The organism is Pseudodesulfovibrio sp. S3 (assembly GCF_004025585.1).
Taxonomy (GTDB): domain Bacteria; phylum Desulfobacterota; class Desulfovibrionia; order Desulfovibrionales; family Desulfovibrionaceae; genus Pseudodesulfovibrio.
In genome coordinates, this window is record NZ_QTZO01000015.1 from 1 (window position 1) to 57,671 (window position 57,671).

At 58.6% G+C, this 57,671-nt stretch carries 50 protein-coding genes and 1 other RNA gene; 29 read left to right on the forward strand and 22 right to left on the reverse strand.

Features of this window, described 5'->3' with window-relative positions:
* Window positions 1–1,343 precede the first annotated feature (1,343 nt).
* Together DWB63_RS13710 and DWB63_RS13715 are read right to left on the reverse strand one after the other, a co-directional pair.
* The gene (locus tag DWB63_RS13710) at window positions 1,344–2,912 is read right to left on the reverse strand and encodes a glycosyltransferase family A protein (protein ID WP_128329419.1); all 1,569 of its coding nucleotides are present in this window, start codon (window positions 2,910–2,912) and stop codon (window positions 1,344–1,346) included.
* Window positions 2,893–4,998 carry a glycosyltransferase gene (locus DWB63_RS13715; RefSeq protein WP_128329420.1) on the reverse strand — a complete coding sequence of 702 codons (2,106 nt, stop codon included), beginning with the start codon at window positions 4,996–4,998 and terminating at the stop codon, window positions 2,893–2,895. Before DWB63_RS13715 ends, DWB63_RS13710 begins: the two co-directional genes overlap by 20 nt.
* Before the next feature lie 175 nt (window positions 4,999–5,173).
* On the opposite strand from DWB63_RS13715, the gene DWB63_RS13720 reads away from it, so the two are divergent.
* The 3 genes from DWB63_RS13720 to DWB63_RS13730 are packed head-to-tail and all read left to right on the forward strand — an operon-like array spanning window position 5,174 to window position 7,531.
* Window positions 5,174–6,595 carry a sigma-54 dependent transcriptional regulator gene (locus DWB63_RS13720; protein ID WP_128329421.1) on the forward strand — a complete coding sequence of 474 codons (1,422 nt, stop codon included), beginning with the start codon at window positions 5,174–5,176 and terminating at the stop codon, window positions 6,593–6,595.
* Window positions 6,596–6,648: 53 nt separating this feature from the next.
* Complete coding sequence (locus DWB63_RS13725) at window positions 6,649–6,921, forward strand: DUF4911 domain-containing protein (protein ID WP_128329422.1); 273 nt, start codon at window positions 6,649–6,651, stop codon at window positions 6,919–6,921.
* A 34-nt stretch (window positions 6,922–6,955) separates the two neighbouring features.
* Window positions 6,956–7,531 (forward strand): hypothetical protein, encoded by a 576-nt coding sequence (locus DWB63_RS13730; protein ID WP_128329423.1) that lies wholly within the window; start codon window positions 6,956–6,958, stop codon window positions 7,529–7,531.
* 64 nt (window positions 7,532–7,595) lie between these two features.
* Here DWB63_RS13730 and DWB63_RS13735 read toward each other — a convergent pair whose 3' ends face one another.
* Genes DWB63_RS13735 through DWB63_RS13745 form a run of 3 tightly spaced genes read right to left on the reverse strand, consistent with a single transcriptional unit; the run spans window position 7,596 to window position 9,488 of the window.
* Window positions 7,596–7,979 carry a PqqD family protein gene (locus tag DWB63_RS13735; protein ID WP_128329424.1) on the reverse strand — a complete coding sequence of 128 codons (384 nt, stop codon included), beginning with the start codon at window positions 7,977–7,979 and terminating at the stop codon, window positions 7,596–7,598.
* Window positions 7,951–8,880, reverse strand: coding sequence for a hypothetical protein (locus tag DWB63_RS13740; RefSeq protein ID WP_128329425.1), 930 nt, complete (start codon window positions 8,878–8,880; stop codon window positions 7,951–7,953). The genes DWB63_RS13735 and DWB63_RS13740 overlap by 29 nt, the downstream gene beginning before the upstream one ends.
* A 2-nt stretch (window positions 8,881–8,882) precedes the next feature.
* Window positions 8,883–9,488 carry a hypothetical protein gene (locus DWB63_RS13745; RefSeq protein WP_128329426.1) on the reverse strand — a complete coding sequence of 202 codons (606 nt, stop codon included), beginning with the start codon at window positions 9,486–9,488 and terminating at the stop codon, window positions 8,883–8,885.
* Between the two features lie 215 nt (window positions 9,489–9,703).
* Between DWB63_RS13745 and DWB63_RS13750 the strand changes: the two genes are divergently transcribed.
* From DWB63_RS13750 to DWB63_RS13780, 7 genes are all read left to right on the forward strand, one after another.
* Window positions 9,704–11,182 carry a SpoIIE family protein phosphatase gene (locus DWB63_RS13750; protein ID WP_241648855.1) on the forward strand — a complete coding sequence of 493 codons (1,479 nt, stop codon included), beginning with the start codon at window positions 9,704–9,706 and terminating at the stop codon, window positions 11,180–11,182.
* A 154-nt stretch (window positions 11,183–11,336) separates the two neighbouring features.
* The gene (locus DWB63_RS13755) at window positions 11,337–11,996 is read left to right on the forward strand and encodes an FtsX-like permease family protein (protein ID WP_128329427.1); all 660 of its coding nucleotides are present in this window, start codon (window positions 11,337–11,339) and stop codon (window positions 11,994–11,996) included.
* Between the two features lie 10 nt (window positions 11,997–12,006).
* Window positions 12,007–12,771, forward strand: a complete 765-nt coding sequence (locus tag DWB63_RS13760; protein ID WP_128329428.1) for an ABC transporter ATP-binding protein — start codon at window positions 12,007–12,009, stop codon at window positions 12,769–12,771.
* A 3-nt stretch (window positions 12,772–12,774) separates the two neighbouring features.
* Window positions 12,775–17,673 (forward strand): FtsX-like permease family protein, encoded by a 4,899-nt coding sequence (locus DWB63_RS13765; RefSeq protein WP_128329429.1) that lies wholly within the window; start codon window positions 12,775–12,777, stop codon window positions 17,671–17,673.
* Window positions 17,670–19,670 carry a DUF6785 family protein gene (locus DWB63_RS13770; RefSeq protein ID WP_128329430.1) on the forward strand — a complete coding sequence of 667 codons (2,001 nt, stop codon included), beginning with the start codon at window positions 17,670–17,672 and terminating at the stop codon, window positions 19,668–19,670. The genes DWB63_RS13765 and DWB63_RS13770 overlap by 4 nt, the downstream gene beginning before the upstream one ends.
* 30 nt (window positions 19,671–19,700) lie before the next feature.
* On the forward strand, window positions 19,701–20,498 hold the full coding sequence (locus tag DWB63_RS13775) for an ABC transporter substrate-binding protein (RefSeq protein ID WP_164879898.1): 798 nt from the start codon (window positions 19,701–19,703) through the stop codon (window positions 20,496–20,498).
* Between the two features lie 26 nt (window positions 20,499–20,524).
* On the forward strand, window positions 20,525–22,483 hold the full coding sequence (locus tag DWB63_RS13780) for a peptide transporter (RefSeq protein ID WP_128329432.1): 1,959 nt from the start codon (window positions 20,525–20,527) through the stop codon (window positions 22,481–22,483).
* 38 nt (window positions 22,484–22,521) lie between these two features.
* Here DWB63_RS13780 and DWB63_RS13785 read toward each other — a convergent pair whose 3' ends face one another.
* Window positions 22,522–23,133 carry a hypothetical protein gene (locus DWB63_RS13785; RefSeq protein ID WP_128329433.1) on the reverse strand — a complete coding sequence of 204 codons (612 nt, stop codon included), beginning with the start codon at window positions 23,131–23,133 and terminating at the stop codon, window positions 22,522–22,524.
* Window positions 23,134–23,441: 308 nt separating this feature from the next.
* Between DWB63_RS13785 and glmU the strand changes: the two genes are divergently transcribed.
* From glmU to DWB63_RS13830, 9 genes are all read left to right on the forward strand, one after another.
* On the forward strand, window positions 23,442–24,815 hold the full coding sequence (glmU, locus tag DWB63_RS13790) for a bifunctional UDP-N-acetylglucosamine diphosphorylase/glucosamine-1-phosphate N-acetyltransferase GlmU (protein WP_128329434.1): 1,374 nt from the start codon (window positions 23,442–23,444) through the stop codon (window positions 24,813–24,815).
* 77 nt (window positions 24,816–24,892) lie between these two features.
* Window positions 24,893–25,069, forward strand: coding sequence for a cell division protein ZapB (locus tag DWB63_RS13795; RefSeq protein WP_128329435.1), 177 nt, complete (start codon window positions 24,893–24,895; stop codon window positions 25,067–25,069).
* Between the two features lie 12 nt (window positions 25,070–25,081).
* On the forward strand, window positions 25,082–25,351 hold the full coding sequence (gene zapA, locus DWB63_RS13800) for a cell division protein ZapA (RefSeq protein ID WP_128329436.1): 270 nt from the start codon (window positions 25,082–25,084) through the stop codon (window positions 25,349–25,351).
* 26 nt (window positions 25,352–25,377) lie between these two features.
* A non-coding RNA gene (gene ssrS / locus DWB63_RS13805) (6S RNA) lies at window positions 25,378–25,561 on the forward strand.
* Between the two features lie 209 nt (window positions 25,562–25,770).
* A complete protein-coding gene (gene rny / locus DWB63_RS13810) occupies window positions 25,771–27,309 on the forward strand; it encodes a ribonuclease Y (RefSeq protein ID WP_241648858.1) in 1,539 nt (512 codons plus the stop codon).
* 217 nt (window positions 27,310–27,526) lie between these two features.
* Window positions 27,527–28,372, forward strand: a complete 846-nt coding sequence (locus tag DWB63_RS13815; protein ID WP_128329477.1) for a CheR family methyltransferase — start codon at window positions 27,527–27,529, stop codon at window positions 28,370–28,372.
* 64 nt (window positions 28,373–28,436) lie between these two features.
* Window positions 28,437–29,222, forward strand: a complete 786-nt coding sequence (locus DWB63_RS13820) for a TIGR00282 family metallophosphoesterase (RefSeq protein WP_128329438.1) — start codon at window positions 28,437–28,439, stop codon at window positions 29,220–29,222.
* 36 nt (window positions 29,223–29,258) lie between these two features.
* On the forward strand, window positions 29,259–30,539 hold the full coding sequence (gene tyrS, locus DWB63_RS13825; protein ID WP_128329439.1) for a tyrosine--tRNA ligase: 1,281 nt from the start codon (window positions 29,259–29,261) through the stop codon (window positions 30,537–30,539).
* A gap of 410 nt (window positions 30,540–30,949) precedes the next feature.
* Complete coding sequence (locus DWB63_RS13830) at window positions 30,950–31,642, forward strand: queuosine precursor transporter (RefSeq protein WP_128329440.1); 693 nt, start codon at window positions 30,950–30,952, stop codon at window positions 31,640–31,642.
* 73 nt (window positions 31,643–31,715) lie between these two features.
* Here DWB63_RS13830 and DWB63_RS13835 read toward each other — a convergent pair whose 3' ends face one another.
* The 3 genes from DWB63_RS13835 to DWB63_RS13845 form a co-directional block, all read right to left on the reverse strand.
* Window positions 31,716–32,417 carry an SPOR domain-containing protein gene (locus DWB63_RS13835; RefSeq protein WP_128329441.1) on the reverse strand — a complete coding sequence of 234 codons (702 nt, stop codon included), beginning with the start codon at window positions 32,415–32,417 and terminating at the stop codon, window positions 31,716–31,718.
* A gap of 36 nt (window positions 32,418–32,453) precedes the next feature.
* Window positions 32,454–34,097 carry an arginine--tRNA ligase gene (argS, locus tag DWB63_RS13840; protein WP_128329442.1) on the reverse strand — a complete coding sequence of 548 codons (1,644 nt, stop codon included), beginning with the start codon at window positions 34,095–34,097 and terminating at the stop codon, window positions 32,454–32,456.
* A 105-nt stretch (window positions 34,098–34,202) separates the two neighbouring features.
* On the reverse strand, window positions 34,203–35,237 hold the full coding sequence (locus tag DWB63_RS13845) for a DUF2157 domain-containing protein (protein ID WP_128329443.1): 1,035 nt from the start codon (window positions 35,235–35,237) through the stop codon (window positions 34,203–34,205).
* A 95-nt stretch (window positions 35,238–35,332) separates the two neighbouring features.
* Here DWB63_RS13845 and DWB63_RS13850 point away from each other — a divergent pair, with 95 nt between their 5' ends.
* Entirely contained in the window at window positions 35,333–36,172 is an 840-nt protein-coding gene (locus DWB63_RS13850) for an AraC family transcriptional regulator (protein ID WP_128329444.1), read from the forward strand.
* 24 nt (window positions 36,173–36,196) lie between these two features.
* Window positions 36,197–37,072, forward strand: coding sequence for a DMT family transporter (locus DWB63_RS13855; protein WP_128329445.1), 876 nt, complete (start codon window positions 36,197–36,199; stop codon window positions 37,070–37,072).
* A 70-nt stretch (window positions 37,073–37,142) separates the two neighbouring features.
* On the opposite strand, the gene DWB63_RS13860 is transcribed toward DWB63_RS13855, so the two are convergent.
* The 4 genes from DWB63_RS13860 to DWB63_RS13875 all read right to left on the reverse strand — a co-directional run bounded on the left by DWB63_RS13860 (window position 37,143) and on the right by DWB63_RS13875 (window position 41,323).
* Complete coding sequence (locus DWB63_RS13860; RefSeq protein ID WP_128329446.1) at window positions 37,143–38,618, reverse strand: tetratricopeptide repeat protein; 1,476 nt, start codon at window positions 38,616–38,618, stop codon at window positions 37,143–37,145.
* 150 nt (window positions 38,619–38,768) lie between these two features.
* Complete coding sequence (locus tag DWB63_RS13865; RefSeq protein ID WP_241648856.1) at window positions 38,769–40,043, reverse strand: response regulator; 1,275 nt, start codon at window positions 40,041–40,043, stop codon at window positions 38,769–38,771.
* Between the two features lie 197 nt (window positions 40,044–40,240).
* A complete protein-coding gene (locus DWB63_RS13870; RefSeq protein ID WP_128329448.1) occupies window positions 40,241–40,993 on the reverse strand; it encodes a ribonuclease Z in 753 nt (250 codons plus the stop codon).
* A 78-nt stretch (window positions 40,994–41,071) separates the two neighbouring features.
* Window positions 41,072–41,323: a hypothetical protein gene (locus DWB63_RS13875; protein ID WP_128329449.1), complete on the reverse strand. Its 252-nt coding sequence runs from the start codon at window positions 41,321–41,323 to the stop codon at window positions 41,072–41,074.
* A 122-nt stretch (window positions 41,324–41,445) separates the two neighbouring features.
* Here DWB63_RS13875 and DWB63_RS13880 point away from each other — a divergent pair, with 122 nt between their 5' ends.
* Both DWB63_RS13880 and dapF read left to right on the forward strand, forming a co-directional pair.
* The gene (locus tag DWB63_RS13880) at window positions 41,446–41,817 is read left to right on the forward strand and encodes a hypothetical protein (RefSeq protein WP_128329450.1); all 372 of its coding nucleotides are present in this window, start codon (window positions 41,446–41,448) and stop codon (window positions 41,815–41,817) included.
* Window positions 41,818–41,903: 86 nt separating this feature from the next.
* Window positions 41,904–42,755, forward strand: coding sequence for a diaminopimelate epimerase (dapF, locus tag DWB63_RS13885; RefSeq protein WP_128329451.1), 852 nt, complete (start codon window positions 41,904–41,906; stop codon window positions 42,753–42,755).
* 67 nt (window positions 42,756–42,822) lie between these two features.
* On the opposite strand, the gene DWB63_RS13890 is transcribed toward dapF, so the two are convergent.
* From DWB63_RS13890 to DWB63_RS13905, 4 genes are all read right to left on the reverse strand, one after another.
* Window positions 42,823–43,269 carry a PaaI family thioesterase gene (locus DWB63_RS13890; RefSeq protein ID WP_128329452.1) on the reverse strand — a complete coding sequence of 149 codons (447 nt, stop codon included), beginning with the start codon at window positions 43,267–43,269 and terminating at the stop codon, window positions 42,823–42,825.
* A 146-nt stretch (window positions 43,270–43,415) separates the two neighbouring features.
* Window positions 43,416–45,398 carry an acetate--CoA ligase gene (acs, locus tag DWB63_RS13895; protein ID WP_128329453.1) on the reverse strand — a complete coding sequence of 661 codons (1,983 nt, stop codon included), beginning with the start codon at window positions 45,396–45,398 and terminating at the stop codon, window positions 43,416–43,418.
* 331 nt (window positions 45,399–45,729) lie between these two features.
* Window positions 45,730–47,403, reverse strand: coding sequence for a methyl-accepting chemotaxis protein (locus DWB63_RS13900; protein ID WP_241648857.1), 1,674 nt, complete (start codon window positions 47,401–47,403; stop codon window positions 45,730–45,732).
* Between the two features lie 264 nt (window positions 47,404–47,667).
* Entirely contained in the window at window positions 47,668–49,032 is a 1,365-nt protein-coding gene (locus tag DWB63_RS13905; protein ID WP_128329455.1) for a DUF1566 domain-containing protein, read from the reverse strand.
* 84 nt (window positions 49,033–49,116) lie between these two features.
* On the opposite strand from DWB63_RS13905, the gene DWB63_RS13910 reads away from it, so the two are divergent.
* From DWB63_RS13910 to DWB63_RS13920, 3 genes are all read left to right on the forward strand, one after another.
* The gene (locus DWB63_RS13910; RefSeq protein ID WP_128329456.1) at window positions 49,117–50,319 is read left to right on the forward strand and encodes a potassium channel family protein; all 1,203 of its coding nucleotides are present in this window, start codon (window positions 49,117–49,119) and stop codon (window positions 50,317–50,319) included.
* On the forward strand, window positions 50,316–50,846 hold the full coding sequence (locus tag DWB63_RS13915; RefSeq protein WP_128329457.1) for a cyclic nucleotide-binding domain-containing protein: 531 nt from the start codon (window positions 50,316–50,318) through the stop codon (window positions 50,844–50,846). The genes DWB63_RS13910 and DWB63_RS13915 overlap by 4 nt, the downstream gene beginning before the upstream one ends.
* 319 nt (window positions 50,847–51,165) lie before the next feature.
* Window positions 51,166–51,819 carry an SPOR domain-containing protein gene (locus DWB63_RS13920; protein WP_128329458.1) on the forward strand — a complete coding sequence of 218 codons (654 nt, stop codon included), beginning with the start codon at window positions 51,166–51,168 and terminating at the stop codon, window positions 51,817–51,819.
* A gap of 57 nt (window positions 51,820–51,876) precedes the next feature.
* On the opposite strand, the gene DWB63_RS13925 is transcribed toward DWB63_RS13920, so the two are convergent.
* From DWB63_RS13925 to DWB63_RS13935, 3 genes are all read right to left on the reverse strand, one after another.
* Window positions 51,877–52,170 carry an integration host factor subunit alpha gene (locus DWB63_RS13925; RefSeq protein WP_128329459.1) on the reverse strand — a complete coding sequence of 98 codons (294 nt, stop codon included), beginning with the start codon at window positions 52,168–52,170 and terminating at the stop codon, window positions 51,877–51,879.
* 30 nt (window positions 52,171–52,200) lie between these two features.
* The gene (locus DWB63_RS13930; RefSeq protein WP_128329460.1) at window positions 52,201–52,623 is read right to left on the reverse strand and encodes an HIT family protein; all 423 of its coding nucleotides are present in this window, start codon (window positions 52,621–52,623) and stop codon (window positions 52,201–52,203) included.
* A 328-nt stretch (window positions 52,624–52,951) separates the two neighbouring features.
* Window positions 52,952–53,569, reverse strand: coding sequence for an acetyltransferase (locus tag DWB63_RS13935; protein WP_128329461.1), 618 nt, complete (start codon window positions 53,567–53,569; stop codon window positions 52,952–52,954).
* Between the two features lie 224 nt (window positions 53,570–53,793).
* On the opposite strand from DWB63_RS13935, the gene DWB63_RS13940 reads away from it, so the two are divergent.
* The 3 genes from DWB63_RS13940 to DWB63_RS13950 are packed head-to-tail and all read left to right on the forward strand — an operon-like array spanning window position 53,794 to window position 56,209.
* Window positions 53,794–54,720, forward strand: a complete 927-nt coding sequence (locus DWB63_RS13940) for an ACP S-malonyltransferase (RefSeq protein WP_128329462.1) — start codon at window positions 53,794–53,796, stop codon at window positions 54,718–54,720.
* Between the two features lie 3 nt (window positions 54,721–54,723).
* Window positions 54,724–55,533, forward strand: coding sequence for a shikimate dehydrogenase (gene aroE / locus DWB63_RS13945; RefSeq protein WP_128329463.1), 810 nt, complete (start codon window positions 54,724–54,726; stop codon window positions 55,531–55,533).
* A gap of 22 nt (window positions 55,534–55,555) precedes the next feature.
* Entirely contained in the window at window positions 55,556–56,209 is a 654-nt protein-coding gene (locus DWB63_RS13950; RefSeq protein WP_128329464.1) for a peptidylprolyl isomerase, read from the forward strand.
* Between the two features lie 28 nt (window positions 56,210–56,237).
* Here the strand turns inward: DWB63_RS13950 and DWB63_RS13955 are convergent, their stop codons facing one another.
* Window positions 56,238–57,107, reverse strand: coding sequence for an HDOD domain-containing protein (locus DWB63_RS13955; protein WP_128329465.1), 870 nt, complete (start codon window positions 57,105–57,107; stop codon window positions 56,238–56,240).
* Window positions 57,104–57,550, reverse strand: a complete 447-nt coding sequence (locus DWB63_RS13960) for a chemotaxis protein CheD (protein WP_128329466.1) — start codon at window positions 57,548–57,550, stop codon at window positions 57,104–57,106. The genes DWB63_RS13955 and DWB63_RS13960 overlap by 4 nt, the downstream gene beginning before the upstream one ends.
* Between the last annotated feature and the right edge of the window lie 121 nt (window positions 57,551–57,671).

Sequence of the window (57,671 nt, forward strand, 5' to 3'; positions counted from 1 at the left end):
GTGCGGGAGGGGGTCGGGGACGAGAGCCGCTGTTGGATGCCGTTGGCATCCAAGGCGCTCCACTGGATGCGAAAGGCAATCCGCTTTTTGTGTCCGAACTCGCCACGTCGTTTTTGAAGCATCTTACAGCGATGGGCAATTGGAAGCGGGGCTTAGAGCCTGTTGTGCGCGGCGGAACGTGGCCCGGAAAGCGTTCGTTCACGGACTTTCTTTCCCGGGCAGTGGAGCCGCGCTACAGGCTCTTGGTCCCGATTCCAGGATCACAGCCCAAAAAAGGCGTTTTTGCCTACTTTTGTCGCCTCGGACAAAAGTAGGGCGCTGCAAGAGCGCAACACTTCAAAAGGATATAGAGCCTAACCCTCACCGCGAATGCGCTCCTTATCAAACAACAACCCCACCCTGGAGGGGATACGCACTCATCACCACCGCGAATGCGCGCACACCCTCCCTCCAACAAATTCAACAAACCATCCCCACAACCCCTTACAACGCCGAACAATTGGTCCCGAAGCCTAGAGCCTGTCTCAGGCGGCGAAGCGTGGCCCGATTGAGTCCACAAGGTGGACAATCGTTTCGGGCAGCGAAAGCCGCCTACAGGCTCTTGGCGTCGGGGCCAGGATCACAGCCCAAAAAAGGCGTTTTTGCCTACTTTTGTCGCCTTGAACAAAAGTAGGGCGCTGTATGAGCGCAACACTTCAAAAGGATATAGAGCCTAGCTTCCACCGCGAATGCGCTACGAACAAAACACTCGCCCAAAACCTATGCTGAAGGCTGCCGTCCCGAAAAACCGAAGAACCTAATCCAACAAAAAAACACCATCCCCATTGCCCCTTACAACGACCGACAATTGGAACCGAAGCTTAGAGCCTGTCTCGGGCGGCGAAGCGCAGCCCGATTGAGTCCACAGGGTGGACAGTCGTTTCGGGCAGCGAAAGCCGCCTACAGGCTCTTGGCTTCGGGTCCAGGATCACAGCCCAAAAAAGGCGTTTTTGCCTACTTTTGTCGCCTCGGACAAAAGTAGGGCGCTGTAAGAGCGCAACACTTCAAAAGGATGACGAGCCTAGCTTCCACCGCGAATGCGCTACCAATCAAACAAATTTCAACTCTTCATATGGAGAACGCGTTCATCACCACCGCGAATGCGCTACGTCATCAACAAAGAGCACCCCCCGAAGGAAATGCGAGCCTAGCCCCGCTGCGGATGCGCTCCGAATCAAGAATGATCCCGCAACCGGGAAAGCCACTCGCCGCGCACCCCGCGAAGCGGCGACAAAAAGCCTTGAAAGGGAGTCCAGAGGGGAAACTTTTGAAAAATTTTCCCCTTTGGCCGCCAGAGGCAAAAACTACAAGGTATCGAGGTAGTCGAGCTTGGCCAGCAGGTCGGCTTCGAGGAACTGCTGTTCGGCGAGCATGGCGGCCTTGATGGCGGCGGGATCGTGCATGGTCTGCATCTTGTACTTGTTGCCCAGCGCGTTGCCCTCCTCCTGCATGGAGGTTCGGGAGGCGGCCCCGGTGCGCTTCTTGTGGCGAATGGTCAGGTGGCCCTGATAGACCGGGAACAATCCGGCCTCGCACAAACGCAGATCGTGCTCCATGTCGTCGTACTGGGACGGCGAGAGCTGGATGGCGAAATCGCCGGAATCGAGCAGGGTTTCGGTGCGGAAGAGATGACAGCATCCGGTGACCGAGGCGCAGGGGCGCAGGAAATCGAACAGTCCGCTGTCCAAGGTCTGAATATGCAGGTCGGACAGCTTGAACGGATTGGGAGCCATGCGCGCAAGGTCCGTCGGGCTTCCGGGGCCGGCCAGCAGATGAGTGTCCGCATTCTGGATGAGCAGGGGATTGGAATGGTCCACCACCTTGCAGCCCCATACGCCCGCGTCCGGATATTCGGCCACGGCCGCGCCGAGCAGCAGAAACCAGTCTTCAGGCAACTCCACGTCGTCATCCAGATAACACACAAATTCGTGCGTCCGAACCGCATCCATGTGCAACAGCCAGTTGCGGGCCGGGGCCGCCCCGATGTTCACGGGCAGGGTCACCACCGTGAACCGACCCGCTCCCCATTGGTCGGCAAACCGCGATTCCCATCCGGCCAAAACCTCGCCTGTGCAGTCAGTGGACCCGTTGTCCAACACAAAAACCGACGCATCGCCGAGATCTGATGCCAAAAGCGAAGCCAGGGTCGCGTCCAGTTCGTCCGCCTTGTTCCAGGAATAGAGCAGGATCGCCGCAGAACCCGGCACCGGCTGCCGCGCCTTTGCCACGCCCTTGAACAGATCATGGGCACGCAAGGCCAGGCTCACGTCCCAGGGTCTCTGCCTCAACGTTGCAAGCAGTTGCCCGACATTCGGATCAGCTTTTGGAGAAAAATACGTTTTTGCCACAGACTTTGCAGGATAAATTACTTTTTCGACACCTGAAACAGTGTCGAAATCAAGAACTTCGGAAACAAAAACAGAGTCGCCCTCAACCGATCCGACCATCATTGCTTGCTCACGCCAAAACAAATTGTCGGGCTGTTCTGCCACAGCCTGCCGCAAAAACCGGCTTATTTCCGAGTACTCACGCCCGGCCAGAAGATGCAAAAACGCCTCAAGGTCATCCGGTCGGCGCCAGTGGACGGCCAGGGCGTTCAGTCTGTCCAGGGTCTCCGGGGTCAAAAGTGGTCGGGCCGGGCCCGAGGCCAGGAGTTCCCGAGCCACCCCCCCGTCAAGGGGGTGCTCCCTGACCACGTTATGCAGGGCGTCGGCAGCCACGGGCACGAGCGCCGCAGCGCCCGAACGCAAACACCAGTCCGCCACGTCGAGAAGATGGCCCTTGCCGGTGAACCCCAGGCGCAGCTTGACCTTGAGTTCTTCCGGCAGGGATCGCCAGAATCCGGTCAGAGAATCAGTGTCGGCCCTGGTCATCCTGATGTTCCTCCGCGCCCGTACAGGAGGCCACGGTCTCCACCGGTAGCGGCTCAAACAGGGTTTCACCCATATAGACGCGCATGAGATTGCGCCCCTTGGCTTCAGGGGTGAGCAGCGTGCGCACCACCTTGCGCCCTGCGCAACCCATGTCGAAGCGCTTACCCGGGTCCTCGGCCAGAACGAGCATCTTCTCTGCCAGACAAGCGCTGTCCTCCGAATCGCACAGATAGCCGTTGACGCCGTCACGGACCACTTCGGGAATGCCGCCCACGCGGGTGCAGACCGCAGGCACGCCCAGATCAAACCCTTCGAGCAGGGTGTTGGGCAGACTTTCCATGCGCGACGAGACGACCTGCACGTCCGCGAACCTGAGGGCATCGAGCACGTCGGCGTGGGGAATTTCCCCTTCATTCCGGTATCTTTCCCGCACAGCCGGGGTCAACAGGGCGTCGAACTTGTCAAGCTTGTCAGGGGTCACGCCGACACCGACGAACTCCACGTCCCGGACTCCGCTCCGGCAAACCTTGTCCGCAGCCGCGAGAAAGACGTCGAACCCTTTGATGTCCGCGGAGTTGCCGATGTAAATGAAACGCGTCCCCCGCTTCTTTCGGGGCTTGGGGTCGCCGAAATCCGGACCGGCATAGGCGTTGTACACCACGTTGAGCCGTCCCTTACCGACCCAGTACCTGCGCAGCACTTCGGCACACTGGACGGAATTGGCAATGACCCCGTTGGCCAGTGCAGCCCAAAGAAAGAATACGGCGTTGGGCCGGGAGATGACGCCCCTATTGATGAACAACTTGCATTTCGCGCCCATGAGCCGGGCCAGCACGCCCATCTTGTACGCCCGGTTATGAAAGGTGTGGACCACGTCGATCCCCTTCTCCTTCACCAATTCCTTGAGGAATTTTCCAGCGCGGCGGTATTCATTGAAGCGGTCATAGTGGATGACTTCCACGTCCAACCCTTCCAATGCGGAATTGATGGCCGTATCCGGAGTGACGAGCGCATACACCTTGACACCCATGGCGGCCATGGCCCGGATGTTATTGACCATCTGGCGGCTGCCGCCCGAAAGCTTGTTGGAATCCGTGGCGTACAGGACCGAGTTGATTTCCGGCCGCTTGGTATAAAATTTGAAGCATATTCTGGCCGCCGGAGTGGAGCCATACATCTTCAGGCGCATACGCAGCCACTTGGCATCCTTGTTCCTGCCCACGCCGAGTCGGTTCAGACGAAACGGGTTCGTGCCCTCCTGGTTCGGCCCGCGCTCCAAGGTAAACGCGCCCGCATAGCCTGCGTTCTTGAGTTCGGCCTCGGAGGCCTTGTCGAACTGCCCCCACGGCCAACAGAACAGTTGCTCGTCATACCCGTTCAGGGCCTGAATACGCTTGAAGCTCTTGGCAAAATCCCGGCGGCAGAAATCAAGCCGTTCCTCAGGGGACCGCTTGACGAAACGCGGCCCGTCCAGCCCCTCGAGCCGAGGCCAGAACCCGTCGTGAACATAGGCGCTGACCGCCTTGAACGTCGGCCACCTGTCATTGTGCCCAGGATATATGGACCATGCTCCCCAATGCGCTCCCTGATCCCCCATAGCGGGAAGAGGCTTGAGGTCAATAAAGGCAGCCTGGTGTCGGCAGCCGTGGGAAAAGACCTCCATGCCCTTGGCGAGCATGGCCTTTATCTCGGATTCGTTGATAAACTGGGAGAAGTCGCCGTCCACGTGCGCAGCCCGAAACACCTGCCTCATGGGCAGCATCTCCGGCGCTGTCGCGACAGTGCGGGTGTTGCCCGGCACGGTGAAATCCGTGAGCACGAAAAATGTTCCGGTCATGTTCCGTTTTTCCAGTTCCGGCACCACGGTCAGCCAGTTGGACAGGTGACCGTCATCAAAGGTCAGGACCAGGGATTTTTTCGGAGCCTTGCGCTCCCCGCGCGTCACGGACAAGAGCTCGCGGCAGGAAATGGTCTTCCAGCCAGCATCGACAATGGCGTCCAAATGCTCGCGAAACAGTTCGGGCGTATGCCCGTCCACGTCCGAGACGTTGTGATAGCAAAAAACAGGTATGGATGTATTGATCATTATTTTCTCGTTTGCAGTGAAGCAATCGAGAAGTAGCAGATGGGGCAGACCAGGGCAAGAAAGGAAGCCGCCAACCGAGCAAAGGCGGTTTGAAAGGCCTCGGAAAACCCCACTGCATGGTTTGAGAACGCGAAACTCTTGTAAACCATCCAACTTACCGTTAATAGGTATGGTCATGTCAGCCAGAACTGTCCTTTTCATCGCGGAACCTCAGTCCGTCACCGCCATCTTTCCGACCTTGCAGAAGGCCGGATTGCAGGCCGGTCTGGCCGACAATCTCAACGGCGCCCTCGGGTTCATAAAAAAATCCAGCCCGTGCCTGGTCTTCTGCCGACCGGAACTCCAGGGGTTCGATGCCAAGGCATTCCTGCAAAAAGCCCAGGAAACCGAAGGGTTTCCGCCCGTGGTCATCTTTTCCGTGTCCGGCTCCGCAGAACAGGCCACCGAATACCTTTCGCTCGGCGCACGCGACTATTGGATCGAACCGCTGATATGGGACAAGATCAAGCTCATCCTGCCCGAGGACGAACCGGAGCCGGAACCTGTCGAGACAACACCCGCTCCCAGGCCCGCATCCGCAGTGAAGGCCGCACCGAGCAAGTACCAGATCATCGGGCGCCACCAGGCCGTACTCCGGGTGCTGGCCCTGGCCAAACAGGTTGCCGGATCCAAGGCCACAGTGCTCATTTCCGGCGAATCCGGCACCGGCAAGGAGATGTTCGCCCGGTACCTGCACCATAATTCCGACCGCACGGACAAGCCGTTCGTTGCCATCAACTGCGCGGCCCTGCCCGAGCACCTGCTGGAATCCGAATTGTTCGGCCATGAAAAGGGCGCGTTCACCGGGGCCATCAACCGCAAGCTCGGCAAATTCGAACTGGCCGACGGGGGCACCATCCTCCTGGACGAAATCACGGAGATGGACCTCGGCCTCCAGGCCAAACTCCTGCGCGTGCTTCAGGAATCCGAGTTCGACCGCGTGGGCGGTGTGGAAACCGTCAACATCGACGTGCGCGTGCTGGCCACCACCAACAGGGACATCGAGGCCACGGTCAAGGAAAACAAATTCCGCCAGGACCTCTACTATCGGCTCAACGTCATCCCCCTCACCCTGCCCGCCCTCAAGGACCGGGGCGACGATGTCCTTCTGCTGGCCGAGTTCTTCACGAACAAATTCACTGCCGCCTACGGCCTGAACCGCCTCGCCTTCACCGAAGAAGCCAAGAAATGGCTCATGGGCTACGACTGGCCCGGCAACGTGCGTGAACTCCAGAATCTCATGGAACGTGCCGTGCTCCTGGCAGGCCAGGGCCCCATCAAGCCCAGGCATTTCCTCATGGGCGACGAGCAATGGACCCCCGACGACCTCGTCGGCATCGACGCGGACCAGCAGGCCGCTTCCGAGGCCGCGCCGCCCTCCACCCCGGGCGAAGCCATGTCCGTCATGCCGCTCCACGAGATGGAGAAACGGCTCATCCTCAAGAGCCTGGAGGAGACCACTGGCAACCGCACCCGCGCCGCCGAACTGCTCGGCATCTCCGTGCGCACCCTGCGCAACAAGCTCAACGAGTACAAGAAAGACGGCTTCGAGGAATAGGGAACCACGTTCCTGGATTTGCCTTTTGGGGAAATCGAGGCTAGACAGCGCCTATGAGCTCCTCTTCGCGCAGACGGCCCAGAAAACGGGTCTGCCCACCGCCGCCGCAATGGTCCGGCCGCACCTACGTGCGCATCGACCCGAGCGACATCGGCATGTTCCGGTTTCTGCTGGAAGGGTACGACAACCTCGGCATCTTCACCGTGGTCGACAAGTTCAAGGGGATTCTCGTGCTGCGCTACAGCCCGCACCTGAGGCGGGAGGTGCAGCAATTCCTCAAGGCTGCGGCCACGGAGATGGCTGTGGAAGTGCTGCCCACGCCCTGACCGTCCACATCAAACCTGCAAGGTGTGTCCCGCCATGGAAATAGTGCTGCAAATATGGGGCGGAGCATCGTACCTCATCAATAAAGTATGCTTTTCCCGAGCTGAACGAAGCGCGACGTTTCGTGGCAATCGCTCCTGGCGCATCTGGTCATGGGGTATCTATCTGGCAGGGCTTCCCGCATGGGTCATCGTTTTCGTTTCCGAACACAACTGGATTGCCGCCGCAGTGGAATCAGGCGGGGCCCCGGCCATGACCATAGGCCTGATCATTGCGCTGCGCGGACAGGGGAATGAACCCAAGTGGCTCGACTACCTCGCCCGTTCAGCCGTATTTGTCGGGTTAGGGGCCAGTCTATACGAATTCGGGGGCATCACTACCGTCAATCAAATTCTTGAGCTTTGTATCGCCGCAGGATTCCTCATGGGCACCTATCTCATGGCCAAGGACAATATCCATGGCTATTTCTGGCTGATGCTGGGAAATGTCAGCTGCTCGGCCTTGATGGGAATTCAAAACTACTCCATTCTCATGGTGCAACAATTGATTTCACTGGTTTTCGTTGTCGACGCATACTGGACCAGACGCAAGGCGCATCCGAGATCGCGTTAGGCACGCCGGGCAAAACTTCTGGGGCGGGTCCATTTCAGTTATGCGCATTCAGACCGGACAGGCCTCACTTCAGACCGATGATGCCGCGCTGGCCGATGGTCTTGATGAAGGTGGTCACGGACAGTTCGGCCTCGCGGGGCTGGACCTCGTAGGCGTCGGTGAACTCCTGCGCGATCCGCCTGACCGACCGCACGCCGTCGATGCGCTGCCACACGAACGCCCCCATCTCATCCAGCTCCACCTGCTTGGTCATGGGCCTTTTATCCCACATGCCCACCTTCTCGGCCAGCCGTCCGAACCACGGCTTCACGGCCAGGGGGTAGGCGAGCCGCACCAGACCGTCGGGCAACGGAGTCTCAGACACCTCGGCATTCTTCACCGGGACCATTTCCAGGGCCTCGGTCCGGGATATGACCGGTTCAGGACGCTGTTTCCGAAACAAGGGCATAACTCCCGCAGATGGCGTTGAACACGGATTCGGGCGCAGGCACCGTGCCCTGCGCCGTCACTGACAAAATCGCGTTTCCCGGTTGGACCGCCCAGACCCGGCCGCTGGCGTGCACCTCACGGCGCAAGGCTCGCCGCAACAGGGAGGTCCTGACCGCACCACGCCATTCCACCCGGCCGGAATCTCCGGCCACAGCCATTTGAGGAGGAGGCGCATCCTCCATGCCCTGCCGGACCCAATCGGCCAAGGGCAGGGATTTGAGCACGACCGAAGCCGGGGCGAACCGCTCAAAGATCAGACGGGTACCCGGTCCCTTGCCCGGAGGCACCCTGCCCGACATCCTGCCGGAAGCGGGCCGCCAGTAGACCACGCGGTAATGGCCGGGCTTGAAGGAAAAGGTGTCCAGGACAAACTCGGCAGGCACCCGGCCGGCCAGGCCGAACATGGCCCAGGGCACGGTCTTGCCGACGGAGTAATCCCGCAGGCTGGACAGGGTCTCTGCGGCAACGGATTCGTCCTCTTTGTCATCCACGAAGAACTGGACCAGACAGGCCATCCCGGAACCGGGATTGTGCAGGGCCGCCCCCAATCCCCGACTGCCGTCCTTTTTCCAGAGAAAGCTCCTGGCGCGCAGACCTGACCCGGCCAGGACGTCCACAGCGCGGGTCCAGGCAGGCGGCGTCTCGGTTTCGGGTACGCCGCGCACGGCTGCTTCCCGGTTGCCCTTGGTCAACCGCTTGATGTGTTTCTCAAAGGAAAAGGAACCCTGAACCCGATTCCACTTCAGTTCGCAGGCCATCCGCCCGGAACAGGCAAAGATCAGCCCGTCGCGCTCTATGACGGCAGGCTCCCACCCGCCCGGTGTGGTCAGGCCGACCCCGTTCCAGATGAACTCAGCCATGATCAGCGGGGAACGTAGGCATCCAGGGAGCGGATCTTGGTTCTGTGCTGTTTCCGTCCCGCACGGTCACTCTTGGACATATAGCATTGGTACTCTTCGTCCATGAGGGTTTTCTGGGTCATCTTGATGGATACGCCGGGCCGGATATCCTGATCCCGGCTCCACATGAGCACCAGGGAAATCTCTTCATTCTTGTCGTTCTTGAACAGCCACTCCCAGGCAATGACGTTCTTGAAGGCGTCCCCCAGATACCTGTCCGGCTTGCCGAACAAGGTCAAATACTTGGAGTGCAGCTTGTCGAAGAGTTCCTGATCCATCTCGTAAAATTTGAGCTTGATGCGCACCAGCTTGCCCGGAGCCTTGCAGTTGCCGAAGGTCAGGCTGCCGCCGCGGACGCCGGCCATGGACTCTCCCTTGAGCAGCGCCTCAGTCAAAAAAGGGTCATCCGACACGGGTATGGCCTTGTCCAGATCGCACAGGTTCGCATACTCTTTGACATCAGCCCCAAGGGTAAACCCCGCGAGACTCTTGGGAAAACCGTCTGCGGCAAAGACCGAGGTCGCGAAAAACAGCACCAGGAAAAGAACCACCATACGCACTTTCATCATGTCTTCACTTCCATCTTTTCATATTTATGACTTGTCCACCCTGTGGACACTGCCCTATGATTAAACGAGATTCCGCCACTTGGCAAAGGGATACGCAACGTAGAGGGAAGGACGGAATGCATATGAAATCGACCATGCCCGCATGGCGACCGCTGGCCTATTATATACTCGCCGTGGCAGGCGGGACCATCTACGGCGGCCAGGTCTGACCGCTCATGGTGCAGCTCCCGGTCTGGGAGCTCGGACTGATCATCCTCATTCCCTTGGCCATGGCGTTCGGGGGGCACGCCTTTCTTCAGCGCAAATGGGTGGACGCGGCGCCGCCCATGGACCAGCCCACCTTCCAATTCAGGTTGGAACTGACACTGTTCACCGCTTCCGGGCTGCTCTCCGCATTGATACTCCTTTTTGGCTACCGCTATCCACTCTTTGAAAGCGGCCTGAAGCTGGTGCTCGGCATCTTTACGGTGGGATTATTCGCCGGACTGGACATGGCCCTGAAACGTGAACGGATGATCATCCAAAAAGCCCAGGCAGGACAGGCAACCTATCTCCTGCCCAAGGAAACGACCCCCCTTACCCGCAAATTTTCCGTCCTGGCCTCCCTGATCCTGCTCCTGATCACGTCCATCATCCTTCTGGTCATCATCAGGGATGTGAACTGGCTGGCTGAACAGGCCCCGGACTTTGCCGCCATAGACATGCTCGGTCGCTCGGTGTTGACGGAAATCCTCTTTGTCATGGGCTTCCTGCTGGTCATGGTCATGAACCTGATCTTTGCCTATACCAAAAACCTGCGCATTCTTTTCGACATCCAGACCCGGATTCTGGAAAACGTGTCCAGAGGAGACCTGTCCCGGCGCGTGCCGGTAACCACTTCCGACGAGATGGGCGTCATCGCCGGGCACACCAACATCATGATCAGCACCCTGCGGGAAGGAATGCGTATGCGCGAAGGACTGCTCATCGCCCAGGAAGTGCAGCAGCATTTTCTGCCCCGCCATCCGCCCGAGATGCCGGGCCTGGACATTGCCGGAACAAGCCTCTTCTCCGACGAGACGGGCGGCGATTTCTACGATTTCATCCAATGCGAGGCCGACAGTTGCGGCCAGTTGGCCATCGCCGTGGGCGACGTGTCCGGGCACGGCATCGGCGCCGCCCTGCTCATGACCGCCGGCCGTGCCGTCATCCGGCAGAATGCGGCCACCCCCGGATCGGCCACCGAAAACATCCGCCGGGCCAACAAACACCTGACCCGCGACATCGGCGACACGGGCCGGTTCATGACCCTGTTCTTCATGGTCGTGGACCCCGTAAACGTGCAGGCCACCTGGGTCAATGCGGGCCACCTGCCGCCCCAGTTCTACGACCCGGAAACGGACCGGTTCAGCGAACTCAAGGGCGAAGACATCCCCTTGGGCGTGGAGGCCGAATGGCATTACCACGAGCAGATCATGGATCTGCCCGGCCCAGGCCAAATCCTGCTCATCTCCACGGACGGGCTGTGGGAGGAACACAACCCCAATGGGGAGATGTTCGGCCGGGACCGCATCAGGGCGATCCTGCGGAACCACGCGAAAGAAAGCGCACAGGACATCCTGAAAAGCCTTTGTGACGCCGTCCGTGAATTCTCCGGCTCCGGCAGGCGGGAAGACGATCTGACTATTGTGGTGGTCAAGGGCGTGGAGCGGTGACCCATCCCGGCAAGCACACAAGGACGTTCCATCCAACCGACATTTCGGTTATTTTTGCACACTCATTCCTATTTATCATTGTCAGAGTCACGGGTTAAGCATATTGTCGGGAGAATGTAGTAATTCAGCGCCCTATCAACTATTCAGGATGTCCATGACCCAACCAGAACGACTCATTTCGCTTCCGTTTTCGAAGTCGCTCGAGATCAGTTTCAAGAGCCTCAAGGTCCGGTTTTCCCGGTCCATGATCACCGTGTCCAGCCTGATGCTGGCCGTGTCGTTCCTGAGTTTCGTCCTGGTGAATCTGAACATCGCCGAAGGACTGCTCGTCCACGGCGGTCCGGATGCGGCCCGGGCCCTGTCCCAGGCAGGTTATGACGTGGACCTGGCACAGGGGATCGTGGCCATGTCCGCCAAGGAGCGCTGGATCGTCATCCTCTCCCTGCTCGTCTGCACCGTAGGCATCATCAACGCCCAACTCATGTCCGTGACCGAACGTTTTTCCGAAATCGGGGTCATGAAATGCCTGGGCGCCCTGGACTCCATGATCTTGCGCCTGTTCCTCCTGGAAGCGGCCATGCAAGGACTTCTCGGTGCGACCGTAGGCGCGTTTATCGGCTGTTTATTCTCTCTGCTGACCGGCGGCATACGCTTCGGCTTCGCCACCCTGGGAGACCTCTCCCTGCTCTCCATGTTCGGTTCCGTGGGGCTGGCCACCCTCGGCGGATGCTGCCTGAGCCTGCTCGGCGTCCTGTATCCGGCCTGGCTCGCGGCGCGCATGGAACCGATCAATGCCATCCGGGCAGAACATTAAGGATAATTCCATGACAGATGAAAAACGAACCATTGTCCGCGTCATCGGCGTGAAAAAGACCTTCACCATGGGCAAGGTGGAACTCCAGGCCCTCAAGGGCGTGGACCTGGAAATTTTTGCCGGGGAATACATCTCCATCATGGGCCCTTCCGGCTCGGGGAAATCCACCCTGTTCAACATGATCGGCGGTCTGGACAAGCCCACCGAAGGCAAGGTCTTCATCGACGAGGTGGACATTTCCCAACTGGACGCCTTCGAGTTGGCCTGGCTCCGCAACCGCAAGATCGGCTACATCTTTCAGACCTTCAACCTCATCCCGGTCATGACCGCCCTGGAAAACGTGACCCTGCCCATGACCTTTGCCGGCATGAACGCAGACGATGCCCAGGACAAGGGCATCGAACTGCTCAAACTGGTCGGACTGGGCGAGCGTCACCAGCACAAGCCCCTGGAACTGTCCGGCGGCCAGCAGCAGCGCGTGGCCGTGGCCCGATCCCTGGCCAACGACCCGGCCATTGTCCTGGCCGACGAGCCAACCGGGAACCTGGACCTGTCCACGGGCGAGGAAATCATCGAACTGTTGCAGATGCTCTCCCGGGATCGCGGCGTGACCGTCATCTCCGCCACCCACGACTACAAGATGCTCAACGTATCAGACCGGGTGGTCTGGGTGCGCGACGGCCAGGTGGACCGGGTGGAGAAACGCGAAGAGCTGGACATCACCATCGGCGGCATAGGGGAAAAGCTCACCGGCCGCAAAGAGGCCGGAGCGTAACCCATGGTCCGGCGCGGGTTGCACATACTGTTTTTCATCGCCCTGACCCTGGCGATGACCGCCCCGGCCCTTGCGGACGGGAAAGACTTCCTGCATATGCTCAGCCAGATCGCCGACCGTTCGCCCGGCAGCCCCGGCGCGGCCAAGGCTGCGGACATGGTGGAAATCGAATTCAAGGCCCTGTTCCCGAACAGCGTCACCGGACGGCAGAGCTTTCACCTCCCCGTTCCCGTCAGGCACGGGGCGCAGTTGATCCTGGCCGGTTCCGGCCGGACCGAGAATCTCCGGCAACTCCGGGCCAATGCCCTGTCCCCCGGTGCCGTGGCCCCGCCCGGCATCAACGGACCGCTCATCTACGTAGGCCAGGGCCGGGTGGCCGATTTCAACAATCTTTCCGTGGAAGGATCCGTGGTCCTGATGGACATGGATTCCGGCAAGAACTGGAACAACGCGGCCATGCTCGGCGCACGCGGCCTGATCTTCGTCGGCGCGGGCGGCGACGGCGGCCTGGCTCCCAGGCCCCGGTTCGAAACCAAATTCGAGCTGACCCCGGTGGACTTTCCCATTTTCTGGATCTCCCGCGAACGGGCCAAAGCCCTGTTCGGCTCAGGACTCATCCAAATGGGACCGCACAAACTGGGCGAAGCCCGGCTGACCTCCACGGGTGCCTGGCGCAACGTACGCGGCGAAAACATATACTGCCGCATCCCCGGAACCGATCCCGAACTGTCGGGGCAGACCGTCATCCTCGAAGCTTTCTACGATTCAACCGCCCTGGTGGACGGGGACTCTCCGGGCGCAGACGAGGGCGCTTCCATCGCCACCCTCATGGACGTGGCCAAACATCTTTCCGAAAACCCGCCGAAACGGTCGGTGCTGTTGCTGGCCACCGCAGGAAAATCCTCGGCTCAGGCCGGCATGCGGGAGTTCACCTGGGCTTTGGTCAGCAAAGGCAAGCGGCTCAAGGAACGCAAGACCGAACTGGAGAAACTGGTCCTGAATACCGGGCAAACCCTGGATCTCCTGCGGTCGCCCGAGCCGCTCGACCAGAAGAAACTGGACAACGCCGACACCCAGACCCTGCTCAGGAAGGCACTCAAGTCCGTGGTTCGCAACCGTGAGGACGACATTACCGGGGAACTGATGCGCCTTCGGCTCATGGTTCAGCAGGATGCAGCCGAATCCGAAGAGGCAAAGACGGAACGAGCCGAACGGATCAAGCAACTGGCCGCAAAACGCATGAAACTGAAACGGCTGAACTGGGTCAACTCCACGGTTGACGACTTCCCCCTCCCGGACAGGGAACGATCCTTCTTGAGCGGATTCTTCCCGACTGCAATTAAGGACCAGACAGCCATTCTCGAAGATGCCACCGGCCAGCTCAAGGACTTAAGCTCCGCCAAAAAACTGCGCGACACCCTGGGCGAGACCTCCATCGCGGCCCACGTCTCCCTCTATCTTTCCAGTCACGGTTCAGGGCTGGGAGGATTCGACCAGGGGTGGCTCATCGACCTCAAGCCCGACGTCAACCGGACCGCTTTTTTCCGCCCTCTGGATACGGTCATGAAAGACGCTGTTGCCAAGCTGAGTGACGTTGCCCCCGGCACGGCCAGCCTGTTCAGGGACACCCTCAGGCCCGGCAAGCGCGCATGGCAGAGCTACCTGCCGGACAGACCCGAACTGGGCGGCGAACCCATGGCCCTGGCCGGACTGCCCGGCTTCACCCTGGCCACGGTGCACGATGTCCGACCGGTCTGGGGAACGCCTTACGACCGGCTGCAACGGGTGGACTTCAACTTCCTGGACAAACAGACCAAGCTGGCCACGACCCTGATCGAAGCGCTGGCCAATGATCCCATCTCGGATGCGGGCGAGCGCGGCCAGAACAATTTCGTGACCGTGGAAGGCCGCGCCAACCTCCTGCGCAAGGGCGAGATATTCCCGGATCGGCCCGGCACCGGCCTGGTGGTCCTGGCCTTCCAATGGCAGACCCGCAATTACGGCATGGTGGACTCTCTGGGCCATTTCCGCATTCCGGGACTGGCCAGCAAAAAAATCAGCTACCACAAGGCCGTGATCGAGGCTTTCAAATTCAATGAAGAAACCGGCCTGGCCGACTGGGCCATCGACAAGCCCAAAACAGGCAAGGACGCCTACCGCATCAAGCTCAACCGGGCCGTGCAGGCCACGGATCTGATCCTCTTCTCCTGCACCCAGACCACCCTGTTCGACATGTTCGACCCGAGGACCTTCAAGTACCTCTACCGGCCCACGCTCATCGACGGGCGCACCGAAGCCCCGCCCGTGAGCTACTGGTACAGCCGCCTGGACACCCGCAAATCCACTCTGGGCACCCTTTTTCTGGAACCGGACACGCCCATCAAGCTGACCCTGTCCGACACGGTGCTGGACAAGAAGGTCCTGCTCCTGAACGCGGACAAGAAACATCCTCAGGGACTGGGGTACATTGCCCGTCAGTGGCCGGTCATCCCCATGACCGAATTCCAGGCCGCCAGGGACATGTGGATGCTGCTCGGCCCGCGCATCGACAACCTTGAAGGGAAAGGCATCGTCAACGACCGCATCCGGCTCCTGCGCAGACTGGGCGACCAAGACCTGGCCAAGGCCATCCATTTCAAAGAGACCAGGCAGTGGGACAAATTCGTGGAATCGTCCCGCGCATCCCTGTCCAGGGCAAGCCGGGTCTACAACGATGTGGACAAGACCCAAAAGGACGTCCTCTTCGGCGTGCTCTTCTACGTGGCCCTGTTCGTGCCGTTCGCCTACTGCATGGAGCGCCTTTTCTTTTCCTTTGTCGACATCAAGAAACGCATCAGCGCCTTCCTCGGCTTCCTCGGCCTGATCATCGGCGTGATCTACACGGTGCACCCCGCCTTCCAGCTGACCTATTCGCCCCTGGTGGTCATCCTGGCCTTCTTCATCCTGGCCCTGTCACTGCTGGTGTCGATGATCATCTTCTTCCGCTTCGAGCGCGAGATGGTCGAGCTGCAAAAGCGCAGCTCCCACGTCAAGCTGACAGGCATCAGTCCCATGGCCGCCTTCAGCGCGGCCTTCGTGCTCGGCGTGGGCAACCTGAAACGGCGGCCAGTGCGGACCTTCCTGACCTTTGCCACATTGGTCATCCTGACCTTCACCATCATGAACTTCACCACGGTCAAGTCCGTACGCCAGGCAGGGTGGGCCAACTTCAGCGACCACGCCTCCTACCAGGGGCTGATGATCAAATACTTCAACTGGCAGGACATTCCCGAGGAAGCCCTGTCCGTGGTCAGAAACAGTTTTTCCGGCACGGGCACGGTGGCCCCGCGCGTCTGGTACGACACCGGATTCACTTCGGACAAATCCCGCGCCCCGCTCATCCCGGTGGCCCTTGGCGACAAAAAGGCCCAGGGACGCGGCATGATCGGCCTCTCCTACCTGGAACCGCAGGTCAGCGGACTGGATCGCATCCTGATCAAGGGACGCTGGTTCAAGGAGGGCGAGCGCCATGCCATCCTGCTGCCCCGGCGCATGGCCGAGCAGATCGGCGTGGACCTGGACGACCCCGAACGCAGCACGGTCATGTTGTGGGGACTCAAGGTGCCGGTGATCGGCATATTTGACGACGACGGGCTGCGCGACTCCCCGGACCTCGACGGGGAACCGATCACCCCCATCATTTTCCCCAACCAGGCGGCCACGCAACTTTCCGAGGTGGAGGCCGAGGCCATCGAAAACGGCGAAGACGTGGTCTCCACCGAGTCCCGTTACCAGCACATCCCCGGCTATGAAACCGTGATCATCCCGGCCGAGACCCTGCTCTCCATCGGGGCAGGCAGGCTCAAGGGCATCGCAGTCAAGCCGGACGTGGGACACAGGGTGGGCGACGATCTGGGCGACCGGTTCGGCATGCTCCTCTTCAAGGGAGGCCCGGACGGCACGTCCCTGTACTATGCCTCGGATGCGGTCAACTATTCAGGCATGGCCAACATTCTGATACCGCTTTGCATCTCCATCCTCATTGTACTCAACACCATGATCGGTTCGGTCTATGAACGCAAACCCGAGATCGCGGTCTACACCTCGGTGGGGCTGGCCCCGCCCCATGTAGCCTTTCTGTTCATTGCCGAGGCCCTCGCCTTTGCGGTCATTTCCGTAGTGGTCGGCTACCTCCTGGCCCAAACTTCCAGCACCTTCCTGGCCGGGACGCCGCTGTGGGCCGGCATGACCGCCAACTACTCTTCCACCGCAGGCGTAGCCGCCATGATTCTGGTCATCGGCGTCGTCCTGATCTCGGCCATCTATCCGGCCAAGGTGGCGGCCAACATCGCCATCCCGGACGTTAACAAGTCCTGGACCATGCCCAAGGCCCAAGGCGACGAACTGACCGTGATCCTTCCCTTCCTCATCAAGATGAAGGAAATGACTTCCGCCGGAGGGTTCCTGCACCAATACTACATGGCTCACCACGATGTTTCCCATGGCGACTTCTGCACCGATGACATGCAGTGCAACTTCCTGGACCTGGAGCAACTCGAAAACAAGGCCGAACTTCTCAGCGGCGTGAACCAGGACATTCCTCTGCCCGACGAATTGTGCTTCTCCATGGACCTGCGCGTCTGGCTGGCTCCCTTCGATTTCGGGGTACGGCAAAAGGTCAAGCTCGTATTCTGCCCTTCGGATATCTACCGAGGGTTCCGGCAGATCAAGGTCATTCTGCGCCGGGAAGCTGGCGAACTCAAGGCGTGGGAAAACCTGAACAAAAACTTTCTCAACGACCTGCGCAAGCAACTGCTGGTCTGGCGTTCCCTGGATGACGATGCAGTGCACAAGTATCATCGGGACATGAACGAAACCATGGAAAAACAACTGGGCCCCATCCCCGAGGAAGGTGCGGCATGAACGGACGACTGCGGCTACGCGCACTCCTGACAGGACTGGTCCTCGGACTGTTCTTGTGTGTTTTCACCCCGTACAATAACGCGGTCCTGGGCGGTGCACCCTTGGGCGGCGGGCATTTCCCACTGGCCCCGTTCTTCATCCTGGCCTGGATGTTCGTGGCGGATGCGGGAGTGTCCCGCCTGACCGGCAGGCCCCCGATCTTTTCGGGCGTGGAGTTGCTGGTCATCTGGTTGATGATGGTCCTGTTCACGGCCATCGGTTTCGCCGGGCTGACCGAGACCTTTTTTGTCAACATCACCGCGCCGGAACGATTCGCCAAGGACGCCTACCGCTGGACCGAAGTCCTGACCCCGCTCTTGCCCGATTCCTGGTTCCCCCACTCCTCCGAAGCGGTGACCCAATTGTTCCAGGGACTTCAGGACGGACGGGACATGTCCGTAACCGATATCCTGGCCGCCATCCCGTGGGGCGTATGGCTGCCACCCCTCGCTATTTGGTCCCTGTTCATCCTGGGCGCGTTCTTCGTCATGATCTGCCTCATGGCCCTGTTCGGCCGCCAGTGGGTGGTCAACGAACGGGTCAACTTCCCCTTGCTGCGCGTGCCCACACTCATGGGCGAGGCTCTGGACCAGAAACAGTTTATCTCCTGGTGGTCCAACCGTTTCCTGCTCATCGGCCTGGTATTGTCCGGGGCCCTGCACCTGCTCAACGGGCTGCACTTCTACTACCCGTCCGTGCCTGAAATGCCGACACTCATCCTGGCCGGGTCCTATTTCCCCAAATTCGGCCTCTTTTCCGGCTTCTACAAGCTGAAGCTCTATTTCATCCCGGCCTTTGTCGGGTTCGCCTTCCTGACCACCCGGCAGATTTCCTTTTCCATGTGGGCTTTTCATCTGCTCGTGGGGCTGCTCTTCGGCCTGCTCTACGTGCTCGGCTGGCAACTGCCGGAGGCCGCGCTCGGCACCACGCTCGGCCCTGATCTGGCCCGGCCCGAAGGCGCACAGACCATCGGGGCCTACGCCGTGTTCTTCGTCTTCCTCATATGGCTGGCCAGGCACCACCTCAAGGAGACCGTGCTCTGCTCCCTGCGCCCGGTCTGCACGGGCAGCGACGCGGACACCAACGCCACCCTGCATCCTGCAGAATGGGGACCGCCCGTATGGCCCCTGTGGGGACTGCTCCTGGGCATGATTTTTCTCATGACCTGGTGCTGGTGGTTCGGTCTGCCCCTGCTTGCCGCCATACTGCTGCCCTGCGCCTTCCTGATCATCATACTGGTCACCAGCCGATTGGTCTGTCAGGGCGGCTTGCCCTATTTCACCCTGACAGCCGCCCCTTCGGACGGCCTCATGGGACTCTTCGGCACCGGATTCTTCGGTTCCGTGGGCGTGGCCGCCGCTGCGGTCATGCAGAAAGTGCTCTTCCTGGATGTGCGCGAGGCCATTGCCCCGACGCTCTTCCACGGCTCCAAGATCCGTCAGGAGTCGAGCAACCGCAATCTGGTCCTCCTGGCCATCGGGCTGTCCCTGGTCCTGGCCCTGGCCACCGCCTTTGTGACCATGCTTTACCTCGGCCACCGCTACGGGCTGCGGGAGCTCCGCCTTGACTGGGCCACCCAGACCGTGCTGGCCAACTTTGAAAACGCTCAAAGGCTGGTGGATCAACCCGTCGGTCCCAACGAATGGCTCGTCACTTACGCCGGATTCGGGGCATTGGTCATGGGCGTGCTCATCTACTGCTACTACAAGCTGCCCTGGTGGCCGCTGCATCCGCTGGGCTATCTGGCCGCCTATTCCGCGGGCATGAAAATCCTGTGGTACCCGTTCTTCCTGGGCTGGCTGTGCAACCACCTGGTCCTCCACTACGGCGGCACAAGACTCTTCAACAAGGTACGCTTCCTGTTCATCGGACTCATCCTCGGCGATTTCCTCATGGGTGGCGTGTTCGCTGTGGTCGGCCTGTTCCACGATCAAACCTATACCGTCTTTCCCTTGTAAATCATGATGATACACGACACGTACGAACAGATGAAACAGAGATTGCTCATTCCATCCATCATCCTCGCCATGGCTGTCCAGACCATGGCCCTTCTGGCCGCTCCCTGCGCCGCCCGTGACGAGGCCGACAACAGCACACCCGAAAAAGAACTGGACATGTTCATAGCCCACGCGGATGTGTCGCCCTACTATATGGAAGTCCCTGAATTCCAGGGCCGCGGCATCCTGCTGGACGTCCTCAAAGCCCTGGTCGAACCTCTGAACTATACCGTCACCGTCAACCGGCTGCCTGACAAGCGAGGTTGGCAAATGCTCGAAAACGGCGAGTTGAGCGTCTACGCCAGCGCCCGGGAATGGGTTGCCCAGCCGGACAAATTCCTCTGGACAGACCCTTTCATGCTCAATGAAGACGTGCTCCTCTTCCGCGCGGACAGCATACTTGAATACACCAAACCCGAAGACCTCTACGGTAAGACCGTGGCGGGCATAAAGGATTTTGTCTACCCTGCCCTGGAACCCCATTTCGGACCGGGCATGATCACCAGGCTGGACACGACTTCGCCCGATGTCATGCTGAAACTGCTCTCGTTTGGAAGGGCGGACGCCGTTCTGGTCAACCACACGGAAATCCTGTGGATGTTCCGCAATCGACCGGAAATCCGCCCCGAACTCTTCCGCCTGGAAAAGCCCCCCTTTGACCGGGCCTGGTTCCGCTTCCTCTTTCCCAAGGGCCATGGTTGGGAACCCGTGGTCGAACAAATCAACCATCGCCTCAAGGTGATGAAAGAGGACGGCAGCCTCAAGGCCATCCTTGATCAGTACAGGTAACAGCCGCAGCCGCCGGAGCCACACATATGTATGATGATAAGGAACTGAAAGAATACAGGGATCTCCTGAAACCACCCGACAAGTTCGAGGAAGGTTTCGACTGGAAGACCGTTGTCGGGGCCGTGTTCATCGGGTTCCTGATGATGCCCGGCTCCATGTACCTGCAACTGGTCATCGGCCAGGGCATCGGGCCGGCCGCCCGATGGGTGACCATCATCCTCTTTGCCGAGATCGCCAAACGATCGTACACCCACCTGAAACAACAGGAAATTTTCCTGCTCTACTACATGGCGGGCGCCGCCCTGGCCTCCCCGTTCCAAGGTCTGCTCTGGAACCAGTACCTGGTCCAGTCGGACGCGGCGCGCATGCTCGGCCTGACCGAATTCATTCCCCATTGGGTCGCCCCGGCATTGGGGTCCGGCTCCTACCTGGAGCGTACCTTCATGCACCCGGACTGGCTGGTGCCGATCCTGCTCCTCGTGGGGGCGCAACTGGTCCAGCGCATCGACCATTTCGGATTGGGCTATTCCCTGTACCGCATCACCTCGGACGTGGAAAAACTGCCCTTTCCCATGGCCCCTGTGGGCGCACTGGGCACCATGGCCCTGGCCGAATCCACCGAGGACAAGAAAACCGGCTGGAAGTGGCGGGTGTTCTCCATCGGCGGGGTCATCGGGCTGGCCTTCGGCTTCTTCTACGTGCTGCTGCCCGCGCTCTCAGGACTGCTCTTCACCGAACCCATCCGGCTCATCCCCATCCCTTGGATCGAGCTGACCCAGTACACCGAAGGCACACTGCCCGCCGTGGCCACCGGCCTGCAATTCGATCTCGGCCTGGTCTTCATCGGCATGGTCCTGCCGTTCTGGGCGGTCATCGGCGGCCTGGTCGGCCTGATCGTGACCATCGTGGCCAATCCCATCCTGTATGCCCAGGGCATCCTGCACCGCTGGCATCCGGGCATGGCCACGGTCGAGACGGTCTTTGCCAACAATTTCGATTTCTACATGAGCTTCGGCATCGGGCTGGGCCTGGCCATCGGCGCGGTAGGCATCTACTACGTGGTCAAATCATTCAGGAGTACCGGCGGCAACGGCCCGGATTTCTCCGTCCTGTTCAATCCCCCGGAAGGGCGCGGCGACATCAATTTCTGGGTGTCCATCGGCATCTACGTCTTTTCCACGCTCTGCTACATCGCCTTCTGCGTCTGGCTGGTACCCAGCTTTCCGTGGATTTTCTTCGTGCTCTACGGCTTCATCTACACCCCGGTCATCTCCTATATCACCGCGCGCATGGAGGGTGTGGCCGGACAGTTCATCGCCCTGCCCATGGTGCGAGAATTCTCGTTCATCGCCGGGGCCAAGTTCTTCGGCTACCAGGGACTGGAAATCTGGTACGCGCCCATCCCCATCCACAACTACGGCGAGGCCACGGTCCAGTTCCGCCAGATCGAACTGACCGGAACGAGTTTGCGCGGCATCATCAAGGCGGAGATCATCGTCTTCCCCATCGTCATGATATCCAGCCTGTTCTTCTCCCAATTCCTGTGGCAGCTCGCGCCCATCCCGTCCCCGGAATACCCGTTCGCCCAAGAACTGTGGCACCTCCAGGCCCTGAACACCCTGCTCATGCAGACCTCCACCCTGGAAGGCAACTCGCTCTTTTTCGAGGCATTGTCCGGGCCGGTGGTCATGTCCGGCCTGGGGCTGGGATTGATCCTCTATTCCGTACTCAACGTGCTCGGCCTGCCCGTCCTGCTCGTCTACGGCGTGGTCCGCGGCCTGGGCCAGTCCACACCCCACGGCATGCTCCTGGAAGTGGCGGGCGCATTGCTCGGCCGCTTCTATTTCATGAAGAAATACGGTGCCCAGTGGCGGCACTACGCCCCGGTGCTCCTGGCCGGATTCTCCTGCGGCATGGGTCTGACCGGCATGTTTGCCATGGGCTGCACCCTGATCATGAAGTCACTGGGACGATTGGCGTATTAAAAAGCCGGGGGAAGGAGAGAACGTAAAAAGCCCGCTGGCTAGCGCGGCCTTTGTTTGGGTAAGTTCTTGAGGAGAACGTCCCGGCATGGGTCGCTTTTGAAGAGTTCCATGCGGTCGATCTTCGGAAGCTGAATCTGCTTACCATCTATTTCCGAAAGCACAAGCTTGCCGAAAGCTCCTTGGTTTTCCGGATCAACGGCCCTATGGAACGAGAGCAGTTTGCCTCCAACTTCGGCGGTCACAAGAACATATGACATTACCCCGTCAGGCCCCTTTTCAACTATTATCGAATCCGGCTTCGCATTGGGTATGAGTCCAGCCAACGCCGCAAGATAATATGATCTTACCTCGTCCACCAAATGTGCCCGACAGCGGGAATAGGCGATGCACGCCTCTGAATTCCCTTCAAAATCCAATGAAGTGCAAACCCCTATCATCAACTCAAGGTCCGATTCTCTGTTTGGCCCATAGAAATATTGATACTTGGCCAGACTCTGAGAGCCATGCACGGCTTGAATGAATCTCCCCACGTCCTCGCGTATCGCCTGCATGTCATACGCAGAGGAGTCCCTGAAGGCGAAAAAGAGGGCAACCACAACAGCCAAAACTGCCCCTGTATTATTTAACAAGCACTTTTTGACCTTTAACATTCTTAAAAAAACCTTTGCGATACTGGTATCGGGTCCGGTTAGGCCAATGCAACCATTGGTCCCAGGAATATTGCCGTCAGGATGGATGCCGAAATGGCCACGCCCTTTGGCATCGAAATCCGGCTCAATCGGAACCCACCAGCAGTTTCCGGCCGCCCCCCTGTGCGTCGGCAAACGACAGGGAAAAGCATTTGATTGGTAGAAAAAAGCAACTTGACGCCTTTTCAAAAACGCCTCTTGTTCTTTCCTGTGCGAGCAGGTAATTTGAACGCGGCAAACCAGCGAACAAAACCCGATACGGAGTATATATGCCCGACAAGAACATCACTGCCCTGGTCCTGGCCGCAGGCAAGGGGACCCGAATGCACTCTGCCAAGGCCAAGGTCTTGCAGACCATACTCAACGAACCCATGCTCTTTTACGTGTACGAGGCGCTCAAGCCGATCATGAAGGAGAACATCCTGACCGTGGTCGGCCATGGCGTTGACGAAGTGAAAAAGGAATTCCCGGACATGGCGAACCGGTTCGTCATGCAGAAAGAACAGCTCGGCACGGGACACGCCCTGCAAGAGGCCTGGGCCGAGGTGGAAAAAACCAACTCCACCCACTGCCTGGTCATCAACGGCGACACCCCCCTGGTCACGGTGGAAGCCCTGGACCGGCTGGTGGCCGCACAGGGATGCTGCGACCTCGCCTTCATGACCATCACCCCGCGCGATACCGCCGCCTTCGGCCGCGTGGTGCGCGATCCCGAACGCAGGATCAAGGCCATCGTCGAGGCCAAGGACTATGATTTTTCCGTGCACGGACCGGTCACGGGCGAAGTCAACGCGGGCATCTACCTGCTCAAGATCGAGACCATCGGCCCGCTGCTCGGGCGGCTGGAAAACGAAAACAACTCCGGCGAATACTACATCACCGACCTGGTGGAACTGGCCGTGAACCAAGGCTTGTCCGTGGACGGCGTCCAGGCGGGCAACGACATCTCGCTCATGGGCATCAATTCACCGCGAGAACTGCTCACAGCGGAGAACACGCTCAAGAGACAGATCGTAGACGAACTCATCGACGCCGGAGTGATCATCCACAACCCGGACACCGTAACCATCGGCCCCAAGGTAACCGTGGAGCCGGGCGCCGAAATCTTCGGCCATTGTGAAATCTACGGAAAATCCTTTGTGGCCGCCGGGGCGCGCATGGGATCCTACAACTTCATCAAGGATTCGACCTTTGCGGCCGGGTGCGTTGTCCGCGAATTCAACCACATCGAAGGCGCGCAGGTTGGCGAGGGAGTGTCCGTGGGCCCCTACTCCCGGCTCAGGCCGGATGCCGTGCTGGCAAAGAATTCGCGCATCGGCAATTTCGTGGAAATGAAAAAGGCCACCCTGGGCGAAGGGGCCAAGGCCAGCCACCTGACCTATCTCGGCGATGCCGAGGTCGGGGCCGGGGCCAACATCGGCGCAGGCACCATCACCTGCAACTACGACGGCAGGAACAAATTCGTCACCAAAATCGGCGAAGGCGCTTTCATCGGTTCCAACACCGCCCTGGTGGCTCCTGTTTCGGTGGGCAAACATGCGCTCATAGGTGCCGGCTCCACCATCACCAAGGATGTGCCGGACAACCAGACAGGCATCGCCCGAGGCAAACAGACCAATCTCAAACGCACTCTGAAGAAATAATTGTTACCGGATAAAGATCCGCTTCGGCATAGGAAAGAAATCTTGCTTTGCACAAAGAAAAAGAATAGATAAGAGGTATGGAATTAGTTACCCAACTTGAAGAGCGCTTCAACAGATTACTGAATAAAGTTAGTGAATTGAAAGAAGAAAATCAGCGCTTGAGGGAGGAGATCGAGGCCGAGAAGCAGAAACGCCACGACATCGAATCTCGCATCGACACGCTGCTCGAAAAAATTCAAAACGAGCTGGAATGATAGCGTTTTACGATGCCTCGTTACACGTTGACCCTGCTGGGACTCGAGATATCCTTCAAGACCGATGCGGACAATGTCCGTATCGAAGCCGCGCAGGCATTTATTGAGAACAAGCATAAAGAGCTTGTTGGCGGAGCAGGCGACATCAGCAAGGAAAAATTGCTCACGTACCTGCTTTTAAGCCTCGCGGACGACTATCTGGTCGCGGAAGACAAACTGAAGCGGCTGGAAGGGAAGATCGGAGAGATTTTGGAAAAGACCTCAACGGAGCCGGGCCGATAACTGGACGGCACCGAGGTTGGCAAGGAATTACCCTGGGGCGTTTGTGATTGCCCGGAGTGTTATTGAGCCAATGCTCTGAATAAGGGCGACGACTCCAGTGAACTGGTGAGCAAGCCCGGTCCGACCGGGAAGCCTGAAGGTTCACGAGTCATGCCCACCTGGATATGCCAGGTTCAAAACATACAGGCAACACGGCTTCCCGGGGCTAAATATTCGTCTGACCGGTCAGAACCGGCGTTTTCAGACGAGAATATAACCCTACAGCCATACCTTCCTGAATCCCCTCCCACCTTCTCTTCAAAGAGTGAGTGCGTTTTATTGCGTGCTTTTCAAGTTGTCGTTTGGCGAAAACAGGCCGCCCGTTTAAAGCCTGTTAATATAAATAAGGAGTAAACCCCATGCAGCTATTCGATATAGCCATGGTCGGCGGTGGAGTGGTTGCCGGCCTCGGAGCCGGAATATTTCTCTTCAAATATATCTCCGATAAAAAAGTTTCAGATTCCAAGGGGCTGGCAGAACGCATTGTCTCGGAAGCCAGAAAGGAAAGCGAGGCCCTGAAAAAGGAAGCCCGTCTCCAGGCTCAGGATGAAATATTCAACCAGAAAAAGGAACTGGAACGGGAATCCAAGGACCGCGAAAGCCAACTCAAGAGTGAAGAAAAACGCCTCCATTCCAAGGAAGAGCGTCTCGACGCCAAACGAGAAAAAGTCGCGGACAAGGAGGCCCAGGTAGTCGAGCTGGAAAAACAGCTCATCAAACAGGAAAAGCACCTGAGCGAACTTGAGGAAGAACTCGAACACAAGGCGGACGAGCACGAGCGCAAACTCCAGGAAATCTCCGGCCTGACGGTCGAAGAAGCCAAGGAAAACCTGCTCAAGGAAATCGAATCACGGACGCGCCACGAAGCCGCCAAGATGATCCGCAACATCGAGATGGAGGCCAAGGAAAACGCCTCCAAGAAGGCCAAGGAAATTCTTTCCCTGGCCCTGCAGCGGTATGCGGGCGACTATGCGGGCGAACAGACCGTCACCGCGGTAGCCCTGCCCTCCGAGGACATGAAGGGCCGCATCATCGGCCGCGAAGGCCGCAATATCCGGGCGCTCGAAGCCGCCACCGGCGTGGACCTGATCATCGACGACACCCCGGAGACCGTGGTTCTGTCAGCCTTCAGTCCCCTCAAGCGCGAAGTGGCCAAACAGGCCCTGGAGCGCCTCATCCACGACGGACGCATCCACCCCGCCCGCATCGAAGAAGTCGTACGCAAGGTGGAAGGCGAGATGGACACAAAACTCAAGGAGATCGGCGAACAGGCCACCTTTGACGTCGGCGTCCACGGCATTCACCCGGAACTCATCAATTTGCTCGGCCGGTTGCATTACCGGACCAGCTTCTCCCAAAATGTGCTCCAACATTCCATGGAAGTCGCCTTCCTGTGCGGCGTCATGGCTGCGGAACTCGGCCTCAACGAAAAAGAAGCCAAGCGCGCCGGCCTGCTGCACGACATAGGAAAGGCCGTAGACCACGAAATCGAAGGGCCCCATGCCGTCATCGGTGCGGACCTGGCCAAAAAGCACGGCGAAACCAAGGAGATCATCCACTCCATAGCCGCACACCATGAGGATGTCGCGCCCACAACCATCCTGGCCAATCTGGTCCAGGCGGCGGACTCCCTTTCCGGTGCCCGTCCCGGCGCACGCAAGGAACTGCTTGAGAACTACGTCAAGCGGCTGGAGGAGCTTGAAGGATTGGCCACCGGATTCGAAGGCGTGCAAAAGGCCTACGCCATCCAGGCCGGTCGTGAGATTCGCGTCATGGTGGATTCCGAAAAGGTCGGTGACGAGAGCACCTACGTTCTCTGCAAGGACATCGCCGAGAAGATCGAGAACAACATGACCTACCCGGGCCAGATACGGGTCACGGTCATCAGGGAAAAACGGGCAGTCGGTTACGCAAAATAAGACAAACCGCAGAGGGTACCCGGACGCCACACGCCCCCGGGTACCCGCTGTTTATGACGCAGTTTTGCAGATGAAAAAAAATCATGGCCCGCAACAATCAAAATTTCGTATGGTGACGAGCCTGCACTAAACAGGAAATGGAGCGCCAAAAGAAATGAACCGGGACAGCAAGCAAGACTCTCGCACTGAAACCAACGGCCTCAACTTCAAAAAAAAGATGAGCAGTTCCTTAGATATAGTTCGTTCAGAAATGGGCGATGCCGAATTCAAGCGATTCAGCGCTCTCATCCACTCGGAGTTCGGCATCAAGATGCCGCCCACCAAAAAGGTATTGCTGCAATCCCGTTTCCAGAAAAGATTACGCGCACTTGGTATGTCCAGCTACAAGGAATACTGCGACTACGTATTCTCCCCCGAGGGGCATGAAGCGGAACGCATGCACCTGATAGACGTGGTCACCACCAACACCACCCATTTCTTTCGCGAGCCCAAGCACTGGGACATCATGAACAACACCGTCCTGCCCGAGCTTTGGAGCCGGGGCATCGGCCGAAACGGAAACCTGAACCTCTGGTCCGCAGGCTGTTCAAGCGGCGAAGAACCCTACACCCTGGCCATGGTCCTCCATGAGTGGAGCACCTCGCACCAGGGATTCGGGTTCAAAATCATGGCGACTGACATCTCCCAGAAGATTCTGGCCGAGGCCAAACGGGCCGTCTACTCCATGGAAAAAGTGGAAGACGTGCCCATGCAATACAAGAAGAAGTACATGCTCAAGTCAAAAAACCAGCAACTGGTCAAGATGGACGATGTCTTGCGCAACAAAATTTCCTTCCAACGGCTCAACTTCATGGGTGATTTCCGCCTGCCCCAAAAGCAGGACATCATTTTCTGCCGCAACGTGGTCATCTATTTCGACCGGGCCACCCAGGAGATACTGTTCCAGAAATTCTGCAACAATCTGCAATCCGGCGGCTACCTCTTCATCGGTCACTCGGAGAGTTTGTCCGGTATGCCGCTGCCCATCAAGCAGGTGGCCCCCACGGTCTTCCAGCGGAATTGATCCCTGACGCCATCTTTACCGATTACTCCAAAGACTGAAGCCCTGATTCATCCAAAGGAGCGTCATGCGCATACTCTTTCTCGGCGACATCGTAGGTCGCCCCGGCCGCCGGGCGGTCATGGACAACCTCGCCCGAATCAAGGCCGAAGAATCCATTGATCTGGCCTTTGCCAACGGTGAAAACGCCAGCTCCGGCTACGGGCTGAAGGCCAAACATGCCAAGGAACTGTTCAAGGCGGGCGTGGACGGCATTACCGGCGGCAACCACACATGGAAATACAAGGATCTCTACTCCCTGCTCGACTCCGATGGACGGTTGCTCAGGCCTCACAACTACCCCGATCAGCTGCCCGGCAGGGGCGTCCAGGTCTTCAGGAAGGACAACCTGCCGCCCGTGGCCGTCATCAACGTCATCGGCCGCACCTTCATGCCGCCCATCGACTGTCCCTTTGCCTCCATTGAAACCATTGTCGACGGACTTCCTGCTGACATCCCGATCCAGGTAGTGGATTTCCACGCCGAGGCCACGGGCGAAAAGATCGCCATGGGCTATTTCCTGGAAGGCAAGGTCTCCGCCGTGGTCGGCACCCACACTCATGTACAGACCAATGATGCCAAAATCCTGCCCGGCGGCACGGCCTACCTGACCGATCTCGGCATGTGCGGCGCAACGGATTCCTGCCTTGGCATGAAGCCTGAAATCATCCTGGACCGATACCTGACCGGCCTGCCCCGACGGCTGGAGGCGGCCTCGGGTCCAGGGGTTTTACAAGGCGCGATTTTTGACATAGATGATACCACCGGCAAGGCGGTAACCATGGCCACGTTCAACCAGGACAGCCGGTCGTGAACCCTTGTAAAACGCTGACCGAGAATGAGGAAGAAAGTGAATATCTACGATGACTTGAAGTGGCGAGGGCTGATTCATCAGGTGTCCGACGAAGACAAGGTACGCGAGTATCTCGCCACGCCGGGAGCCACCATGTATTGCGGCTTCGACCCCACCGCAGAATCGCTGCACATAGGCAATCTGGTCCCCCTGCTCTGTCTGGTCCGCATGAAACGTGCCGACCTCCATCCGCTCTACCTCATGGGCGGCGCCACCGGACGCATCGGCGACCCGTCCGGCAAGGACAAGGAACGCGAACTGTCCGATCCCGGCCTCATGGAAGAGCGCCTTGAAAAGATCAAGGGCCAGGTCCGCCGCTTTGTTGAACGCAATACGGGCGACCGTCCGGAGATCGTCAACAACTACGATTGGACCAAGGACATGACCGCCATTGAGCTGCTGCGTGACGTGGGCAAACACTTCACCGTCAACGGGATGCTCCAGAAGGAATCTGTCAAAGGACGCATCGGCCGTGAAGAAACCGGTATTTCCTATACCGAATTTTCCTACATGATTCTTCAGAGTTACGATTTTTACCATCTGTACAAGACCCGCAAATGCAGGTTGCAGATCGGTGGCGGCGACCAATGGGGCAACATCACCGCCGGATGCGAATTCACCCGCCGTCGCTGCGCCCACGAAGGCGAACCGGCCGAGGTCTATGCCCTGACTTTCCCGCTCATAACCACTGCGTCCGGCAAAAAATTCGGCAAATCCGAAAAGGGTGCCATCTACCTCAACGCCGAGATCACCTCGCCCTACGCATTCTATCAGTATTTCATGAACACCGATGATGCGGACGTCATCAAATTCCTTAAGCTCTTCACCTTCCTCGACCAGGAAGCAATCGCCGAAATCGAGAAGCAGATGCAGGAGGCCCCGCACCTTCGCGCCGCCCAGAAACGGCTTGCGGAAGAGGTAACCACCATGATCCACGGCAAGCACGAACTTGAACGCGTACTGGCCACCACCGAAGCCCTGTTCGGGAAAGGCGACCTCAAGACCATCGACCCGGTCACACTGCGTGCCGCGCTCGAATCCGCCCCTGCCTCTCACTACGCCCCCGGCGACGTGCCTGACCTGCCCCAGATGCTGGTGGACCTGAACCTGGTCCAGTCCAAGGGCCAGGCCCGCAAGGACATCCAGGGCGGCGGCGTGTACATCAATGGTGACCGCGTCGAGGACGGCCACGAAATCAGCGATCACGACTTTATCGCCGGTGAACTGCTCGTCATCCGCAAGGGCAAGAAGCACTACGGGCTGATCACAAGAAGTTAGTGACAGCTACAGACATTCAAAAAGGCCGGACAACCGGCCTTTTTTTTGCCTCCGGCGGCCGGGGGAAGGGGAGAGGGAAACCCTTTGAAAAGGGCTTTGCCTCTCCCTTCCGAAACCTTTTATATCGCTGGACCTTCATGGAGCGACTCGGATGCCAAAGGCACCCCCCGCTTTAACCCAATTGGAGCGCCTTGGATGCCAAAGGCATCCAACAGCGGCTCTCCTCGATAACGCGACAAGGCTTGGGAGAGTGGGTCAGGTGTGCATTTCCCGAGGGGGGATTTGACCGCAGCGTAGCTTTCTACGTGAGGATCAAATTCCCCCTCGGAAAATGTGCAGATGGCCCGCTATCCCGAGCCGCCCCCCCTCCAGGCTTGACCTTCCTCAAAATTCGGGGCAAACCTCCCTCCATGAACGAAACATTATGGATACTTTTTGCCTTGGTGGACCTGTCCATGGTCCTGGTGGTTTACCGGCTGTTCGGTCGGGTGGGGTTGTACGGCCTGATGGTCTTCAACCTGCTTCTGTGCAACATTCAGGTGCTCAAGACCGTGGAACTGTTCGGCCTGACCACCACGCTGGGGAATGTGCTCTATGCCAGCGTGTTCCTGGCAACGGACCTGCTCAGCGAATTTTACGGCAAGCATGAAGCGCGCAAAGGGGTTCTGCTCGGGTTCGTGGCCCTGGTCATGATGGTGGTCTACATGCAGATCGCCCTCTATTTCGTACCTGCCGCCGACGATTTCGCCCAGCCGCATCTTTCCGCACTCTTCGGCTTCATGCCGCGCATCGCCCTGGCCAGCATGGTCGCCTACCTGGTCTCCCAACTGCATGACGTCTGGGCTTTCCACGCCATCAAGGAACGCACGGGCGGCAGACTCCTTTGGCTGCGCAACAATGCCTCCACCATGGTCAGCCAGTTGCTGGATTCGGCCATCTTCTGCACCATCGCCTTCTGGGGCATGTTTCCCATGAACGTGTTCATGGAGATCCTGCTTTCGACCTATATCATCAAGGTCATCGTGGCCGGACTGGACACCCCGTTCATCTACCTGGCCAAACGGATATTCTCCAAACGGCACACTGCAGACAGCGGCGCGTAACGCGCACTCGACACCACAAGAAAAGGCGACCCGTTCGGGCCGCCTTTTTTTTATCGGTCAAAAAAGGCACGGACTATTTTGCCGGTGTCTTCTTCTTCAAGAGCGGTTTGCCTATGCCGTGTTTGGCCAGCACCGCCTTCATCTCGTTGGTGGAGGACGGCGTACCGTGGTGCAGCACCCGCAGCCGATGCCAGGTGGAACCTTTGGCTTGGCCGTCTTCGATGGAGACTCGCAGACCGGCAGCTTCCAACTTCTTACCCAGATCTTTGGCCATCTCTATCTTCTTGAACGAAGCGACCTGATAGACGTAATCAAAGACCTCTTCACCGGCATTGGCCGGGGCGGACTCGGGCTTGGATTTGGCAACAGGTTCGGGTTTGGCGACAGGGTCCGGCTTGGCGACAGGTTCGGGCTTGACAACAGGCGCAGGTTTGGGTGCCTGTGTCTGGTCATCCATGATCTGCTGCGGCGACGCCTTCAGCCTATCCTGGTAATCCAGTTCCTCGGACGTGAGCACGCCGGGCGCAGACTGTTCTTGCGCCATTTGCCCATGGATTCTATCCGGCATGATCTGCCCAAGGGGCGGTACGTCCGCCTCGGGCCGATAGCCACGCCCGATGAGGATGCCCATCACAAAGAAGAACGTCAGGGCCAACACCCCGGCACCAACCGCGCTGATCATGCCGGGAAGGGACAGGGAAAAATCGAACTTCTTCTTGACGGCATTGAGCTTTGGCACTTTGACCTTGTATTTCGGTTCTATGGTTTCAGGCATGGTTCCACTTGTTGTTGAGACCTGACAAGGCGTCCTCTACATGGACTCCGGGGCATTCACGCCCAGCAATCCAAGACCGTTCTTCACGACACCGGCCACGCAACCGAGCAGCATAAGCCGGGCCGCGGCCACATCATCCTCTGCGCTGAGCACGTGACAATTGGTATAGTATCTGTGGAGCGTGGATGCAAGCTCCTGCAAAAACATCGATATCATATGCGGACTCTGCGTACGGGCAGCCGCCTCCACAAAATCGGGATACTGATCAAGAAGTTGAAGTATTTCCATGTCATAATCAGTATTCAGCAGAGCCAATGACTCCACGCCGACAACGGCTGCGGATTTGCCTGCTTCGCTCGCCTTCTTTTTCAGCGAACAAATACGGGCATGTGCGTACTGCACATAGTAGACCGGGTTGTCCATGGTCTTCTGCTTGACCAGTTCCAGGTCGAAATCCAGCTTGGAGTCGGATTTACGGGACAAAAACATGAACCGGGCCGCATCGGAGCCAACCTCGTCAACCACGTCCTTCAGGGTCTCAAACTGCCCCGCACGCGTACTCATGGCAATGGGCTGACCGTCGCGCAGCAGGTTGACCAGGTTGACCAGGATGACATGCAGCCCGTCCTTCTTGCCGAGCGCTTCGCAGGCGGCCATCATGCGGGGGATATACCCGTGATGGTCCGCACCCCAGATGTCCACCACGAGATCAAAACCGCGCTTGAACTTGTTGTCATGATAGGCGATGTCCGAGGCGAAATAGGTGGTGTCGCCGTTGGATTTGCGCAACACGCGATCCTTGTCGTCGCCCAGTTCCGTGGACTTGAACCAGAACGCGCCGTCCGCCGCATAGCCCATGCCCGACCTGGTCAGGTCCGCAAAGGTCTCGTCCACCTTGCCGTCCTCGACCAGGGACGTCTCCGAAAACCAGACATCATGGCGCACGCCGAACGCGGCCAGATCTTCCTTGATGCCGTCCAGGATCACATCCTTGCCGTATTCCTTGCATATCTCGGTGGCCTCTGCCGCATCCATGTCCAGCAGGCCGGGGTTGGCGGCCATGACATCCCTGGCGATATCGGTGATATAGTCGCCCTTGTAGAAATCTTCAGGCTCGGGCACGTCCTGTCCGCCCAACAGTCGGGCGCGGTACAGGATGGACCCGCCCAGGATGAGCATCTGGCGGCCCGCATCGTTGATGTAGTACTCGGCCTCGACCTCATACCCGGCCTTCTCGAGAATCCGGGTCAGGGAGTCGCCCAATGCCGCACCTCGACCATGGCCGATGTGCAGCGGCCCGGTGGGGTTGGCGGACACGTATTCCACCTGTACCCTGGTGCCGTTGCCCAGGGTGGAGGAGCCGTATTCCTCGCCCGCATTCAGGATGACGCCTACGGTTTCCTGCCAGAAGGTCGGCGCAAAGGTGAAATTCAAAAAGCCCGGACCGGCGATATCGATCTTCTCGATAAGCGGGTCACCGGACAGCGCACCCTGAATGTCTTCGGCAATGGCGCGGGGGGCTTTCCTGGCCTGCTTGGACAGCATCATGGCCACGTTGGCGGACATGTCGCCGAAACTCTTGTCCTTGGGCGGCTCGATGACCGCTTTTTCCGGCCATTCCCAGCCGAAATCGCCCAGCACCTTCTTCAGTGCGCCTTCCAAATGTATCTTCGCTCTCATGTGTTGCCTATCTCCTTAAACAAAGCTCGTGGCGAAGCCTCTAGCACGAAAGGCAACGCAATCCAAGCGGCTATTCTCCCCCTGCCCCTGCCAAACCGGGCAGGCCTAGCCCCTGTTCATCGGAAGGGAACGCCTGATGAAGGGAGGCAGCAAGAGGACCGCTTTTTCCTCTATGGTTTTGCGGTGCCTGTGATACTGAAGCCCTGCAAAAATAACGATCAGTCCAAGGGCGCTCAGGGCAAAGGTGAAGGTCAGTGTATCCTCGAACACATCCCCGGCCAGATGCCCCAGATAGCCGAACACCCCCATGGAGCCGAACACGATGAAGACACGGCGTTGCAGCACCACCGACACGCCCATGAGCAAAAGGTTGATGCAGCAGTAGAGGAACTTCCCCAACTCCGAGTCGCTGTCAAGGCTGGTCAATCCGCCCCAAAAGGCAAACATGCCGAACAGGTAGCCCCAAAAGGCGAAATCCTCCCTGGTCCGGCGGTCCGCCAGGTAGCTGGCCACAAGCATGCAGAGGCCGAACCACAGGGAAACGATCTCCCGTTGATCCCAGGAAAAGTCCGGGCCGTAGAGGATTGCCGACATATCCATGGAAAGGAACCACAGGCTGAAGGCTATGGGCAGGGTGATGAAGGGGAACCTGTAGCGCCACAAGGCGAGACACCCCACCGCCACCGTGCCGATCTCCATGAAAAACCATCCGCCACGAATCCACCGGTAGAAGTCCCTGTACATGCCCGGTTCGTCCCACATCCACCAACCGGACAGTTCCTGAAGACCGAATACGGCCATGGGCGTCAGGCAGACTGCGGCCGTGACCAGGATGCCGCCGGGAATGCGTTGCCCCTTGCCGTGCCACAGCCAGTTGCCGGTCAGCAAAAGAGTCAGGCCATAGCCTACGGCAACCAGCAGGTGGCCCAGGCCGCCCAGCTCCGCCCATGCAGAAGTCGCGTAAAAGGTCATGGCACTGATGACGATAAGGCCGCCCAGGTAGTAAAGCACGTTGGCCATGGAGAACGAGGGGCCGCTCTCCGGCCTCCCTTCGAAAAAGGCCGCAAGGGCGTCACGCGTCTCCGAAGAGATGATTCCGGCCCCCATGGCCAAGTCCAAGTCTTTCCGGGAAAATTTCATTGCACATCCTTATTTGCATCGTGGTTGTCAGAAATGGTCCGGCCCGTCAACATACACCATTTGCTTTTTCCGCCGCCCTTGACGATGATACACCCATGGCGCGCACCACGACAAAGGAAACCTCCCATGTCTCTACCCTCCCCTTTCTGGGCGGGGTGGACATGTTGCATGCGCGGTTCGTGACCCAAACCTTTTCCAGACATTTCCACGACGGATTCGCGGTGGGATGCATCGAATCCGGCGCCATGCGCTTCAACTACCGGGGTGAAAGCGTGGTCGCGGCCAAGGGCCAGGTCAACCTGGTGGTGCCGGGCGAGGCGCACGACGGGCACGGCGCGGACCGGGACGGCTGGGCCTACCGCATGTTCTACCTCAGGCCCGAGGCGCTCCTGGACGCAGCAGGGACGCTCATGACCCGACCGGGCCTGCCCCATTTCCGAGCCGGGGTCATTGACGACTCCGAGCTGGCCCGATGCATCGCACAGACCCACCGGCTGCTGGAAAGCCCGGACGCATCGGCCATCGAGAAGGAAACGCGGCTGTTACAACTGCTGACCCACTGGATTTCCCGGCATGCGGACAAACGTGGCCAATGGCCGGAAGGCGGGCATGAGCACAGGGCCGTGAACCGGGCGCGTGAAATCATCGAGGACCGATACTCCGAGGATGTTTCCCTGACCGAACTGTCGCGGCTGGCCGGTCTGTCGCCCTTTCACCTGGTGCGCGTGTTCGAAAAACAGTTGGGAGTGACGCCCCACGGATACCTGACCCAGACCAGGGTGGAGCGCGCCCGGCAGCGGCTGGCCGGGACTGACCGCATGGTCGATATCGCCCTTGAGTGCGGCTTTTCGGACCAGGCCCATCTGACCCGGCTGTTCAAGCGGCAGACCGGGGTCACGCCGGGCAAATACCGCAAGATTCTTCAAAACTCCTGACGCCGACTCGGGCATGGTCCCACCATGTCCCAAAAATCCTACGCCTATATCAACCTCAGTCTGGCCATGATCCTGGTGGGCAGTTCGGTGGTGGCCGGGAAGATCATGGTGGCCGAACTGCCGATTTTCCTGGCCTCGGCCCTGCGCTTCATCCTGGCTCTCGCGATCCTCATCCCCATCGTCTTCATGCGCGAAGGCGGGTTGCCGCGCATATCAAGACGCTCCTGGCTGATGATTGCCGGACAATCCCTGTGCGGCTCGTTCCTGTTCACGGTATTCCTGCTCTACGGCCTGACCCTGACCGGTCCGGCCTCGGCAGGCATCATCACCTCCACCACCCCGGCCTGCATGGGCATCATCGCATGGTTCTTCCTCAAGGACCGCCCCTCGACCAGAACCGGACTCGGCATCCTTCTGTCCGTGCTCGGCGTGCTGGTCATCAATCTGGTGCAGGGCAACGGCGTGACCGGAGCAAATCCGCTGGCCGGGAACCTGCTGGTCCTGTGCGCGGTCATCTTCGAATCCCTGTTCCTGCTCATCCGCAAGACCGTACCCGAGCCGCTGTCACCCCTGGCCGTATCCACCATCATCTCCCTGTTCGGACTGCTCTGGTTCCTGCCCATGGGCGTGATCGAGGCGGTTTCCACTGATTTTACGGCCATCTCCATGACCGGCTGGCTGGTAGTTCTCTATTACGGCGCGTTCGTCACGGTCCTGGCCTACCTCTTCTGGTTCGCGGGCATCACCAGGGTCTCCCCGTCCACGGCAGGCGTCTTCACGGCCATCATGCCGGTCTCGGCACTGGTTCTGTCAGCCCTTATCCTTGATGAACCTCTAGGGTGGCAACAGTTGACGGGCTGCGGGTGCGTGCTGGGAGGCATAGTCCTTATTTCGAAATGAAGACACGGGAGTCCACTGACTCCCTGAAAAGTCTGGGGTGGACAAAGGGATGGAGGGCCGGGAGAGGCCTCTATATCTCCAGGTTGGTGAAGGGCTTGCGCTTCTTCTTTTTCTTTTTCTTCTTGGGCGGTTCGGGCAGCCCTTCCAGGTTGAGAACCCGGTCGTCTTCGCTTTTGGAAGCGGTCTTCCTGACCACCGGTTCATGACCGGTCTCGGCCAGGGAGCGGGCCTTGGCAAGCTTTGTCCGGGCCATTTCGTTTTTCGGGTCCAGTTCGAGAACATGCATGAAGAATGGCTGGGCGTCCTCATAGTAGCGCAAATCCATATAGAGGGAGCCTATGTTCAAAGCTGCCCCGACACTCCCTGCATAGAACTGCGGATCTATGGACAGGGCCTTTTCAAAACAACCCATGGCAACCATGCGCTCATTGCCTTCCCAGTGAGCCAACCCCATGTTGTAGTGAATGACAGGATCTTCCGGGGCGATGGTCACGGCCTTCCTGTAGACCTCCACCGCCTCGGCCCATCGACCTTCGCCGCGCAGAATAATGCCCAGCCGGTTGAAATGGACCAGATCATCACGGCCCAGAGTGCGTTTGGTCTCAATGACCCGATTGAGATATTTCACGGCCAGGTTGGGGGCCACGGTGGAGACCGCATCGACGATCCGCTGGGTCAAATCACCCACCATGCTTCGGACCTCTTTCTCCGCAGTCTTCATGCCCTGGTCGAGATAACGTTCGGCCTGCTCGTGTTCGCCCTTGCGCAAATGTTCCTCGGCTATGTCGATCTTGCGCTCGGGGTTGAGCGGACTGATGTCGTCCAGTTGTTTCAGATATGCCAAGGCGCGTTCATCCTCCATTTCACGGAAGGCCTCGGCCAGCTTGATCAGCGGGGCCATGAAAATGGGATTGGCCTCGTGCGCGGCCATATAAGCCTGAACCGCATTGTCCACCTTGCCGATGCCCATGAAGGCATCTCCGCGCATGGCCAGACCGCGCGCACTGTCAGGTCGAACCATGAGGATATGATCCGAAGCCTCCAGGGCCGCGTCATACTCACGGTTTTCCAACAGCTCCCGGCAACGATCCATCTGCTGCTTGAACTCCATGGGCGGAGAAATGGCCTCGGCCAGTTCCTCGATGACATTATTGGCCGAAGCAGGCTTGACCAGCACCCGGCTCACTCCCAACTCGAAGAAGTAGGCCACGGTCTCCTGGGTGGCCTCCCAGGTCAGGACAATCTTCTTGGCCTGGGGAAATTCGCGACCAAGCCAGATGATGAAATCCGTGGACGGACGGTTATTGATCATGCGTTCGATGAATACCACGCAGGGGACGTCCTGATCCTTGAGTTCCGTACACTTTCTCATGGCCGCTTCCGTGGTGGTGAACGGCATGAGCACCTCGCCCCTGAGGCCTATGAGACGGGAGACCATGTTGCGCAGGGCGCGGGTGAAGCCGAAATCGTCGGAAAGGTAGACGATGACGCCCTGATCCTTTTCGATGAAATCACGTACTATGGTGTCAGCAGTTTCGCCCGGCATGAGTGTACCCCTTTGGCCTGTTGCATGGCAGCCTGTTTCTGCACATCTCAACGATACGTGACGAAGGGGAAACGGGTCAACCCACCAAAGAAGACTCCCGGAAGGCTATGAGCCGTTCCGGGAGTCTGATGCATCCGTATCGCGCCGAGACTACTCGATCACTGTCCTCAAAGCCGCAAGCTTTCGCTTGGCCGTGGCGTTGTCCGGGTTTACTTTGAGTGCGCTTTCAAAACAGGGCAAGGCCTTCTCGAAATCCCGCATTTCACTGAACAGGGTGCCTACATTCATGGAAACGTTCTCGCTGCCCCGATAAAACACGGGATTAATGACAAGGGCATTCTCAAAACACTTGGCAGCCATACGTTTTTCTCCGCCGTCGGAATAGGCCATGCCCATGTTGTAATGCAGCCCCTCGTCGTTGGGCGAGATACGCAGGGCCATGGCATAATTGTCGATGGCTTCCTTCCACTTGCCTTGTCCGCGCAAGGCGATGCCGAGCCTGTTGAAGAGGACGATGTCGTCAGGACCGAGATGGTTGGCTTTGGCATCCAGCACCTTGGTCAGATATTTTTCGGCCATGGCCGGGGTCCCGGACACCGCCTCCGAGATATTGTTGGCCACGGAACTGATCAACCCCATGGCCTCCTTGGTGATCGTCTCAATGGCCTGGTCAAAATAGACTTCTGCCTCTTCCATCTGGTCCCGTCTGACATGCAACTTGCCGATCTCGGTTTTTCGATAGGCATTCAAAGGGCTTAGCTTATCAAGCTTTTTCATGTACTTGAGAGCCTCATCGTCGTCGACTCCCTCATACACGCCCACAAGCTTTTTGATGGGTTCCAGATAGATTTTAGAACTGTCATGCGCCCGGTGATAGCTCTCCAGGGCCTTGTCCCGCTCATTCTGAGCCAGATGGATGTCGCCCTTGAGCATCAGTCCGGCCGGACTTTCAGGTTTGAGCTTGAGTATCTTGTCGGCTATCTGCATGGCCTCCATGAGCTTGCCCGCAGCCAGGCACCGCTTGCCGATGCCCATGTACTCGCTGAGTTTGCCCTGGGGCTTGATGGTGAAGGCCAGCTTTTCGATGATGTTGTTCATGGAAGCGGGCTTGGAAATGACGTTGTTGACGCCGATTTCATAAAAATAGGCGATATTTTCCCGCTTGGTTTCCCCGACGAGTACGATAATCTTGAGATCCGGCATCAACCGCTTGAGCGTAACAATGGTTTCGGTAGTGGTATTCCCGTTGACCCAGCGCTCGATGAACAAGATGCAGTCGACGGACTTCTTTTGCAGAGACTGAACTTTCCGCAACCCCGACTGAATCTCTTCAAAGGCGAAAAGACAATCGCGTTTGGTGCCGATTATCTTGAAAATAGTCGAGGACAACATGCGCTTGAACAGCTGGTCTTCGCTGACAAGCACGATGCATCCATTGGTCTTTTCAAAATATTCAAATAGGATAAGATCATATTTTCCTGACATCACTTCCCCTGTTTCCCGGTATCGCCAATGTCGTCACATTGCGGATTTCGCATATGCTAAACCCGTGTGGAAATGCCAGCAATTGATCAAAAAAGATATAATAATCAGGTTAAGAAAAATTAAGTCATCCGGCGGAATCAGATTGTGTGCACGTCTCCGGGTTCCGGCAAAAAGGCGTTGACCTCAGGCACCGTGTCAATGGCCATTTTGATCATGTCCATCATTGTATGTCGGACCGAACGCTTCATATGCACCAAAGCGCACGACTTGGCTCGCACTCTGCGGGCAAACTCAAGGGAAGACCCTACGTCCCCGTGGCCAAGGGTGATCTCGTCCAGAGTAAACGCTTCATGGATCACCATGTCGCACCCCATGGCCAGTTCAAGGGTGTCATCCGTGGGCTTTCCGTCACCCGAATAATAGAGGGACTTGCCGTTTGCGTCCAGCCGTATCGACAGGCAGGGCATGGAATGATTGTTGAGAGCGAATCCGAACTTGAAGCCGCTGTGCTTGAAATCCTCGCCCGGCTCGCATTCGATGTAGAACACCTCGAACTTCGCCTGGGCCAGGGCATTGGAATAGGCCATCTCAATAAGCCGGGTGATGCGCGATTCAATGCCGCTTGGACCCATGATGGTCAGCCGTTTTGAACGGCCTTCCTCAATGGACCGGACTATCAGGGCCGGAATGCCGAAATAATGGTCTGCATGAAAATGGGAAACGTACACGGCATCCAGCGCGAGCGGATTTTCCGCTTGCCCCCAGAACCTGCAAGAGGCGGAAAACCCGCAATCCAAAAGGATTGAAGAAGACCCGGATTCAACGAGTATGGAAGTATTTGGCAACAGGTCGTCAAAGGCTTCACCCACTCCGGTGAATGTCACTCGCATGAAAGCTCCATCGTCTTATGTTTTAGAGACAAGCGGAACTATTATATAAAAGACGTTTTTGGGCAAGAGCGAAAGCGTTTAATCCTCATCACGATTGCGCACATCCTCCCGCCAGGAGTTGAGCGGGGCATAGCATCCCTGCCCCGCATGCTGGGACTGCTTCATCTGTTCGGCGGTTTCAGGGGCAAGCATGAGACCACAAAGGTATCGCCCTGCCGCCTCGTCCCAGAACAGGTCGGGACATCGGCGCATGTAGCCGTATTTCCTGTGTGACTCCATGCAGGGGTCCTGAAGGCAGCACCACCCGCAGCCGACGCACGGTTTGGACATGATATTCTTTCTCCTGATTCTTCTGGGCCAAGGGATACCTGCGGTCCGAGCGAATGGCAAGTACATGAATCTTGACAAAGACTTGGATATGGTGTCATATCTTTGTAGAGTTAAAAGACATAATGTCATACACTGCCACCATACAATATTTTGATAACTATATCAGGGTTACGACTTCGGGGTCTATCGATTCCATCGAAGAGCTGTTCGAATATGCGGCACTACTCGCCCAGAAGGGGGAGGAATATGCCACCACAAGAGCGTTGCTCGACGAACGCACCCTTGTGAACCGCACTGACGTTATGGACGCATACACCCTCAGCGAATCAAACATCACAGCCGAATCGGCCATGAAGGGCGTCCGTATCGCCAGCCTCATCACCCCTGAAAGCATGGAGCTTGGCACTGTCTTTGAGACCATCCTGCGCAACCGATCCCTCAACTTCAAGATCTTCACCGACGAAAAAAAGGCCATCGCCTGGCTCACGGCCTGAATCGGCAATATCCATCCATAGGCAAAAAGAATTGGACCATATGCGGACATCCCCTGCATAAGGGGAAAAAACGCGTGGAGTATCCCATGACCATATTCACAGAGTCCGTCCCCTTCTACAAGATGCAGGGGTGCGGCAACGACTTCGTCGTCATAGACAACCGGAAGCTCGGCGTCCCGGAATCCGCCATGGCTGAATGGGCAAAGGCCGTGTGCGCCCGCGCCTTCGGGGTCTATGCGGACGGCCTCTTCTTCCTTGAGGACACCGACGCCCCGAATCTCGACTACCGCTGGCATTTCTACAACTCCGACGGCTCCCGTGCCGAGATGTGCGGCAATGCCTCGCGTTGCGCGGGCAAGCTCGCCCATGCCCTGGGCCTGGCCCCGGCAGAGCACACCTTCGGCACCGACGCCGGTCCCATCAAGGCAAAAGTCCTGCTGGACGGCCCGGACCAGGGCCGCGTCAAAGTGCAGCTCACTCCGCCCCGGAACACGCAGACCGATATCGTCCTCACTGTCGACGGCCAGCCGGTGACCGTCCATTTCACCGACACCGGCGTACCGCACACCGTGGTGTTCCTGAGCGACGTCACGGCCCTAGACATCATGGATCTCGGTCCGAAAATACGCTACCATGAGCACTTCGCACCCGCCGGAACCAACGTGAACTTCGCCCAGATCGTGGACCGGAACACCATGCTCCTGCGCACCTATGAGCGCGGCGTGGAAGCCGAGACCTATGCCTGCGGCACCGGAGCGGCCGCCACCCAACTGCTTGCCAACACCCTTGGCCTGACCGACGAGTTCGCCAATCTGACGACCTCCGGCAACGAGGTGCTGACCATCTTCCTCGAAAAGGACAACGTCTTTCTCCAGGGAGCAGCGGAACTGACCTTCAAGGGAGAACTCTACCTCAAGCCCCTGGGCCTGAGCCTCTAACCCATGAATACGCAAAAAAGCGCGCCATGGATCCATGGCGCGCTTTTTTGCGTATTCATGGTCCGGGCTAGCCTGCCACCATGGACTCGAACTGTTCCCTGCCGACCATACGGTACTCCCCCTTGACCGAGGTGCAGACCTTGCCATCGGAATTGAGGATGCGCCCCTTGAGTCTGATGGACTGCCCCTCGTTGGACGCCACTGCGCAGACCACCCGGATGGGTGCGCCAATATACACGGGTCGCAGAAAACGGAAGCTGGCGCTGACCGTGACCGCCTCCATGACGCCCGTGGCCGCGTAGCCAGCCCACCACATGGCCTCGTCGAGCAGCCCCATCTGCATGCCGCCGTGAAAGATGTTGCCCTGGCCGCAGAATTTGGCCTCGGGCGTATACTCGGCGTACACCCCGCCGTTCCCGTCGCGGTGAAAGACCAATTTCAACCCCGACGGGTTGTTCGGACCACAGAAAAAGCAGGTTCCGTCGGCAAAGGGATTGGCGATTTCGCTGTTCATATTCTCTCCGTGTTTGACCACTGCATACACCACCAAACACCAAACCAAAAGGCCCCCGCAACCAGTGCGGGGGCCTTTCATGAATCACCAATAAAGACTTTCGATCGTGGCGTAGCTCTAGAGATGCGCCGCTATCAGAAGCCGAACTAACCGACCAGTTCCTTGTTGCCTTCGACCAGGTCGGTGACCACACCCGGATCGGCCAGGGTGGAGGTATCGCCGAACTCGTTCGAACCTTCGACGATCTTGCGCAGGACACGGCGCATGATCTTGCCGGAACGGGTCTTGGGCAGGCCGTCGGCGAACTGGATGAACTCGGGAGTGGCGATGGGACCGATCTCCTTGCGCACCCAGACTTTCAGCTCCTTGACCATGTCGTCGGACGGCTCAATACCGGACTTCAGGGTGACGTAGGCGTAGATGGTCTCGCCCTTGATGTCGTGGGGCATGCCGACCACGGCAGCCTCGGCCACATCGGCGTGCGCCACCAGGGCGGATTCGATCTCGGCGGTGCCCATGCGGTGTCCGGACACGTTGATGACGTCATCCAGGCGGCCCATGATCCAGAAATAACCGTCTTCGTCCACGCGCGCGCCGTCGCCCGCTTCATAGGCTCCGGGGAACCCGGCGAAATAGGTCTTTTTATACCGATCGGGATCGCCCCAGACATTGCGCAACATGCCGGGCCACGGCTTGTCGATGATCAGGTGACCGCCCTCATTGGGGTTGGCCGGGGTGCCGTCGCGGCGCACGATCTTGGCGGAGATGCCGGGCAGGGCCCTGGTGGCCGAACCGGGCTTCAGCGGAGTGGCGTAAGGCAGGGCGGAAATCATGATGCCGCCGGTCTCGGTCTGCCACCATGTATCCACGATGGGCAGCCTGCTTCCGCCGATATTCTTGTGATACCAGAGCCACGCTTCCGGGTTGATGGGCTCGCCCACGGAACCGAGCAGACGCAGGGAGGAGAGGTCGTATTTCTTGGTCCACTCATCACCTTCGCGCATGAGGGCGCGAATGACCGTGGGGGCTGTGTAGAAGATATTGACCTTGAACTTGTCCACGATCTGCCAGAAACGGTCCGGCTTGGGGTAACTCGGCACACCTTCGAACATGACCGAGGTGGCGCCCAGGGCCAGCGGACCATACACGATGTAGGAATGGCCGGTGATCCAGCCGACGTCCGCCGTACACCAGTAGACATCGTCGTCCTTGACGTCGAAAACGTACTGGGTGGTGTGGGCCGCGTAGGTAAGGTAGCCGCCGGTGGTGTGCAGCACGCCCTTGGGCTTGCCTGTGGAACCGGAGGTGTAGAGGATGAACAACGGATCTTCGGCATCCATTTCCTCGTAGGCGCACTCGGAAGAGATATCGTCGGCGCTGATTTCGTCGTGCCACCAGGAGTCTCGCCCTTCGACCATGTTGACCTCGTTGCCGCCGCGCTTGACCACGACGCACTGCTCCACGCCGGGGCAGTCCTTGAGCGCCTCGTCGGCATTGGGCTTGAGCGGGATGGTCTTGCCTGCACGCAGAACAGCGTCTGCCGTGACCAGAACCTTGGCCTGGCAGTCATCGATGCGGGACTGAAGAGCAATGGAGGAAAAACCGGCGAACACGATGGAGTGCAGTGCGCCGAGGCGGGTGCAGGCCAGCATGGCAATGGCCAGTTCGGGGATCATGGGCATGTACAGGGCCACGCGGTCGCCCCGCTTGACACCTTTCTTCTTCAGGACGTTGGCGAACCGACAGACCTCGGTGTGCAGCATCTGATAGGTGTAAACCCTGGTGTCCTCTTCTGGCTCGCCCTGCCAGATGATGGCGGCCTTGTTGCGGCGGCCGTTGGTCAGGTGACGATCCAAACAGTTGAAGGAGACGTTGGTCTTGCCGCCGGAGAACCACTTGAACTCGGGCTTGTCGTAGTCCGCTTCCAGGACGGTATCGAAATCGGAGAACCAGCTGATCAGGTCCTTTGCCCGGTCTCCCCAGTAGCCCTCCGGGTCGTCCAGGGCTTTCCGGTTGGCCGCCTCATAGGCTTCCATGTTCTGTATCCAGGCCTGACCCTGCATGGAGGATTCAGGTTGGAATATCTGCCCGTCTTTTTGCAGACTCTCGATTTTTTTCTCTTCGGTCATTGAGATTCTCCTGATCTGTTCGTTGTGTTCGCCACGTCCCGCCTGCCACGGGCCGCAACCCTCTGAAATATTGTGCCCGATGCGCAAGGCTCAACGGACTCGTTACCATTTATAGGAACAAATGCGCAACCGCGTCCTTTTTTAGGTGAACGGTTTAAAATGGCCCGGTGAACGGCGAACCGGCATGAAGGGCGACGCAACATCCCGGTAAACGGCACGATTTTCACTCCTGACGGTTGGAACGGTTTTCCCGCACCTGGTACAACGTGCAAAAAAAAGGACACAGTGCCCAATGACACTGTGTCCTGAACGTGTTTGGATTTTCTTCAGGCTAGGCAGAATCGCTTGCAAGCCTGTCGATGACAGCCTGCAACTCAGCCATCTGCGTGGTCATCTCGTCCAAGGCTTGTGAGGACTCGGTCACTCCCTGAGAGGTTTCCAGCGAAATCGCGTTGACCTCCTCGATGGCCTGGTTGATCTCCTCGGAAGCGGCTGACTGCTCTTCGGCTGCAGCGGCGATGCTGTTGATCTGACCTGCGGATTCTTCAACGCCTTCGACAATGTCCTTGAGGACCTCCCCGGACTTGCTGGACAACTCCACGGCAATGCCAAGGTCGCTCAACGCCTTGTCCATGCCGGTGACATTCTGCTTCGCCACCTCCTGAACGGCGGCGATGGAATCCCCCACCTCCTTGGTGGCCTGCATGGTTTTTTCGGCCAATTTTCGGACCTCGTCGGCAACAACGGCAAAACCGCGTCCAGCTTCTCCTGCGCGGGCGGCCTCGATGGCCGCGTTCAGGGCGAGCAGATTGGTCTGATCGGCGATGTCGGTGATGACTTCCAGGACCTTGCCTATATCATGCGCCTGGGCTTCCAGCCGGTTCATACCGGACTTGAGACCTTCAGCAGCCGAATAGGTCGTATCCATGGCGGCCACGGATTTGCTGACGATCTCGGCACCTTCCACAGCCAGGTCCTTGGCCCGGATGCCCATGGAAGACGCCTCGGCGGCATTGCGGGCGACCTCCAGAACCGTGGCGTTCATCTGGTTCATGGCAGTGGCCGTACCCTGGATGCGGTCCCGCTGCACCGTTGTCCCCTCGTCGATGATACTGGCCTGCCGGGACATTTGCTCGGCTGCGGCAGAAACCCTGTTGACCACTTCCTGAATACGGGAGACGGCCTGATGGGCACCTTCCCTGCGAGCTCTTTCCGCCTCGGCCTTGGCCATGTCAGCCTCTTTCAGGGCCATTTCCGCAGCCTTGGTCTTTTCATTGGCCTCGGCGGAACGGGCGGTGATCTCCGCGATATTTTCGCGCAAGGTTTTCGCCATCACATTGAGGGACATCTGCAACTGCGCAGCTTCGTCCCGTCCCTTGACATTCAGCTCCATGGTATAGTCGCCGTGGGCAATGGCATCGGCAATGGCCGTGGCTTCCCTGATGGGCGAGGTGATGCTCCGGATGATGAAAAGACTCAAGACCAATACGAAAATCAGGGCCACCGCAAAAGACACCCCGATGATCATCACGCTTTCCTGAACGATAACATCCATGGTCAGTTCAATCTGCTGCTTGGCCATGTCGATATTGTCGATATAGACCCCCGTGCCGATAAAATACTCCGTGCCGGGAATTCTGGTGGCGTAACTGAGCTTGGGCTGCTCGCCCGCACCGGGTTTGGGCCAGATATACCTGACAAAACCGCCGCCCTTGGCTGCGATTTCAGCCAATTCCCGTATCATGTAGATTCCGTTGGAATCCTTCAGCGTGCCGAGATCCTTGCCGTTGAGGGAAGGTTTGGCCGCATGGGCCACGGTCATGGTGCCCTTGAAGACAAAAAAGTAGCCCGACTTGTCCTCCTCGAACCGGTAACCGTTGATGGCCTTGCGGATAACGTCCACCCTTGCCGCCTCATCGGGCAGCTCCCCGATCAATTCTGACAAGGCCATGGCCATGGCATCGCTGGCAACCTTGAGCTTGTCCTTCTCCCCCTCCAGCATCATGCCGGCAGCCGTGCTTATCCCGACATGCTCAATCGATTTTGTGGAGAACCAGAAGCCCGCACTCATAGCCGCTATAAAAAGCCCCATTATCACCAGTATTGTGATAATCCTGTTGCCTATAGATAACGATCTGAACATTCTTCCCCCTATAAAATAATCAGGACCCTGAAGTATTCGCCACTCGATAAATCGAAAAATACAATAAACCATATCCTATTCAGATAACCATATGAAGCCCAATAAGCAATCACCCCGGCCGACTCTCTAGCAACCGCCTCCCACGGCCCGTGCAAAGAACCGGCAGGTGCGATCCTGCCACCAGACAAAACCTAGCTCGGCGTCCGCGTACCATGCTGCGGTAAAGGCCTTGGTGTCCGAAGACCAGAGTCGCGCCTTGCGCGGGTCAAATGCGGACTGAAGGCAAAGTTCACCCGGCTCGGTGCGACCGGTGAACAGGGTGGCGAGTTCGTCCACAGTGGGTAGCCGCCAATCGGTACGACCCGCAAACGCATTCTCGTTCAAGCGGACCACATGGGCATGGGCGCGCTCCCAGGTGAGCGGATAGCGAGAACCTTCCTTTTCCCACTGCAAACCCGTGGACCGGTCCAGGACCGTGCCGTCGGCATTGTCCTCCAGTTCTCCCTGGCCATACTTGTTGGGCCGCCAGAGCTCATCCAAGGCAAAAGTACTGCGCCCCTGCTTCACGCCGACCTTCAGGGACACATGACGCGGCAGCCATCCCCTTGTGTGGTGGTGCGGCTCCAGCAACAGGTCCGGGGCTGCGCAGACGGCGTCGAGCTGCTCCCGCCATTGCGTTTCCAACACGTCCAAGGCTTCGATCATGGCCGTCCCATCCGGGAACCGGCCCTCCGGATCAGATGCCAGTGCACATTCGAAAAAGGCGTCCCACCGGCAGTCGAGATCGGCGTGGATGTCACAGAGGGACTTCCTGCCGCCCTCTTCGGGCAGCCGTCCGGTAAGCATACGGTAAAGGGTCACTCCCACGGAATAGAGATCGGCGCGGAGGTCGGCGGACTCGGGGTCGGCCTCCTGCTCGGGGGCGGCATAGTAGGGAGAACCCACGACCATGCCCTTGGGCCCCGGCTCCTTTTCGCCACGCAGCTTGCTCAGGCCGAAGTCGATGAGCTTGACCGTGCCGGGACCGCCCTGGTCCTCGGCCAGCATGACGTTGAACGGTTTGACGTCGCGATGAATGATGCCTTCATAGTGCAGCCGATCCAGGCCGGAAAGCAATTCGCGGGCAATGTGCAGGGAAGTTTCCACGCCCAGGCGGCGGGACTCGTGCTCCACCTCGTAGGTCTCACCCATGAGCACGCCGAGATTGCCGCAGAAATATTCCATGGTGAAATGCGGAGGCGTGTGCGCATCGCCCCTATTCACGTCCAGGATGGAAGCGACATTGGCGTGGCTGATGGAGGCCATGGTGGCCGCTTCCTTGAAAAACATTTCCCTGAGTGCGGCCTCGCCCACCAGGTCCTCCAGGATCTCGGCGGGCCTGAGGACCTTCAGGGCCACGATACGGCCGGTCACGGGCATGGCCACCTTGTACACCGCACCCATGCCGCCCCGGCCCAGCAGGCCCCGTATCTCGTACCGTCCAATGCGCATTCCGCCACGTTAGCCCATGCACGCACCTTCCGTCCATCCCCCGTGTTTGACTCGCAGTGCATTGTTGGTCATAGAAGGGAGGATATGAAACATGCGGATGGCCGAAATCTCTTTCCGACCCTGCGGGACACCCTCCTCGGATGGTGCCGCAACCCGTTCGTGAAACTGACCTTACTCATCATCGTCCTGCTGCTTTTCGCCACCGGGGGATTCTGGTTCTTCGAACTCTATCCCAAGGGCGACATTCAGAGCGCGTTCGGCGCCCTGTGGTGGGCGGTGGTCACCCTGACCACCGTGGGCTACGGAGATGTGGTTCCCGCCACCACCGGCGGCAAAATCATGGGGCTGGTCGTGATGGTCTGCGGCATCGGACTGGTCTCCACACTGACAGGAAACCTGGCCTCCATGCTCGTGGAGCACAAGGCCAAAAAGCGCAAGGGGCTGCTCAAGGTGAACCTGACACACCACGTCATCATCGTCGGCTGGAACGACTTCGGCCTGGAACTCATCAGCGCCCTGCGCGACAACGGCGTCTTCAACGCCAAGGAAGGAGGCCACCAGTCGGACCTCGTGCTGGTCAATACCCTCTCATCCGATGAGCGCGAGACCCTGGCCCTGCAAATCGACATGGAGGAACGCCTCCGATTCGTCTGGGGAGCCATCACCCACGAATCCGTGCTGCTCAAGGCCCAACCCGACCGCGCCAAGGTGGTCTACCTCCTGTCGCAGCACCGGGGCCGTGAGGCCAAGGATGCGGATCAGGAAACCCTGTACTGTGCCTTGAGTCTGCGCGAGCTTGCCCCGCAAGTGCCCATATACGGCGAGGTGGCCCTGCCCGAGAATCGCAAGCACCTGCTGCGGGCCGGAGTCAACGAAATCCTTGTCCATGGCCAGCTCACCTCGTCGATTCTGGGACTCATCGGGGTCAACCCGTCCCTGTGGACCTTTGTCCAGGAGCTGCTCGGCATGCGCGGTTCCAATCATCTCCAGATCCAAAACCTCGGCAGCGAAGAAAAGACCCTGACCTGGGGCGAACTCACAGCCCGCTTCAGGAATGACGGCCGCCTGCCCCTGGCCCTGTGCCAGATCAGCAAACAACTTTCCCTGGAAGACGTACTCGACGAAGGTTCCGCCCTGGACCAGTTCATCCTGGAACTCTTCGAGTCCTCGGGCCAGGAAACCCGCCTGGGCGACACCGGTCCCCGCGTGCTGGCCAACCCCCCAGACGCTGAACGGCTGGATCAGTTCGATGCCGTGCTGTTCCTCAAAGCGGGGGAGACACGATGAACAAAGGCGACATAAAGTGGGAGGACATCTCCTTGTTCCAAGATATCCCGGCCGCGGCCATGGACAGGGTCAAGGCCATCTTCGAAATCCGCACCCTGGAGCCGGGCGTAAACCTGATCACCGAGGGCGAGGAAGGGGACGAGATGTTCATCCTCATCGAAGGACGGGTACGGATCAGCAAATCCATGCTCATCGAGGGCATGAATCTGCCCATTCTTGAAGTGGACAACCCCCGCAAGGTTCTGGCAACCTTGGACGAATCCGAATTTCCCCTGTTCGGCGAGATAGCGCTCATGGACCGCGACACCCGATCCGCCACGGTCCAGGTACTCGCCCAGTCCAGTTTCCTGGTCACCAACCGCCTCAGATTCTACGATCTTCTTGAACACGAACCTGCCATCGGCGTCAAAATATTCAAGAAACTGGCCAGCCGCATGGCCTCCACCATCCGCAAGAACAACAGCGAGCTGGTCAAGCTGTCCACGGCCCTGGCTCTGGCCCTCAGCCGATACAAGGCCGCACCGTAAATACCGCCCTCATGTCTTTTTCGCCAAGATAGGGGCGGGACCACAGTCCCGCCCCTGAACCGGGATGGTATCCCGGAGCCGACCTCCGGGATTCCGGGTAACCTTACACCGTTTTTTCGAGCAAACCCGTTTTCGGGAGAGAATGTATGGAAAAAACACTTCAGGGGTATAAAAAAACAACTTGACGGGGTTTCAAAACAGCATTTTTTTCGCTTGAAAATGATTCAGGTCTGACATGACTTGCCAGTCCGCCTGTAAGCGTATATTTTAGATATATTCTAGACTCGCAGCCCGTGTTGACGGAAAAGAGGATTTTCCCATGAAAAAAAACCTGCTGATGTTGTTGATATTGACTGCGGCCACGCTGGCTCTGAGCGGATGCTTCCGCAAACACATCGAGTCCTCGCCTCCCGCAAAAACCCCCTCCCATACGATGGGTTCCGGTTCCGAACCCGGACTCATCGAAGAGACGCATGAAGTGGGCACATCCTCGGCACCATTGGATAAGCCCATAGAAGAAGTCTATGAGGTGGACGCCCCACAGAATGCCGAACCGGTTGCCGTGGGAGAAAAGGAACTGGCTGAAGAGCCTCTGCCCGAGGCCGGACAGTTGCAGAGGGAGGCAGAGGCCGCAGCGGCTGAAACAGCCACTGAACCCGCCATGATTGAATCCGCCCCTGAAACCGGACAGGTTGCGGAAACCCCGGATGCGCCTGAAGCAGACACCCCGGAAAACACGACCGTATCCGGGCAATACTATGTACAGGTGGGGGCGTTCTCTGATCTAGAAAACGCAAACAGAGTCCTCGCACGCCTCATTGCTGACGGGTACAAGGACTCTGTGCTGATCCGAACTGACGGGGGGCTGTTCCGCGTGCAGGCAGGCTCATTCCCGGACGAATCTTCGGCCGAGGATGCGCTCACCAGTCTTGTGGTGGACTACCCCAAGGGATTCGTACTGAAAAAACCGTAATCCCTTTCTCGCTGATGGAATCGGGCCGGGTGTCGTCACTCGGCCCTTTTTGATTCATCAGACCAGGAAAGGATTGAGTTCAGCACGGAATTTGCGGGACAGCCTGAAGACGACCACCTTGCGAGGGGGCAGGGTGATGGTCTGGGTCGTCTGGGGATTGCGCCCCTTGCGAGCCCGCTTGTCATATGCTTCAAACTTGCCGAAACCAGAAATCAGCAGGGCGTGATCTTTTTTCACTGCCGTCTTCATGATCTCAAGGATGGATTCAACCATATCCTTTATCTCGGCGCGGTTCTTGTCGGTGCGTTCGTAGATGTAGTCCACGATGCCGGCTTTGGTGAGGGTGCTCATTGATCGCCTCCAAAAAAGGTTTCCAAAAACTTACTTCAGCAATTCCGCGATACTGGTCGCGATTCTCTTCATCTCGTCCTGTTCGTACGAGGATTGGGGCCACAGTCGCAGGCCGTCATCCGCGAACCGGGGAATGAGATGGTAATGCGCATGATGGACCAACTGGCCTGCCGCCTCATGGTTGTTCTGCATGAGGTTCAGCCCGTCTGCGCCCGTGGCCTCCATGACCGCCCTGCCCACCGAGGACAAGGCCTGGAGCAATTCGTTTCCCAGCTCCACAGGAATGTCCATGAGCGTGGGGTAATGCCCCTTGGGCAGGACCAGGGCATGCCCGGCGTTCACAGGCGCTATGTCCAGAAAAGCCAAGATGTTTTCCGATTCGAAAACCTTGGCGCAGGGAATGTCCCCGGCCACGATTTTGCAGAAAATACAATCGGAATCCACTTTCACCATTTGTTTTCTCCTCTCCGCCTGGATTGATTCCCAAGGGTTTCAACCGCATGGGAAAAACTGCCACTGACAGAGATTTTTCGACAGTTACACGTATTCATACGCGGGAAATCCAGTTAAATCAAGTCTGTTCGTGTGAATTTCTAGAAACCTATACGCCACAACGGTTGCCGCGAAATCTAGATATATTCTGGAAAATCGGTCAGTTGGTCCGGCTTAAGTGACTGAAATAAATGTTACAAATATTAAAACAACAATTCCAATAGGTTGAATACTGAAAGATGGCAAAACCCAACCATTGCAGACAAATGGACGAGTTCCGCCGGAAAAATCAGGTTTTCGGCCTGGCAGGAACGCCCATGACCATCTGCCTAGGGGGAACATCATCAACGACAACGGCTCCCGCACCCACGACCGCCTCCTCGCCGATGAGCACCGAGGGGATGACAGAGGCGCCGACGCCGACAAGGGCACCCGCGCCCACCACGACATTGCCGGCCAGTTTCACACCGGGTGCCACATGTGCGTGGCCGCTGATCGTGCAATCGTGATCCACCACGCACCCCGTATTGAGGATGACGTTATCTCCGACAATGGTGCCCGTGTTGACGATGGCCCCGGCGCAGACCATACAGCCCACCCCCATCTCCACGTCCCTGGCAATGATCGCCGAGGGATGCACCGCGTTGACAAGAGTTTCGCCCGCACCCACGAGCCGGGCAAATATCCGATGCCGCAAGCGATTGTCGCCCACGGCCACGACTACGCCGTCGTGGTCCAACCCGGCCACGCAGGTATCGTCGCCCAGCACGGCCAGTCCCAGGGGTCCCAAGGTACCGGGGCAGGCGTCCGGAGTCACATATCCCAACGGTTCCATGTCCTCCATGGAGAGCAGGATATCCGCCACCACCCGCGCATGACCGCCGCCGCCAATGATCAATATATTCATCTCAAGGATCTCCGACCGTCCTGTCCGGGGCGAAATGCCATGAATTCCGAGACGGTGATCATGCCATAACCCCTACCTGTTTTACTTTTTTACTGTCAACAGACAGACATGGGCCGCCGATGAGCTTGACGCATGCTTTGCCCACACGATATCCCCATACCCACAGAAACACGACACCACCGTGCGGGCGAACGCTGCCTGCCATGCATACCAAGGAGATATCTATGACCAAAATCGGCATTCTCTTTCCGGGACAGGGTTCCCAGGAAAAAGGCATGGGCCGCGACGTGGCCGAGGCTGACGGTGCCGCCCTGGACCTGTGGAAACTCGCCGAAAGGGAATCCGGCCTGCCCCTGCGTGAAATATACTGGGACGGCGAGCCCGAGGACATGGCCGACACCCGCGCCCTGCAACCCGCACTGACCGTGGTCAATCTCACTCTCTGGCTGGCGGTGAAGGACAAGCTCACACCTGCGGCCACGGCAGGACACTCCCTGGGCGAATTCGCCTCTCTGGGCGCGGCAGGCGTGCTCAGCCTGACGGACTGCGTCCGGGCGGTCACCCTGCGGGGCAGGCTCATGGCCGACTCCGGCGGCGCGGGCCACGGCATGGCCGCCGTGGTCAAGCTCTCCCAGGATCAGGTCGAGGCCATAGTGGAATCTGCGGCCAAGGAATCCGGCAAGGAGCTGCGCATCGCCAACTACAATACCCCGGCCCAGTTCGTCATCTCCGGCGAAAAGGAAGCCTTGGACGCAGCCGAAGCGCTGGTCAAGGAAGCCAAGGGGCGGGCCATTCCCCTGGCCGTGTCCGGCGCATTCCACAGCCCGCTCATCCAGGAGGCCGCCGACGAGTTCGGCGCATTCCTGGCCACCCTGGACTGGAACGCCCCGGCCTTTCCCGTCCACCACAATGCCACGGCCCTGCCCCAGCCCGACCCGGCCGAGATCATGGCCACCATGCAGCGCCAGATGACTTCATCCGTTCTATGGATACAGACCATGCAGGCCATGTGGGCCATGGGCATAAACGAATTCATCGAGGTAGGCCCCAAGGGCGTGCTCTTCAAGATGCTCAAGGCCAACCTCGGTTCCATGGAAGAGAAATGGTCCGGCCTGAACATCGGCAGCCTGGCCCAGGCCGGGGAGCTGTAACCCATGACCAAGTCGTTGGGCATCATCGGCTGGCCGCTGGGGCACACCATGAGTCCGACCCTGCACAATTGGGGGTTCGGCCAACTGGGCATTGACGCGCGCTACGAAGCCTGGCCCCTTGAGCCAAAGGATCTGCCCGCCTTCATGACCCGTGTCCGGGAAACGCCCATCTTCGGCCTGAGCGTGACCATTCCGCACAAACAGGCAATCATGGATCACCTCGACGCGATCTCCGAACGGGCAAGAACTATCGGGGCGGTCAACACCGTGCATTGGGACGGGGAAGTCCTGCGGGGCGAGAACACCGACGTCATCGGCGTAGTCGCCCCCTTGCACGGGCTGGAGATACTCCCGGACTCAGCCATAGTGCTGGGGGCAGGCGGCGCGGCCAGGGCGGCCGTGGCCGGATTCAGGGAACTCGGCATCCGATCCATCGCAGTCTCCAACCGGACTCGGGACAAAGGCCAAGCCCTGGCTGCGGATTTCGACGTGGAGTGCATACCCTGGGAGAAGCGCATGGACAGGCCCTGGGAATTGATCTGCAACACCACACCGCTGGGCATGTCCGGCGACATGGTGCATATCAGCCCGTGGGACGCAGACCGTTTCCCCCCGAATGCCGTGGCCTATGACATTGTATACAATCCCCTGCGAACGGCATTCCTGACCCAGGCCCGACAAGCCGGGTGCCGAACCATTTCCGGACTGGAGATGTTCCTGCACCAGGGATTGGCCCAATTCAGGCTTTGGACCGGCCGGGAAATGGATGAAGCCGGAGCCAGAGACCTGCTGCTCGCGGCGTTGAAAAAATGACCTCACCCAAAAGGACTTTTCCATGAAAACGGTACTCTCGACACTGACGGCAACCATCCTGGCCTGCGGGCTGATCTTCTCCACCATGACCGGCACGGCCGAGGCCGGGCCCAACCCCGTGGTCATCATGGACACCTCCATGGGCCGCATCATGATCATGCTCTATCCCAAAGACGCCCCCGAGACCGTGGCCAATTTCCTGAAATACGTGGACTCGGGATTCTACGACAAAACCATCTTCCACCGGGTCATCCGTCAGCGCAATAGCGGGGATGACGACGACAAGAGCATGAATATCGTCCAGGGCGGCGGGTACACCTTTCCCATCAAGAGAAAGCAGACCATGGCACCCATCCCCAACGAGGCGGCAACAGGCTTGATCAATGCAAAGGGGACCATTGCCATGGCCCGCGGCAACGCCTCGGATTCAGCCACCTGCGAGTTCTTCTTCAACGTGGAGGACAACCCGGTGCTTGACTACAAACAGTCCTCGAAGCAGATCGGCGCCGGGTCATACAGCGGCAACACCAGTATGGGATACTGCGCCTTCGGCAAGGTCATCCGGGGCATGGAAGTGATCGAAAAGATTCACCAGGTCGAGACTGCCCGGTCCGGCAGGATGGAGGACGTGCCGGTTACGCCCGTCTTCATAAAGAAGGCCTACCTGGCTAAATAAAAGACCGTTTCAACGGGAGCTGGCGGGATCAAAGGGCGCAGGAATCATCAGCGCATTCAAGGAACAGATCCCAGAGGGAGTTCATCTCGATCACAACGTTTGCCGAAGCCGTATCCAGCGCGGCGGACGTGATGCCCAACCTTGCGACCACGTTGTTCGAGACCTCATAGTTGAGACCGTCGGCACCGAGTCCGACACCGATCATCTTGGCCAGCACGTTGCCAATATGAACCAGATCCAGGACGATATCCTGGCCATCGAACTCGTCCGGCCTGAGGTGATGTCTGACCACGTTGGTGATGGACGGAGGCAGGCCCCACTTGGCCAACAGCCTGCCGCCAAGCTCAGCGTGGTTTATGCCGAGCACGGCTTCTTCGGCCCGGTCAAACGAAAGGTTCTCGTCGAAGACCAGACGGAGCAACGCGCGCATGTCCACCTCGACAAAGGAACCAAGCAGGAGCTTACCCACCCCGGACAGGAGTCCGGCCGTGAACGTATGTCTCGGAGCGTCCACCCCAAGGGCGTGGGCCAGCTCGACAGAGGCCACGGCCACCGTGGTCGAATGTTGCAGAAACATGCCGGGAGCCTGGTCGTATCCCGCTATCACGCGGCAATAGGTGGGGGCCACGCCGGTGGAAATCACGAACCTGAAAATCTCGGGAGATTCCAGCCAGGTCAGGGCGTCGCGAGCCGTCAGAATGGGCCGTTTGCGGGCGATGGCTGACGCGTTGACCACCTTGAGCAGGTTGGCTGTCAATCCCGGATCATATTCGATGATGCGTGTCAGCTTCTGGATGCCCGCGTCAAGATCGTCCAGAAGAGCACTGGCCTTGCGAACACAGGTCGGCATGGCGACCACCTTGTCGCACACTGAAAGAATTTCTTCGCGCCGGGTCATATGTCCCACTCCTTTCCCATTGACCTCACTACCACACGACCGGTGTCGAGGTACAGGAAGAGTGTTCTGGGAATTGTGCCCCCAACTTCACTGGCAGCAAGGGACTTGTGGTTCCGCTCCATCAGTTTTTTGAGTGCCTCGAAATTGCGGACGCCGGTGTCGAACAAGCGGTCGTTGCGCATGTTTGCACATCCGGCCGCCTTGAACACCAGCCGTCCCCTGTCCGCCCCGTTCTCAACCAGTCTGCGCACCATCATGGCCACACCGGTATTCACGAACATGAACGGATTGGAACGGGCCTTTTCCTTGGCGGCCAAGGCAGAGGGCAGCAGACAGTGGACCATCCCGCCGATACGGGCCTTGGGATCATAGACCGAGACGCCAAGGCAGGAACCCAGCGAATAGGTAACAATGACCTCTTCGGGGTTCTTGGAAAATTTCATGTCCGAAATGCCGACGACAACGAGGTTATTGGGAATGACTGCTCTCCTGCTCGGACCGTTTCCGACCCAAATCCTTTGATGCACCTTTACGGGGTTGAGGCCGGTTAGTAAAGTCCTGCCT

Coding starts and splice junctions, on each gene's coding strand:
- DWB63_RS13710 (WP_128329419.1), bottom strand. CDS start 2,912: ATGACCAGGGCCGACACTGATTCTCTGACCGGATTCTGGCGATCCCTG.
- DWB63_RS13715 (WP_128329420.1), bottom strand. CDS start 4,998: ATGATCAATACATCCATACCTGTTTTTTGCTATCACAACGTCTCGGAC.
- DWB63_RS13720 (WP_128329421.1), top strand. CDS start 5,174: ATGTCAGCCAGAACTGTCCTTTTCATCGCGGAACCTCAGTCCGTCACC.
- DWB63_RS13725 (WP_128329422.1), top strand. CDS start 6,649: ATGAGCTCCTCTTCGCGCAGACGGCCCAGAAAACGGGTCTGCCCACCG.
- DWB63_RS13730 (WP_128329423.1), top strand. CDS start 6,956: ATGGAAATAGTGCTGCAAATATGGGGCGGAGCATCGTACCTCATCAAT.
- DWB63_RS13735 (WP_128329424.1), bottom strand. CDS start 7,979: ATGCCCTTGTTTCGGAAACAGCGTCCTGAACCGGTCATATCCCGGACC.
- DWB63_RS13740 (WP_128329425.1), bottom strand. CDS start 8,880: ATGGCTGAGTTCATCTGGAACGGGGTCGGCCTGACCACACCGGGCGGG.
- DWB63_RS13745 (WP_128329426.1), bottom strand. CDS start 9,488: ATGATGAAAGTGCGTATGGTGGTTCTTTTCCTGGTGCTGTTTTTCGCG.
- DWB63_RS13750 (WP_241648855.1), top strand. CDS start 9,704: ATGGTGCAGCTCCCGGTCTGGGAGCTCGGACTGATCATCCTCATTCCC.
- DWB63_RS13755 (WP_128329427.1), top strand. CDS start 11,337: ATGACCCAACCAGAACGACTCATTTCGCTTCCGTTTTCGAAGTCGCTC.
- DWB63_RS13760 (WP_128329428.1), top strand. CDS start 12,007: ATGACAGATGAAAAACGAACCATTGTCCGCGTCATCGGCGTGAAAAAG.
- DWB63_RS13765 (WP_128329429.1), top strand. CDS start 12,775: ATGGTCCGGCGCGGGTTGCACATACTGTTTTTCATCGCCCTGACCCTG.
- DWB63_RS13770 (WP_128329430.1), top strand. CDS start 17,670: ATGAACGGACGACTGCGGCTACGCGCACTCCTGACAGGACTGGTCCTC.
- DWB63_RS13775 (WP_164879898.1), top strand. CDS start 19,701: ATGAAACAGAGATTGCTCATTCCATCCATCATCCTCGCCATGGCTGTC.
- DWB63_RS13780 (WP_128329432.1), top strand. CDS start 20,525: ATGTATGATGATAAGGAACTGAAAGAATACAGGGATCTCCTGAAACCA.
- DWB63_RS13785 (WP_128329433.1), bottom strand. CDS start 23,133: ATGTTAAAGGTCAAAAAGTGCTTGTTAAATAATACAGGGGCAGTTTTG.
- glmU (WP_128329434.1), top strand. CDS start 23,442: ATGCCCGACAAGAACATCACTGCCCTGGTCCTGGCCGCAGGCAAGGGG.
- DWB63_RS13795 (WP_128329435.1), top strand. CDS start 24,893: ATGGAATTAGTTACCCAACTTGAAGAGCGCTTCAACAGATTACTGAAT.
- zapA (WP_128329436.1), top strand. CDS start 25,082: ATGCCTCGTTACACGTTGACCCTGCTGGGACTCGAGATATCCTTCAAG.
- rny (WP_241648858.1), top strand. CDS start 25,771: ATGGTCGGCGGTGGAGTGGTTGCCGGCCTCGGAGCCGGAATATTTCTC.
- DWB63_RS13815 (WP_128329477.1), top strand. CDS start 27,527: ATGAGCAGTTCCTTAGATATAGTTCGTTCAGAAATGGGCGATGCCGAA.
- DWB63_RS13820 (WP_128329438.1), top strand. CDS start 28,437: ATGCGCATACTCTTTCTCGGCGACATCGTAGGTCGCCCCGGCCGCCGG.
- DWB63_RS13830 (WP_128329440.1), top strand. CDS start 30,950: ATGAACGAAACATTATGGATACTTTTTGCCTTGGTGGACCTGTCCATG.
- DWB63_RS13835 (WP_128329441.1), bottom strand. CDS start 32,417: ATGCCTGAAACCATAGAACCGAAATACAAGGTCAAAGTGCCAAAGCTC.
- argS (WP_128329442.1), bottom strand. CDS start 34,097: ATGAGAGCGAAGATACATTTGGAAGGCGCACTGAAGAAGGTGCTGGGC.
- DWB63_RS13845 (WP_128329443.1), bottom strand. CDS start 35,237: ATGAAATTTTCCCGGAAAGACTTGGACTTGGCCATGGGGGCCGGAATC.
- DWB63_RS13850 (WP_128329444.1), top strand. CDS start 35,333: ATGGCGCGCACCACGACAAAGGAAACCTCCCATGTCTCTACCCTCCCC.
- DWB63_RS13855 (WP_128329445.1), top strand. CDS start 36,197: ATGTCCCAAAAATCCTACGCCTATATCAACCTCAGTCTGGCCATGATC.
- DWB63_RS13860 (WP_128329446.1), bottom strand. CDS start 38,618: ATGCCGGGCGAAACTGCTGACACCATAGTACGTGATTTCATCGAAAAG.
- DWB63_RS13870 (WP_128329448.1), bottom strand. CDS start 40,993: ATGCGAGTGACATTCACCGGAGTGGGTGAAGCCTTTGACGACCTGTTG.
- DWB63_RS13875 (WP_128329449.1), bottom strand. CDS start 41,323: ATGTCCAAACCGTGCGTCGGCTGCGGGTGGTGCTGCCTTCAGGACCCC.
- DWB63_RS13880 (WP_128329450.1), top strand. CDS start 41,446: ATGTCATACACTGCCACCATACAATATTTTGATAACTATATCAGGGTT.
- dapF (WP_128329451.1), top strand. CDS start 41,904: ATGACCATATTCACAGAGTCCGTCCCCTTCTACAAGATGCAGGGGTGC.
- DWB63_RS13890 (WP_128329452.1), bottom strand. CDS start 43,269: ATGAACAGCGAAATCGCCAATCCCTTTGCCGACGGAACCTGCTTTTTC.
- acs (WP_128329453.1), bottom strand. CDS start 45,398: ATGACCGAAGAGAAAAAAATCGAGAGTCTGCAAAAAGACGGGCAGATA.
- DWB63_RS13900 (WP_241648857.1), bottom strand. CDS start 47,403: ATGATGCTGGAGGGGGAGAAGGACAAGCTCAAGGTTGCCAGCGATGCC.
- DWB63_RS13905 (WP_128329455.1), bottom strand. CDS start 49,032: ATGCGCATTGGACGGTACGAGATACGGGGCCTGCTGGGCCGGGGCGGC.
- DWB63_RS13910 (WP_128329456.1), top strand. CDS start 49,117: ATGAAACATGCGGATGGCCGAAATCTCTTTCCGACCCTGCGGGACACC.
- DWB63_RS13915 (WP_128329457.1), top strand. CDS start 50,316: ATGAACAAAGGCGACATAAAGTGGGAGGACATCTCCTTGTTCCAAGAT.
- DWB63_RS13920 (WP_128329458.1), top strand. CDS start 51,166: ATGAAAAAAAACCTGCTGATGTTGTTGATATTGACTGCGGCCACGCTG.
- DWB63_RS13925 (WP_128329459.1), bottom strand. CDS start 52,170: ATGAGCACCCTCACCAAAGCCGGCATCGTGGACTACATCTACGAACGC.
- DWB63_RS13930 (WP_128329460.1), bottom strand. CDS start 52,623: ATGGTGAAAGTGGATTCCGATTGTATTTTCTGCAAAATCGTGGCCGGG.
- DWB63_RS13935 (WP_128329461.1), bottom strand. CDS start 53,569: ATGAATATATTGATCATTGGCGGCGGCGGTCATGCGCGGGTGGTGGCG.
- DWB63_RS13940 (WP_128329462.1), top strand. CDS start 53,794: ATGACCAAAATCGGCATTCTCTTTCCGGGACAGGGTTCCCAGGAAAAA.
- aroE (WP_128329463.1), top strand. CDS start 54,724: ATGACCAAGTCGTTGGGCATCATCGGCTGGCCGCTGGGGCACACCATG.
- DWB63_RS13950 (WP_128329464.1), top strand. CDS start 55,556: ATGAAAACGGTACTCTCGACACTGACGGCAACCATCCTGGCCTGCGGG.
- DWB63_RS13955 (WP_128329465.1), bottom strand. CDS start 57,107: ATGACCCGGCGCGAAGAAATTCTTTCAGTGTGCGACAAGGTGGTCGCC.
- DWB63_RS13960 (WP_128329466.1), bottom strand. CDS start 57,550: ATGAAATTTTCCAAGAACCCCGAAGAGGTCATTGTTACCTATTCGCTG.